This is a genomic window from Nonomuraea sp. NPDC049378 (assembly GCF_055586745.1).
Window position 1 is genome coordinate 268842 of the sequence record NZ_JBVJHP010000013.1, and the last position, 57007, is coordinate 325848.

Here is a 57007-nt window from a genome sequence, read left to right on the forward strand (position 1 = left end):
AAAACCCCGCCGCACGAGTCCCCCCTAGCGGGTGCTTCCCCTCCCCCCCCCCCCCCCCCCCCCCCCCCCCCCCCCCCCCCCCCCCCCCCCACGGCGGAGCTCAGGCGCAGGGCGGGTTGATCGCGCCCGTCAGCGCCTTGTGCGCGTCGTGGACGCGCTTCACGTCGGGCTTGGTGACCGCCCGGTCGTACGTCATCAGGCCGTTGATCTCGGTCTCGACGTCGGTCGTCTGGGTGTAGATCGCGGCGCTGAGCTGCTCGCAGGCGTGCAGCCGCTCCAACTCCTCGATCATGCCGACGTAGCGGTCGGTGAGGGACTCGGGGTCGGGTTCGACCGCGTAGCCCCAGCCGCCGCCGGACCAGGTGTGGCCGACCATCGGCAGGGCCAGCCCGCCGTACTCGCCGATCACGTTGGCCCTGGTCCCCTCGGGCTTGCCGGGGTTGCCGGGGCCGGGGTAGATGTGGAAGTCCTTGACGTCGCCGTTGCCGCCGTCCACGGCGCCGCAGCAGTTGACCCCGCTCATGTTGTTCACCAGGCGCGAGGGGTCCCAGCCCTTGACCAGGTCGGCGATGCGCGCCTGGTCGTACTGCCCCCAGCCCTCGTTGAACGGCACCCACATCACGATCGACGGGCTGCTGCGGTGCTGGTCGACCAGCTCGCGCAGCTCGGTCTCGAACTGGGGCCGGTCGTCGGCGCGTACGGTCGACGGCATGTCCTGCCAGACCAGCAGGCCGAGCTTGTCGGCGTGGTGGTACCAGCGGTCGGGCTCGACCTTGACGTGCTTGCGCACCGCGTTGAAGCCGAGCGCCTTGGTCTGCTCCAGGTCGTGGCGCAGGGCCTCGTCGGTCGGGGCGGTGTAGATGCCGTCGGGCCAGAAGCCCTGGTCGAGCGGGCCGATCTGGAAGACCGGCCGGCCGTTGAGGAGCATCCGGTTGCCGGACACCTCGATGGAGCGCATCCCGAAGTACGACTCGACCCTGTCACGCTCGAGCCTGACCTCCAGGTCGTACAGGTGGGGGTCGTCGGGAGACCAGAGCCTGGGCTTGCGCACCGGGATCCTGAGCTCCTCGCCGGTCCTGCCGGTGGCCCTGCCGACCACGCGCCGGCCGTCCCTGGCCGTCACGATCACCGTGCCCGGCGAGCCGTGCACGGTCACCTTGACCGCCTGCCCCGGCACGTCGGGCACGGCGTCGACGCGCTCGACGTGGTCCTTGGCGACCGGCTCGAGCCAGACGGACTGCCAGATGCCGGACACGGTGGTGTACCAGATGCCGCCCGGGTTGAGCCGCTGCTTGCCGACGGCCTGGCTGCCGGTGTCGGTCGGGTCGTACACGCCCACGACCAGTTCCTGGCGGCCGTGGCGCTTGAGCGCGCCGGTCACGTCCACGCTGATCCGGTCGTATCCGCCCTTGTGGGTGGTGACCTGCTTGCCGTTCACGTAGACGGCGGCCTGCCAGTCAACCGCGTCGAGGTGCAACAGGACGCGCTCGCCGCGCCAGCCGCGCGGCACCTCGAACGTCCTGCGGTACCACATGCGCTCCTCGTGCCGGCCGATGCCGGACAGCTGGGACTCCACGGGGTACGGCACGACGATGCGTTCGGGCAGGTCACGGCCGATGGGCGCGGCCTCGCCCTCCTTGGCCGGGCCGAACTGCCAGGTGCCGTTGAGGCTCTGCCAGCGGTCCCTGACGAGCTGCGGCCTGGGGTACTCGGGCAGCGGCCTGGCCGGGTCGACGTCGTCGGCCCACTTGCTGCGCAGGATGTAGGCGGAGGCGTTGAGCACGTAGCCGTAGGTGTAGGCGGCCAGCTCGGTGCCGTCGGCGTAGGTGATGCCGCCGGTGCCGTCGTAGCCGGTGCGCACGGTGTTGCCGGCCTTGGCGGGGATCGGGTGCTTCAGCTTGAGCTCGACGGTCTCGGGGCTCTTCAGGGTCGCCGAGGTCACGGGCCAGGCCGTCCCGCCGACGGTGACGGCGAGCTTGCCGGCCGTGCCCGCGGGCAGTTCGGCGAGCGCCTTGGGGAAGGTGAGCGTGGCGACGTCGCCGGCCTCGTCGAGCCGGGCCTCGGCCGGGCCTCCGGGTTCGAAGTCCTCGGGCAGCGTGAACGCCTCCGCGGGGACGACGGCCTTCGGCTGGCTCGGGCTCTGCCACCGCAGCCGCAGGTGGGCGCCGCCGTAGTGCTCGAAGTACTCGACCTTGACGTCGTACTTCCTGCCGGCCTCCAGGGCGATCGGGGTGCCGGTCTGCTCCTTGTCCCAGTCGTCCACCCAGTGGTCGATGATCGGCTTGCCGTCGATCCAGAGGCGGAAGCCGTTGTCGCCGATCATGGAGAAGGTGTAGGTCTCGGAGTGCTCGGGCTGGATCTGCCCGGTCCACCGGACGGTGACGTCGTCCTCCCTGCCCGTCAGCATCGTGAAGACGGGGTTCAGGTCGGCCAGCTCCAGGTTGGGGTCGACGACGCTCGCCTTGAGCTCGGCGAAGTCGAACGCGCCCGCGGCCGAGGCGAGGTAGTAGTCACCGCGCAGGCCGTGCCGCTCGACCGCGGCCGAGCCGGAGGAAGGGGCAGAGGAGGAGGCGGAGGCGGATGGCGGCACCTGCCATAAGACGGACATCAGAACGGCGAGCAACAGCACGAGGGGCTTACGCAACGGGGGGTCCTTTCGGTGCGCTGATCACGTTCGGACAGCTTTTGACCCTGACATGCTCCAAAGTAAGCACTGCCGGACCGAGCCGGTCAAGATTTCCGATCAGATTCGTTCGCGTTCGGTCAGAGGTGAACGCATGTTGGCGCGTCGAATATGATCGGGACGTGAGCGACACGCAGAGCGACGGCCGCAGGCCCGTGTTCGCCGCCGAACGCAGGCAGCGCATCCTCGAGCTGGTGCGTGCCAACGGCGCGGTGTCGCTGCGCGAGCTCGCCCAGGCCGTCCGCTCCTCCGAGGTCACCGTCCGCCGCGACCTGCGCGCCCTGGAGTCGGAGGGCCTGCTCAACCGCCACCACGGCGGAGCCACCCTGCCGGGCGAGCTGTCGCGCGAGGCGGGCTACGCGCACAAGGTCTCGCTCGAGTCCGCCGAGAAGGCCGCCATCGCGGAGCTGGCCGCCGCGCTCGTGGAGGACGGCGACGCCATCGTGGTCGGGCCCGGCACCACCACGCAGGAGTTCGCCCGCCGCCTGACGCGGCACTCCGAGCTGGCCGTGGTGACCAACTCGCTGCTGGTCGCCCAGGTGCTGGCCGGCTCGCCGCGCGTCGAGGTGATGCTGACCGGCGGCACGCTGCGCGGGTCGATCCTCGCCCTGGTGGGCAGCGCGGCCGAGCACTCGCTGGCGGGGCTGCGGGTGCGCAGGGCGTTCATCTCGGGCAACGGGCTGAGCGCCGACCGCGGCCTGTCCACGCCCAACGTGCAGGTGGCGGGCGTCGACCGGGCGCTGGCCGCGGCCGCCGAGGAGGTCGTCGTGCTGGCCGACCACACCAAGGTCGGCGTCGACACGATGGTCCAGACCGTGCCCGCCGACCAGATCGACCACCTGGTCACCGACGACTCCGCGCCCCGCGACGTGCTCGACGAGCTGAGCGGCCGGGGCGTGCGCCTGCACGTCGCCCAGTTCTGATCGCCCTACTGATCGAATGTGACAAACCCGTTACGGGAATGTTTTCTTGCTCGACCACCATCAAGGCGGAGGCAACCGTGCTACAGGTGGCAGGCGTTCTCAAGACCTTCCAGGGCGTCACCGCCCTCGACCACGTCACCATGTCCGTACGCCCCGGCGAGGTGCACGCCCTGGTCGGCGGAAACGGCGCGGGCAAGTCGACTCTGGTGAAGGTGCTCTCCGGCGTCTACCCGCCCGACGCGGGCGAGCTGCGCGTCCACGGTGACCCGGTCAGGTTCGCCGGCCCTGCCGACGCCAGGCGGGCCGGGATCGCCACGATCCACCAGGAGACCAACCTCGTCCCCACCATGAGCGTCGCCCGCAACCTGCTGCTCGGCAGGGAACCGCGGGGCCGGCTCGGGCTGATCGACGCAGCGGCCGTGCACGCCCGCGCCGAGGAGGTGCTGGCCGCGTACGGGCTGCGGGTCGACGTGCGCCGCCCGCTCGCCTCGCTCAACGAGGGCACCCGCCAGCTCGTCGCCCTGGCCAGGGCGGCCACCGCGGACGCCCGCCTGGTCATCATGGACGAGCCGACGTCGGCGCTGGAGCACGCCGAGCTGGAGACCCTGTTCGGCGCCGTGACCCGGCTGCGCGAGGAGGGCCGCTCGGTCATCTACGTCACCCACCGGCTGGAAGAGCTGTTCGGCATCTGCGACCGGGTCACGGTGCTGCGTGACGGCCGGGTCGTGCACACCGGGCCGATGGCGGGGCTCGACCGGCTGCGGCTGGTCTCGCTCATGCTGGGGCGGCCGTTCCACCCGGTGGAGCCGCCGCTCGCGGCCGGCCAGGCCGACGAGCCCGCCGACGTGCCCGTGCTGGAGGCCACGGGCCTCACCCGCCACCACGTGCTCGACGGGGTGTCGCTGGCGGTGCGGGCCGGCGAGGTGGTCGGGCTCGGCGGGCTGCTCGGCGCCGGCCGCAGCGAGACGGCCCGCGCCATCGCGGGCGCCCTGCCGGTGGACGCGGGACAGGTGACGGTGGCCGGCGCGCGCCCGTCACCGGGGGCCCGCAAGTGGTCGGTCAGGAGCGCCGTACGCGCCGGGATCGGCCTGGTGCCGGAGAACAGAAAGACCGAGGGCATCGTGCCCACGCTGTCGGTGCGCGACAACATCGCGCTGGCCGCGCTGCCCCGGCTGTCGCGGGCCGGGATCGTGTCCGACGCGCAGGTGGACGGCATCGTGACGACGTTCATGAAGCGGCTGGGGATCAAGGCGGTCTCGCCCCGGCAGCCGGCCGGCGAGCTGTCGGGCGGCAACCAGCAGAAGGTGCTGCTGGCCCGGTGGCTGGCCATGCATCCCAAGGTGCTGCTGCTGGACGAGCCGACCCGCGGGGTCGACGTGGCGACCAAGCTGGAGATGCAGGCGCTGCTCGACGAGCTCGCCGTGGACGGGCTGGCGATCCTGCTCATCTCGTCCGACGTCGCCGAGCTGGTGGAGAACTGCGACAGCGTGGTGGTGCTGCGCGACGGCGCGATCACCGAGCAGCTGACCGGTCCCGAGGTCACCGAAGACCGCCTGCTGGCGGCCCTGGCCAAGGACTGACCGGTCAATAGACCGAGATGTGCGGGTGGTCGTAGTGGTTGGCCGTCGTGCCGCCACGGTCCGACATCGTGCGCCACGTCCCGGACCTGGCGTGCCAGATGCGCTGGCGATAGATGACGTACATGATGCCGAGCCGCTTGGCGTTCTTGATCGCCCACTTGGCGATCTGGTCGCCGCGTTCGAGCTCCGCCGCCGACGGCATGGCGCCGCCGCGGCTCAGCATGAAGTCGCAGGCGCGTCCGAGCGGATGCTCGCCGCCGTCCTGGATCGCCCGGAAGCAGCCGATCCCGTACGGCACGTCGAACCGGTCCTGGATGAGCTTCCTGACCAGCCGCATCCTGGGCGTGATGTGGTCGGACCCCTCGGGGCAGCTGCGGCACCCACGTGCCGTCGGAGCGCCGCACGCCCGGCGCCTCGTGCAACTGATCGATCTTGTCCTTGGTGCGTTCGATCTGCTTCTCGGCCTTCTCCTTGCGCTCCTCCAGGTCGCCCGTCGTGCGGGCGAGCTCCTTGGCGCGGGCGGCGGCCTCGCCGGTCGCCTGACGGTGCTCGTCCCTGACCCTGGCGTGATCGCGCAGCCTGGCGTCCTGCCGGGCGACGAGGTGCCGGGCCAGGGCCGTCCGGCCGAAGAGGGCCGTCGGCTCCCGCTCTCCGGACAGCAGGGTGAGCGCGCCGGGCTCGCCGCCGGTGTACTGGGCGACGGCCATGGCCCTGAGCTCGGTGGAGTGGCGGTCGTAGACCTTCTGGGCGGCGGCCAGCTTCTTCCGCGCGGCCTTCTCCGCCTTCTCGGCCTTCTCCCGGGCGATGCGGCTGCTGTAGTAGCCGGCGATGAGCTTGTCCGACTCCTTCCGCAGGCCGGCCAGCTCCTTCTTCAGCCGTTTGACCGTGGGCTTGGGGTCGGCGTGCGCGGGCGCCGACCCGAGAAGCCCAGCGAGAAGCCCGGCCAGAAGGCCGACGAGCAGCGCGGTGGCGAGCAGGCCGGCCCCGCTGCGTTCGCGGGCAGGGCCGTACGACCGGACGGCGGGTGACGCAACCGCCACTGTTCTCCTCACCCCGAACCGCAGGGCGAGTTCCGGTCAGGAGCTATTCAGGCCGGGGGGACGCCCTCTATTCGACGCCGATAGTAGACGATCATGGCCCGTGGCACGCAACTCACGGCCGGCCCCGCTCGCGCGACCGGCGTACCCTGCGGACCACGATCTGCCGTCCGAGCAGCACCGACCCCGGCACCAGCACGACCCCCAGAAGGCTGGAGCCCAGGCCCAGGCCGATGCCGGCGTCCACCAGGCCGTCGCCGTCGCCGCCGAGCACCGGCAGGCCGAGCGACACCGAGACCGAGACCGACAGGAGCGGCTCCCTGTCCCGCACCGGAGGGTCGGGCTCGTTCGTGCCGGGCGGCGGGTCGTCGGGCGGATCGTCAGGAGGGTCGGTGGCGGGCGGGTCGCCGGCGGTGGGCAGCGTCGTCGGCGGGGTCGTCGGCGGGGTCGTCGGCGGGGTCGGCTCCGGACGGCTGGTCCGGGTGGGCTCGCGAGTCGGCTCGCGGGTGGGCTCGCGAGTCGGCTCGCGGGTCGGGCGCGGCCTCACCACGGGCGGCGTGTCCGGCCGGCCGACGTGGGTGACGGCCGGCGGCGTCTCCCTGAGCGACACGCTCGGCTCCGGCTCCGGCGAGGTCGGCGCGGCGGACGTCGGGGAGGCCGCCGTCGGGGTGGCCGGCGCCGCCACGGACGCGGACGCCGACGCGGGCGGCGGAAGGGCGGTGCCGCTCCTCGTGTCGGGCGGATCGCCCAGGACCACGAACGCCGACACCACCGCCGCCGCGGTCGCCAGCACCAGCCCGCCCGTCACCGCGAACTTGGTCGCGGGCGCCAGCGTGGTGTGGAACAGGCTCGTGGAGCCCCCGTCGGCCGCCGGCTGCGGCCGGGGCAGCAGCGCGGTGAGCGGCACGGTCAGGAGGCCGAGGCCGGCCCGTCCCCGCCGCTCCCAGTCCTGCCCGTACGAGGCCAGCGCGACGCCCTCCAGCTCGGCCAGGAACACGCGCGCCGACTCCGGCCGGGCCGCGGGGTCCTTGGCCAGGCCGTGCTCGACGATCGGCCGCAGCGGCTCGTCCACCTCCTCGACCGGCGGCGGGACGTGCTGGTGCTGGTAGGCCAGGGCGGCCACGTCGGTCCCCTGGAAGGGGCGATGGCCGGTCAGGCACTCGAAGAACACCAGCGTCGCGGCGTAGACGTCGGTCGCCGGGCCGGCCGGGGCCTCGTCCCACTGCTCGGGGGCCATGTAGGAGGGGGTGCCGACGAGGTCGGCCGTCTCGCCGACGTGCGCGGCCACGCCGAAGTCGACGAGCTTGCTCTCACCCTCCCGGGTGATGATCACGTTCTCGGGCTTGAAGTCCCGGTGCACGACGCCGCGCTCGTGCGCCTCGGCCAGCCCGAGCAGCGCCCCCTTCAGCACCACGAGCGCCGACTCCGCTCCGGTCGCGCCCTCGTCCGCCAGCAGCCGCCGGAGCGTGACGCCGTCGACCAGCTCCATGACGATGACGGCGTCGTCGCCGGCCTCGACGTAGTCCAGCACGCGGGCCGTGTGCGGGCTGTCGATCTCCTGGATGACCTGCGCCTCGGCCCTGAACCTGCCGGCGAACTCGTCGTCCTCGCGCAGCGGGTCGGACAGGTGCTTGATCGCGACCGCCAGCCCGTCGGAGTCGCGTACGGCGAGCATGACCCGCCCGGTCCCGCCGTGTCCGAGTTCCCGGATTTCGGTGTAGCCGGGAACGTCCATAGGGGACCTCCTGACCCGATAAAGATCCTTATGTCAGGACGCTAACCCGGTGTAACACCGTGTGTCGACCCTCTTCGCCCGGGTGACCGGCCCTCTGCCGCAATCGATATCCTTCCTCCTCCCTAGAGTGGCCTCGTGGCGATCGACGATCATCTGCGCGAGTGGCTCGGCGCCTGGCCGCCCACGGAGAAACTCCAGGTCACCGGCTCCCGCCGGCGCACCCTGCCCGGCTGGGACGGCCAGATCCACCCGGCGCTCGGCGTCCGCACCCCGGACGGCGGCGTGTTGTCGGTGCCACCGGAGCACGTGACCCGCGTGGCCGCCGCTCGGACGATGGCCGAGGTGCCCAAGATCGTCGCCTACGCGGAGCGCGGCTGGTTCGAAGCCGCCTTCCGCTGGACCACCCGCCCGGCCCCGCTGCAGGACGCCGGGCGGTGGCGGCCCGCCACCGACCCCGGCGTGCCGGCCTGGCTGCACCCCTTCGGCGGGGAGGTCCTGGTGGCCACCGACCCCGGCACGGGCGAGCACCTGGCGGGGGTGGGGATCAAACGGCACGACGCGTACGGGCACGAGCTGGCGGTGGTCACGGCCCCGGCGGCGCGCGGGCGCGGGCTGGCCAGGAGGCTGGTGGCGCAGGCCGCCCGGCGGGTGCTCGACGAAGGGGCGGTGCCGACGTACCTGCACGCCCCGGAGAACGCCGCGTCGGCGGCCGTGGCGCGGGCGGCGGGTTTCCCCGACCGGGGCTGGACCGCCTTCGGCGTCACCGAACGGTGACCGCCCGCCTCGCACCCGGCTGCCGCACGCACCAGCGGGCCGACGGGCCGGGCGGGCACGGGTTTCAGGCGGCCGGGCGGGCGGGCGTGGCGGCGAGGTGGTCGCGGACGTTGCGGGCGGCCGTGCGGCCGGCGCGGTTGGCGCCGATCGTGCTGGCCGACGGGCCGTAGCCGACGAGCTGGAGCGCGGGCTCCTTGACCACCTGGGTCCCGTCCACCGTGATGCCGCCGCCCGGCTCCCTGAGGCGCAGGGGCGCGAGGTGGTCGAGGGCGGAGCGGAAGCCGGTGGCCCAGATGATGGTGTCGGCCTCGACGGTCCGCCCGTCGTTCCACGCGACACCGTGCTCGGTGATGCGGTCGAACATCGGCAGGCGGTCGAGCGCCCCCTTGGCGAGCGCCTCGCGCACGACCGTGGTGTAGGGCAGGCCGGTGACGCCGACGACGCTCTGCGGCGGCAGGCCGGCGCGCACGCGCTCGTCGACCATCGCCACGACCTCCCGCCTGGCCTCCTCGTCGAAGTCGTCCCTGAACAGGGGCGGGCGGCGGGTGAACCACGCCGTCGTGGCGGCGACCCCGGCCGTCTCGGACAGCACGTGCATCGCCGAGGCCCCGCCGCCCACGACGGCCACGTGGCGGCCGGCGAACTCCGCCGGCCCGCGGTAGCTCACGTAGTGGAGCGCGCGCCCGCGGAATCCGGCGGCTCCCGGATAGTACGGCCAGTGAGGTCGCGTCCATGTGCCGGTCGCGTTGACCACGGCTCTTGCCGCCCACTCCCCCGCGTCGGTCACGACCGCCAGCCGGCCGCCCGGCCCGCGCCGCACGGAGTCGACCCTGACCGGCCGGAGCACCTCCAGCCCCTGCTCGCGCTCGTAGTCCGCGTAGTAGCCCGCCACCACCTCGGCGGCCGGCCGCCGGCCCGTGGTCTCCGGCGGGCGGCGCAGGCCGGGCAGGTCGAAGACGCCGTGCACCTTGTCCATGGTCAGCGTGGGCGAACGGTGCCGCCACGCTCCCCCGGGCCCTTCCGCCGCGTCCAGCACGACCGGCTCGAAACCGAGCCGGCGCAGGAAGTACGCGCTGGACAGTCCCGCCTGCCCGGCGCCGATCACCACGACCTCGCTCTCCTCCACGAACAGAGGCAACCATTTCCACGCCCACGATCTTCCCGGCGCGGCGAGGACGGCGACGTCGCCGAGCCGGCGGCGGACGTTCAGGCGGGTGCGACGGGGGCCGTGGAGCCACGGACCACGAGGCCGGTGGCGAGCTCGACGTGGTGGGAGTCGATCTTCTCCCCGGCCGCCAGGCGCAGCGCGGTGCGGAGGGCCACGCCGCCCATCTCGCGCAGCGGCTGGCGGACGGTGGTCAGCGGCGGTGAGGCCATCTGGGCGATCTGGGTGTCGTCGAACCCCACGATGCTGAGGTCTTCGGGGATGCGCAGGCCGCGCGCCCGCGCGGCCTCCATGATGCCGAGCGCGGTCTCGTCGCTGGCCGCGAAGATCGCCGTGGGGGCACGCGGCAGCTCGAGCACGGCCGCGCCGCCCGTCACGCCGTCGTGGTAGCGGAAGTGCCCGGTCTGCACGTAGCCCGGCAGCACGGGCGTGCCCTCGGCCTCCATGGCGGCGCGGTAGCCGTGCAGCCGGGCCTGGTTGCAGGCCGCGGCCGCCGGGCCCCCGACGTAGGCGATGCGCCGGTGGCCGAGGGAGAGCAGGTGCTGGGTGGCGGCCAGGCCGCCGGCGAAGTTCGTCGACCCGATGCTGGTCACGCGGGTGCGCGGCAGGTTGAGCGGGTCGATGAGGACGAGCGGCACCCGGGCTCTGGCCAGCGCGGCGAGCTGCCCGGTGGTCAGCTCGCTGGTGACCGCGATCAGCGCCCGGCGGCCGGCGGCGGCCAGGCCGCGGGCCCAGGCGGCGGTGCGGTCGGCGCGCCTGATGCTGACCACGACCCCGACGCCGGCCTCCCCGGCGGCGGCCACCGCCCCCTGGATGATCTCGGTCGAGTAGGCGTTGAGGTCGGCGTCGAACTGCAGCTCGACGCTGCCCGCCCCGGCGACCTCGCCCCGGCGCGGGCTGGGGGCGACGTAGTCGTGCTGCCGCAGCAGCGCCTCCACCAGCGAGCGGGTGGCGGGCGCGACGTCGCTGCGGCCGTTGAGCACTTTCGACACGGTCGCGACCGACACGCCCGCCGAGGCGGCGACGGTCGCGAGCGTGGCCCGCCTAGGACTGGCCGACATCTCCACCCCCTTGCCCGGCGGCGCCGTGACCGACGTCAACGGGTGTCACGAGCCGCCGTCCGGGGCCGGGACGGCGCAGCGGACCGGTCAGGCGTACGGTGCCGCGGCACGGCAGGTCGGCGGCCGAGGTGCCGACGAGCACCTCGATCTCGCCCGGCTCGACGATCCTGCGCAGGTCGCGGCCGGTGAAGGCGGTGCGGTCGGCGTGGACGTGGAAGCGCACGCGGGTGCTCTCGCCGGGCTCCAGCCGCACGCGGGCGAACCCGGCCAGCTGCCGCACCGGTCTGGTCACCTGGGCGACGACGTCGTGGAGGTAGAGCTGGACGACCTCCTCGCCCGCCCGGCCGCCGGTGTTGCGGACGTTCACCGCCACCGTGAACTCGCCGTCTGTGGGCACCTCGGCGTCGCTGATGACCAGGTCGCCGACGTCGAAGGCGGTGTAGGAGGCGCCGTATCCGAAGGGGAACAGCGGCGTCGGGTCGAGGTTGCTGATGCCCTCGCTCTTGGTCCCCAGCGGCGGCTGCAGGTAGGTGCCCGGCTGCCCGCCGTGCCCGCGCGGGATCTGCACGGGCAGCCGGCCCACGGGCTGGACGCGTCCGGACAGCACGCCGGCGATCGCCGCCGCGCCCTCCTCGCCGGGCATGAACGCCTGGACGAGCGCGGCGGCTCCGGCGTGCACCTCCCCCAGCGCGTACGGGCGCCCAGAGACCACGACGACGACGACGGGCGTGCCCGTGGCGGCCAGCTCGGCGAGCAGGTCGGCCTGCACGCCGGGAAGCCGCAGGTCGTCGGCGTCGCAGCCCTCGCCCGAGGTGCCCTGGCCGAACAGCCCCGCCAGGTCGCCCACGACGGCGACGCACAGGTCGGAGCCACGCGCGGCCGCCACCGCGGCGGCGAAGCCGGAGCGGTCGTCGCCGCGCACGTCGCAGCCGCGTTCGTGGCGGATCTCGGCGCCGGGCAGTTCCCCGCGCAGCGCGTCGAGCACGGTGGGCGCCTCGATGCCCAGCCCGAGGCCGGGATGGCGGGGCAGGACGTGGTTGGGGAAGGCGTAGCAGCCCATGAACGTGCGCGGGTCGTGGGCGGCGGGTCCGACCACGGCGACGCTGCGCGGGCCCTCGCGGCCCTCGCCGAGCAGCGGCAGGACGTCTCCGCCGTCCAGCAGGACGATCGAGCGCTCGGCCAGCTCCCTGGCCAGGGCGCGGTTGCCCGGCGAGTCGAGGTCGACGCCTCCGGCCGCGGCGACCGAACGCTCCGGTGTCCAGTCGTGGTCGAGCAGCCCGAGCTCGGCCTTCTGGGTGAGCAGGCGGCGGGCGGCCCGGTCGATCAGCGACTCGGGAAGGTCGCCGTTCCTGACCCGCTCGGCCAGGTGCCGGCCGAAGCCGAGCGTGTCGGGCAGCTCGACGTCGATGCCGGCGGTGAGCGCCTGCACGCCGGCCTCGTCGGTGTCGGCGGCGACCTCGTGCATGGTCGCCAGGAACGGGACCGCCCAGTAGTCGGAGACGACCGTGCCGGTGAAGCCCCACTCGTCGCGCAGCAGCTCGGTCAGCAGCCAGGGGTCGGCCCCGGCGGGGACGCCGTCGACGTCGGAGTAGGAGTTCATCACCGAGCGCGCGCCGCCGAGCGTGATGGCCGTCTCGAACGGCGGCAGGATCATGTCCATCAGCTCGCGGCGGCCCATCGGCACGGGGCCGTGGTTGCGGGCCGCCCGGGAGGCGGAGTAGCCGGCGAAGTGTTTGAGCGTGGCGATGACGCCGGTGCTCTGGAGCCCGCGGACGTAGGCGGTGCCGAGCATCGCCACGAGGTACGGGTCCTCCCCCATCGTCTCCTCGACCCGCCCCCACCGGTAGTCGCGCACGACGTCGAGCACCGGGGACAGGCCCTGGTGCACGCCCAGGGCGGCCATGTCGCGCCCGATGGCCGCGGCCATCCGCTCGACCAGGCCGGGGTCGAAGGTGGCTCCCCAGGCGATGGCCGCGGGGTAGACGGTCGCGCCGTAACTGGTGAAGCCGGTCAGGCACTCCTCGTGGACGATCGCGGGGATGCCGAGCCGGGAGCTCCCGACCACGGCCCGCTGCAGCCGGACCACCTCGGCGGCGCCCTCGGCCGTGGTCACGGGGGCGCTGCCGTACACGCGGGTCAGGTGGCCGAGCCCGTCGCGGACGGCCTCCTCCAGCGGGACGGAGCCGGAGGCGGCGAAGACGTCCTGCATGGGCGCGACGTTCGGGGACTCTGAGCCGGGCTCCGGCTCGTCGGGCTCCGGCATGTCGTTGCCGATCCACCGGCTGCCCAGCTGGCCGATCTTCTCCTCCAGGGTCAGCTCCGCGAGGAGGGCGTCGACTCGGTCGGCGACGGGAAGCGCCGGGTCCTGCCACGGACGGAGTGCCCGGTCCGCCTCAGGTGTCCGCTCTAGAGCCGTCATCTGCTGCTCTCCTCAAGAAGTGCGTTTGTGTCGGAGACATTTCGAAATATTTCGAGGCCGGCCGACGATCTCGTCGCGGATTTCCGAAGGCCAGGTGGACCAGCGATAGCCCGCGCCCCAGTACTGTACACGGGCCTTGGCCGGACCGTAATCTGTTCGCTCCGCGGCGGGTCTTGACACACCTTTGGCCGAAACCTAGATTGGCGAAACCCGCGGTCATGTCGAAAAAGTTTCGGAGAGCTGACTCAAGGAGGAGTGGACCAGTGGTGTCCCCGAGGACGCCGATCCACGACCGCCGGCCACCGCATCCGATGACCAACGAGCCGCGGCCAGACACCGCGACGTTCGAGTACGGAGATCCCCGTGGAGCCAAGGACAACGTCTCGCCGCACTTTTCTCAGCCTCTCCATGGGCCTGCCCCTGGGAGCCGCGCTTGCCGCCTGTGGCAGCTCGGGCCCGACCAGGCCCGGCACCCCTAGTGGTGGCGGCGGCAGCGGCGCTACTTACTGGTACCTGTCGACGCAGCCGCAGGAGGGCGTGCGCACCAGGACCGTCGAACGGTTCAACAAGGCCAACCCCAACGGTCAGATCGCGGGGACGACCTTCCAGAACGACGCGTTCAAGACCAAGATCAAGACAGCTATCGGCGCGGGCCAGGCGCCCACGCTCATCTGGGGCTGGGGCGGCGGCACGCTGCGCAGCTACGTCCAGGCGGGCCAGGTCGACGACCTCACCTCCTGGTTCGACCAGAACGCCACGCTGAAGGACCGGCTGTTCCCCTCCTCCTTCGGCGCCGCCACGATCGACGGCAAGATCTACGCGATGCCCTGCGAGACGATGCAGCCGATCGTCCTCTACTACGACAAGCGGGCCTTCGACAAGATCGGCGCGCAGCCGCCCCAGACGTGGGGCGACATCATGGACCTGGTGCCCAAGTTCAACGCCAAGGGCATCGCGCCGTTCGCGCTCGGCGGCCAGTCGCGCTGGACCAACATGATGTGGCTGGAGTTCCTCTTCGACCGCCTCGGCGGCCCCGAGGTGTTCCAGGCCGTGTTCGACGCGGAGAAGGACGCCTGGAACAACCCGGTCGCCATCGACGCCCTGGGCAAGATGCAGGAGCTGATCAAGGCCGACGGGTTCATCAAGGGCTTCTCCTCGATCACCGCCGACTCCAACGCCGACCAGGCGCTGCTCTACACCGGCAAGGCCGCGATGATGCTGCACGGCGGCTGGACGTACGGCAGCATGAAGACGGACGGCGGCGACTTCGTCTCCGGCGGCAACCTCGGCTACATCAACTTCCCGCCGATCGACGGCGGCAAGGGCGACCCGAGCAACACCGTCGGCAACCCCGGCCAGTACATGTCGATCTCCTCCAAGGCGACCCCCGAGCAGAAGGAGATCGCCAAGAAGTTCTTCGCCACCGAGCTGATGGGCGACCAGGCGGTCAAGGAGTGGGTCGCGACCGGCGCGGTGCCGATCGTCAAGGGCGCCGACAAGGAGTTCGCCGCCTCCGACGACGCCGAGTTCCTCAACTTCGTCTACAACATCGCCGTCAACGCCAAGACGTTCGCGCAGTCGTGGGACCAGGCGCTCAGCCCGACGGCCGCCGAGGTACTGCTGGACAACATCGCCAAGTTGTTCCAGCTGTCGATCTCCCCGAAGGAGTTCGCCACCAACATGAACGCGGTCATCGGCAAGTGAGCGCGCTCGCGACCTCCGCCACGGCCCCCAAGCGGGAGGGCCGTGGCGGCTCGCTCGCGTGGATGTCCGTGCCCGCGCTGGTGGTCTTCACCGGGTTCGGGCTGATCCCGCTGATCGGGGTCCTCGTCCTCAGCTTCACCTCGTGGGACGGACTCGGCGACATCCACTTCGCGGGCGTCGACAGCTGGAAAACCGTGCTCGCCGACCCGGGGCTGCCGCACGCGTTGTGGGTGACGTTCCTCGTGATGGCCATGTCCTGGGCGGTGCAGACGCCGGCCAGCATCCTGCTGGGCACGTTCCTCGCCAACCACCACCGCTACCGCGCGATCCTGTCCGTGGTGTACTTCATCCCGTTGCTGCTCAGCTCCGCGGCCATCGCCATCGCCTACAAGGCGCTGCTCGACCCGAACTTCGGGCTCGGCGCCGGGCTGCAGATCCCGCTGCTCGTGCAGGACTGGCTCGGCGACCCTTACCTCGCGTTCGGCGTCGTGATCTTCGTGGTGTCCTGGCAGTTCATCCCGTTCCACTCCCTGATCTACCAGGGCGGCGTACGCCAGATCCCGCGCTCGATGTACGAGGCCGCCGAGCTCGACGGCGCCGGCCGGGTGCGCAGGTTCTTCAGCATCACCCTGCCGCAGCTGAAGTACACGATCATCACGTCCTCGACGCTCATGGTCGTCGGGTCGCTGACCTTCTTCGACCTGATCTTCGTGCTGACCGCGGGCGGGCCGGGAGACGCCACCAGGGTGCTCGCCCTGGACATGTACGTGCGCGGATGGCAGGCCAGCCAGATGGGCCTGGCCAGCGTGATCGCGGTCATCCTCGTGCTCGTGGGGCTCGTGCTGGCGCTGGTGCTGCGCCGGCTCGGCGGCCGCGACACGAGCCACAGCCAGCTCGAAGGGGCCTAGAACATGGCGTCCACGCTCACCACGAAACCCGAGGTCATGGAGGGCGGGCCCCAGCCGCGGCACCGGCGCCGCAACCGGCCCAGGGGCCGGCCCAACTGGCTGGCGGGCCTGGGCTCCTGGATCTGGCTGGCGGTCGTGGTCGTGCCGATCTACTGGATCGTCATCACCAGCTTCAAGTCGCAGAGCAACTACTACGCCGAGAACCCGCTCGTGCCGCCCGGCGAGCCCACGCTGGCCAACTATGTGATGGTCATCGAGTCGGACTTCCCGCTGTACTTCGTCAACAGCGTCGTCGTCACGCTGGGCGCGGTCATTCCCGCGGTGCTCATCTCCTTCATGGCGTCGTACGCGATCATCCGGGCCGGCAAGCGGAGCCGGTTCCTGCGGTTGACGAACTCGCTCTTCCTCATGGGGCTGGCCATCCCGCTGCAGGCCACGATCATCCCCGTCTACCTGATCATCATCCGGCTGCACCTGTACGACTCGCTGCTGGGGATGATCCTGCCGTCGATCGCGTTCGCGATCCCCCTGTCGGTGCTGGTGTTGTCCAACTTCATCCGCGACGTGCCCAAGGAGCTGTTCGACTCGATGCGCCTCGACGGCGCAACCGAGACGGCGATGCTCTGGCGGCTGGCGTTCCCGCTGACGCGGCCGGCCGTGGTGACGGTGACGATCTACAACGCGCTGACGATCTGGAACGGCTTCCTGCTGCCGCTGGTGCTCACGCAGAGCCCCGACAAGCGCACGCTGCCGCTGGCGCTCTGGTCGTTCCAGGGCCAGTACAGCATCAACGTGCCGGCGGTGCTGGCGTCCGTGGTGCTCACCACGCTGCCCATCCTGATCCTCTACGTCGTGGGCCGCCGCCAGCTGCTCAGCGGTCTGACCGTGGGCTTCGGCAAGTGAGGTCACGCCGCAGCGCGGCCTCGTGCAGCGCGAGGTGGGCGAGGTCGCACTCGTAGTAGACGTCGTCGCCGCAAGCGACGTGGCCGGCGAACGCCTCGTCGCCCGCGGCGGCCCGCTCGTGCATGTGGCGGACCAGATGCTCCAGGCGGGCCCGCGCGGTCGCGACGAGCGCGGCGCGGTCGTCGTCGCCGAGCCCGTACGCGCCGGCGAACAGGCGCAGCCGCCGCGCCTGCTCCTCGACCGGGCGGGCGCCGGCGTGCCGGGGGTCGCTGAGCGGCACGAACCGGTAGGCGGCGTAGGCCACGTCCCAGACGCGGGGCCCCGGGTGGGCGGTGTCGAAGTCGATGAACGCGACCGGCAGCCCTCCGCGGAACACGCAGTTGTACGTGGCGACGTCGCCGTGGCAGATCACCTCGACCGGGCTCACCGGCGGGAAATACCAGACGGCGCCGGGAGGAACGGGGAAGCCGGCGGTGGCGTCGTGGTAGCGGCGCAGCAGCCGGCCGGCCGCGACCAGGGCGTCGTCGGAGCGCGCCCATGCGGGCAGCGGATGGCCGGCGGTCCGGCCCGGCACGAAGTCGAGGATCTCGCGGCCCTGGTCGTCGATGCCGTGGCTCCTTGGCGCCCCGGAGAACCCGCGGGCCGCCAGGTGGTCGAGCAGGGCGTGCACGGCCGGCGTCCACGGGCCGGCCGGCCTGCGTACGGTGGCGCCGACCCTGACCACGTGGTTGACGCCGCCTCCGGCCAGCACCTCTTCGTCGGCCATCACATCCCCCTGATCACCGCCGGTCCGGCGGCCAGTGTGGCACGCGGCGCGCGGACCGAGCACGCGAATATCCGGCCTAGGCTGCTCACACACAACTCCCAGGCAGACCGGATACAACAGCCCGCATGGACGCACCGAGCCCCCGCACCGCCGGCAACCCCGTGGTCCTGGTGGTCGACGACGAGCCCAACATCCGCGAGCTGCTCCAGGACGCCCTGGAGCTGAACGGCTTCGCCGTGCGCACGGCCGCCTCGGGCACGCAGGCGCTGGCCCGCGTCGGCGAGGAGCGTCCCGACCTGATCGTGCTGGACGTGATGCTGCCCGACCTCAACGGGTTCGCGGTGGCGCAGAGGCTGCGGCCGGACGGCGGCGGGCCGCCGGTGTTGTTCCTGACGGCGCGCGACACGGTGGCCGACCGGATCGCGGGGCTGACGGCGGGCGGCGACGACTACGTCACCAAGCCGTTCAGCCTGGAGGAGGTGGTGCTGCGCATCCGCGCCATCCTGCGCCGTACGAGTCCTCGTGAGCAGGCGCACGACGACGGGCTGCTCCGCTACGCCGACCTGGAGCTGGACGAGGAGACCCACGTCGTACGGCGGGCCGGGCGTCACGTGCACCTGTCGCCGACGGAGTTCGCCCTGTTGCGCTACCTGATGATCAACGCGGAGCGGGTCGTCAGCAAGCCGCAGATCCTCGACCGGGTGTGGGACCACGGTTTCGGCGCCGACAGCCGGATCGTGGAGTCCTACATCAGCTACCTGCGCCGCAAGATCGACGTGGCGGGCCCGCCGCTGATCCACACGTTGCGCGGCGTCGGCTACTCGCTGCGCGACCAGAGCCTCCTGGACCGCGGCCGATGAGGCCGATCGCGCGGGCCTGGCCGCTGCGCCACCGGCTGCTGGCCGCCCTGCTCGGGTTGTCGGCGGCGGCGCTGGCGGTGTTCGCGACGGCCGGGGTGATCCTGCTCGACCGCTCGCTGCTGTCCCGGGTGGACACGCAGCTCACCGCCTTCGCGGCCACGTTCGGCAAGGGACGGCCGCCGCCCCCTCTCGTGCGGCCGCCGCGCAGGGGTGAGGTGGAGCTGCCCAGCCAGTTCCGGGTGGACTTCCACCGGCCGTCGGGGGCGCCCGCCCGCGCGAGCCCCCGCCCCGCCGACGGGCCGGACGTCCCCGCGGACACCATCGCCGCCCTCCCGCCGCGCCCCTTCACCGTGGCCGGCAGGTCGGGGGACACCGACTGGCGCGCGCTCGTGGTGGCCCTTCCCGACGGCAACCGCGCGGTGGTGTCGATGTCGCTGGAGGCGGCCAGGAGCACCGTGCGGCAACTGCTCGTCATCGAGGTGGCGGCGGGCGCGCTGGTGCTGGTGCTCCTGGGCGCGGTGGCGCTGGCTGTCGTACGGCTCGGCCTGCGCCCGCTGACCCGGATGGAACGCACCGCCACCGCGATCGCCGGCGGCGAGCTCGACCGGCGGGTCTCCGACAGCGACCCGCGCACGGAGACCGGGCGGCTGGGGCACGCGCTCAACATCATGCTCGGCCGCCTCGGCGAGGCCCTGCGCCAGCGCGAGCACTCGGAGCAGCGGCTGCGCCACTTCCTCGCCGACGCCTCGCACGAGCTGCGTACGCCGCTGACGTCCATCCGGGGGTTCGCCGAGCTGTACCGGCACGGCGACCGCGAGCCGGATCCCGCCGTGGCGCGCATCCTCAGCCGCATCGAAGACGAGGCCGAGCGGATGGGCGTGCTGGTGGAGGACCTGCTTCTGCTGGCGCGGCTGGACCAGGAGCGGGCGCTCGACCTGACGGAGGTGGACCTGCACGTCGTCGCGGGCGACGTGGTGCACGGTGCGCGGGCCCGCGCACCGGGACGGCCGATCGAGCTGGTCCTGGACGAGCGGCCGGTACGGGTGACGGGCGACGAACACCGCCTGCACCAGGTGGTCGCCAACCTCGTCGGCAACGCCGTGGCCCACACCCCCGAGGGCGCGGCGGTCCGGGTGACCGTCAGCGAGGCCGGCGCCGACGCACGGGCCCCGGCCCGGACGCCGGGAGAGGGCCCCGCCTCATGGGCCGGCGACGGGACGGCGAACGCGAGCACGACCGCGCGGGCCGGCAACGGGACGACGGGCGCACGGGCCGGGAACGGGACGACTGACGCGGGCGGGGTCGCGGGCGCGTGGGTGGGGGCTCGGGTGACCGGACGGGCGGCGGTCATCGAGGTGCACGACGCCGGGCCGGGCATCGCGGCGGAGCATCTGCCGCACGTCTTCGACCGCTTCTATCGGGCCGACGCCGCCCGTTCCCGCGGCAGCGGCGGCACCGGCCTGGGGCTGGCCATCGCGGCGGCGCTGGTCGAGGCGCACGGCGGCCGCATCGAGGCACGCAGCGGCGGCGGCACCACCTTCCGCGTCGTCCTGCCGGTCGAGGGACCGGTCGAGCCGCCGGTCCAGGGGCCGGTCCAGGGGCCGGTCTAGGGGCCGGTCTAGGGACAGGTCGACGGCCCGATCGACGGCCCGATCGACGGGCCGGTCGACGGGCCGGTCGACGGGCCGGTCGACGGGCCGGTCGAGCCGCAGGCCCAGGGCCGGCGACGTCTGAAGCGGCCGCGGCGCGCGTGTTCATCGCCCGGTGCGACAGGGTTCACACACTATTCCCAGGTTGTTGCTGTCCCCTATGGGCTGTCACGAAGGGAGAGACATGCTGCGAAGATTCCGCAGGCGCCCCGTCCCCGCACACAGGCCCGAGGTCCCGGCGGCCGGCGCCCCCGGCGAGGCGGGGCACGCGCTGCGCGCCCCCAGCCGGCTGCACGCGTTCAACAGGTACGAGATCAAGTATCTCGTCGACGCCGCCGTCGCCCGCGAGCTGCGCGACGAGATGGACACCGTGCTCGACCGCGACCGCCACAGCGGCGACGGCGGATACGGCGTCTGGAGCGTCTACTACGACACCCGCCGGCTGCGCTTCTACTGGGAGAAGATCGAGGGCCTCAGGTTCCGCAGGAAGCTGCGCATCCGCCATTACGGCGACCGCTTCGCGGTGACCGGCGAGACCCCGGTCCATGTCGAGATCAAGCAGCGGGTCAACCGGGTCACGCAGAAGCGCCGGGTACGCCTGCCGTACCGGGACGCCCTGCGCCTGTGCGACGGGCGGGAGCAGGTGGGGCACGAGCCGTCCGAGCGGGGCTTCCTGGAGGAGGTGCTCGACCTGGTCTGCCGGCTCGACCTGCGCGCCACCGCGATGACCGGCTACCAGCGGCACGCCTACGTCGGGCGGGGCGCGGACGTGGGCCTGCGGGTTACCTTCGACCAGCGCGTACGCGGCCGCGACCGGGACTTCCACCTGGGCGCGGACGCCGCGAACCGGTTCATCGTCCCGCCCGGCAAAGCGATCATGGAGGTCAAGGCGAACGAGCGCGTCCCCTACTGGCTCACCGACCTGACCGCCGAGCGGAACCTGCAGGTGGTGCGGCTCTCGAAGTACTGCCAGAGCGTGGAGGCGCACGGGCTCGCGCCACGCTCGATCTTCCACATCCCCGGCCACGACCTGGATTCCGGACTCTCGTCGGCCCTGACCGCCCCCGCGGAGGCATGACCCATGGACCTCTCCTTCCAGGACCTGTCCGGCACGTTCAGCGTGGCCGACATCGCGATCGCGATGTCGCTGTCGTTCGTGCTCAGCGCCATGATCGGCTGGGTGTACCGGGCGACGCACCGCAACGTCTCCTACAGCCAGTCCTACGTCCAGACGCTCGTCGTCCTCGGCATGCTGATCTCGCTGATCATGCTGGTCGTCGGCTCGAACATCGCCCGCGCCTTCGCCCTGGTGGGCGCCCTGTCGGTGGTACGGTTCCGCAACGCCATCAAGGAGACGAGGGACGTCGGGTTCATCTTCCTGGTGATGGGGGTCGGCATGGCCGTCGGCACCCGCTTCTACCTGCTGGCCGTGGTGGCCGCCGTGACGATCTCGCTGATCATCATGATCATGAGCAGGTTCAACTGGTTCCAGCTGAACGTGCGCCGCCAGGTCGTCAAGGTGCAGGTGCCGTCGGACGAGGACTACACCCACGCCGTCCAGGACGTCCTGGTCCGGCACACCGACGAGTTCGAGCTGGTCAGCATGGAGTCCATCAGGGCCGGCGCGCTGACCGAGCTGATGTACACCGTCCGGATCAAGAAGGGCAGCGAGCCCGCCGACCTCATCGCCGGGCTGCGGGAGCGCAACCACGGCCAGCAGGTCACGGTGCTGACCGGCTACGACCAGAGCGACCTGTAGCCGTGGCCCGCCTCAGACACCGCATCCCCGTCAGGCTCCGGCACCACTGGAAGCTCGTGGCGGCGTGCGTGGCGTTCCTGGCCGCCTGCTACGGCGTCTTCGGCAGCGGCACCGTCCGCCCGTACGTCACCAGCGTGCGGACCGCCTCGGCCGGCGTCGTCGTCCGGGACCTCGCCGGGTCCAAGGAGCTGTTCGACGCCGCCACGCCGCACGAGGTGGCGCTCACGTTCCGGGACGAGGGCTACCAGGACATGCTGGCGGAGTACTTCAAGGACGGCGACAAGAAGTACGTCGAGGCCGACCTGACCATCGACGGGACCACGATCCCGAGCGTGGGCATCCGGCTCAAGGGCAACTCGACCCTGCACGCGCTGACGTGGAAGGGGGAGACCCGGCCGCGCGACACGTCCGGCCGCGGGAACCCGCCGGAGGGGCTCCGCCCGCCTGACGGAGCCGAGCCTCCCGCCGGCTTCCAGCCGCCGGCAGGCGGGCAGCGGCAAGGCCGCGGGCGCGGCGCGGCGCTGAAGGCCGAGGAGCCGGAGAACCTGCCCTGGCTGATCAGCTTCGACGAGTTCGTCGAAGGACGCCGTTACCAGGGCCATTCCCAGGTCGCGGTGCGCCCGTCCTTGGGTTCGTCGGCCCTGCTGCACGAGGCCGTGGCCATCGCCCTGGTCGGCGCGGCGGGCGAGCCCTCCCAGCGGTCGGCCTATACGTCCTTCTCCGTGAACGGCCGCGCGTCCGCTCCGCGCCTCCTGGTCGAGTATCTGGACGAGGGGTACGCCGAGCGGCTCGGCGACGGCGTGCTCTACAAGTCGCTCGCCTCCGGGAGCTTCACGTACAAGGGCGAGGACCAGACGGCGTACGTCGACGACTTCAAGCAGGTCAACCTGGTGGGCCAGCGCGACCTGCAACCGGTCATCGACCTGGTCAGGTGGGTGGAGCAGGCCTCGGACGAGGAGTTCGCGTCGGGGCTGGCCGAGCGGCTGAACGTCGTGTCGTTCGCCCGCTACGCGGCCCTGCAGAACATCCTGCTGAACCACGACGACATGGCGGGCCCCGGCCACAACTACTACCTCTGGTACGACCTGGGCACGAAGAAGTTCAGGGTGATCAGTTGGGACCTGAACCTCGCGCTGAGAGGGGATGCCACAGCCGGTCCCGACGACGCCGTCGGCAGGAGGAGTCCCGGCGACCGAGGCGCCCGCACAGGCCTGCCCGGGCAGGGTGAGCAGGCGGGACAGCAGGGCCGCCCGACCGCCGGTCAGCAGCCCGGCGCCCGGCGTGCCACCGGGCCGCGCGGCGGCCACGCGCTGAAGGAGAGGTTCCTCAAGGACGCCGGTTTCAAGAAGCTCTACGAGCGGGAGCACGCGGCCCTCGCCCGCGACCTGCTGGCCGGCGGCACCGCCACGGCCCTGCTGGACCAGGCGCTCAAGGCGTACGGCCTCAATGCGGGCGCCGACCGGGCGAAGGCGGCCGAGGAGGCGGCCGACCTGCGCGCCACGCTGGAGACCCGCGCCACGTCGCTGGCGGGTTGATCACCGGCGGGAGCGGAACGCCACGGCCGTCGTCGAGGTGATGGCGGTCACCAGCACGACGGTGAGCAGGACGCCGCCCAGGGGGTTGTCGCGGCGGCCCGCCGGCGGGAGGGGACGCCGCGCGCCGGCCCACCCCGGCACGGAGGGCGTGGGGCTGGGCGAAGGGGTCGGGGTGAGCGCGGGGACGCGCACCGGCCCCGCCTGGGGCACGGGCAGGGGGGCCACGCGCACCCGCCGGCGCGGACACTCCCCCACCCGTACCCCGCCCGTGCACAACCCGTCGCGGTAGACCGTCACCCGTGGCAGCGCCACCTGGGGTGTGGCCCGCCGCTGGCGGGGCGGCACGGAGATCGAGACTTTCGGGACGGGCCGTCGCCGGGCCGAAACCCTGGGCACGGTCACGCGGCCCGGCCTGGCGGTGACGCCCTTCGGGGGCACGGGGGCGCGTACGGTCACCCGCGGCGCCGGGCCCGGCCACGGCGCCCGGTCGGCCGCCGCACCGTTCGCGTCGGCGCCGGCGACGCCGGCCACGAGCAGGGCGGCGGCGAGCAGCAGCGGAACGCGCCTGAAGGCCACGGTCACAACCCCCCGGCGATCCGGCTGAACTCCTGCAGGGCACCCGCGAACGCCTCGGGCCCGACGGCCAGCGGCCCTGCGAAGACGTGCGCGATGTCCCACGTGAGATAGGTGCCGAAGCCGAGCAGCCCCGCGGTCGCCAGCAGCGGCAGGATGGCCAGGCCGCGCGGCCTGGCCCCGGCCAGGAACGGGAAGACGACGACGAGCGCCCCGGTGAGGATGGTCAGGATCAGCAGCCCGTCGGGCGGTGTCGCGGCGGCGTCGGCGGTTCGCTGGGCGCGCGCGGCGGCGATGCCCCTGATGTGGTCGAGCACGGCCGCCTTGGCGTCGGACTCCTCGTCGCCCGCCACCTCGAGGGCGTGGACCGCGCCGCGCAGCTGGTCCATCCTGGCGCCGCCGACCGGGTCCATCACGCCCTCGGCCATGAGCGGCCACTCGTCCCTGACCACGAACGTGACGTAGTCGTGCAGAGCCCTGCGCACGTCCTGGGGCCCCGTGCCCGGCAGCTCGCCGGCGGCCCAGTAGGCGTCGACCGCGGCCTGGCTCTCGGCGTGGGTGTTGAGCCTGGCGGCGTCGGCCGTGGTCCACGGCACGATGATGGCGATGGCGAACACCAGCAGGAACATGGCCGACAACATCGCCCCCGCGTGGGCGGCGGAGGGGCCGCTGGGATCGCGGTCCTCACCCGCCGCCCTGACCCGCCTGAACACCAGCGCGGTGAGCGCCACGGCGCCCACCGCCGCCAGGATGGAGAGTGTGTACGCCACCATGAGGATCTCCCGAACCCTGTCGACTACGCAGTGCGACATTACTATCACATAGGGCGACGATGGCGGCAGGCGGTGATCGGTAAAGTCCCGGGCGGGTTCCGCGCTCGTGAGGGTTCAGCCGAAGTACTCGCCGTACGGGCCGCCGTGCCGGTGCCGGCTGGACGGATTGCCGATCATTGAGGGCCCTTCCTCGCCATTTGTCCAACGAGAGGCTGATATTTCGAGACTTGCAGGGAGCATGGGGGCGTGAATCTCAACGGCCGCAAATTCGTGATGGTGACCTCGACGGCGAGCGAGGTCGACCTGGACAGCCCGACGGAGTTCCAGTACTGGGAGGCGGACGGGGTGGTGTGGGGCCACTACTCCGGCGACACCGTGACCCACGGGCGCTTCGTCGGCACGCGGGACGGCGACCTGGTGTCGATCAGTTACGCACACGCGCTCAAGGCCGGGGGCACGGCGGGCGGGCACAGCAGCAGCCGCGTCGAGGCCGGGGACGACGGGCGGCTTCGCCTGGTGGAGGAGTTCTCGTTCGAGGGGGACGACACCGTGCACGTCAGCGTGTGCGCCGAGGTGTCCTGACCGGCCCTCGTCACGCGGGCAGCCGTGGTGTCCTGATCAGCCCTCGTCATGTGGGCAGCCGGCCGCTCAGCCCTCCTTGTGGAGGGTGGCGCGGCCCTCGGCGGCGCCGACGAAGCGCATCTTGCCGAGCGGCACCTCGCCCTGCGTCTCCTGGGCGGGCCGCCGCGCCGGCCTGGCCCGGTCGCTGGGCAGCACGTACGGCCGCCTGAGCACCTCGTCGAGGATGAACACGGTCTCGGTCGCCTTCACCGCCGGGATGTTCGCCAGCCGGTCGGTGACCATGGTGTGCACCTCGGCCACGTCGGACACGCGTACCTGGATCATCGCGTCGTGCTGGCCGGTGGTGATCGCGCAGTATTCCACCTGCGGCATCCTGGCCAGCTCGGCCCTGAACTGCTTCCACATCTGCTGGCGCACGGTCACGAAGATCAGCGCGGTGATGCCGAGCCCGGCCCGCACGTGGTCGATCTCGGCCGTGAACCGCTTGATCGCGCCGTCGGCGCGCAGCGCCTCGAAGCGGGTGTAGGCGTTGGCCCGGGAGATGCCCACCCGCTCGGCCAGCGCCGCGACCGAGATCCTGCCGTTCTCGCGCAGGACCTCGAGGATCTTCAGGTGGACGTCGTCCAGTTCGAGACCGATGCCGATCCGTCCAGACTGACCGCCGTCGCCGCCACCATTTCTAGAAATTTCACTCATCATTACCTCACCGACCTTTATATACGTCTCGCTGGGCGCACGGTGCCTGGACGTTCTGCCGGACAATCCTCCGCATCCCCTGCTGAACGTCCCATCATGGAGGACCTACATGGCGACCCGCTCGCAGACGGCGGCTGTGCTGCTCGCCGGTGCACTCGCCCTCGCCGCCTGCGGAAGCGGCGGCACGTCCCGGACCCCCGCCTCCGGCGGCGGCGGCAAGACCCTCGTCATCGACACGTCCTTCGACCTCAAGACGGCCGACCCCGGCCGCACGTACGAGCCGACCGGGCTCATCGTCGGCAAGGCGGTCTACGAGACCCTCCTCACGTTCGACGGCGCCGACGTGACCAAGCCGGTGCCCGCCCTCGCCGAGTCGTACGAGCTGGCCGAGGACGGCAGGAAGCTGACGCTGGAGCTCAGGCAGGGCGCCACCTTCGCCGACGGCTCGCCGGTGACGGCCGACGACGTGGTCTTCTCGCTGACGCGGGTGCGTGACATGAAGGGTACGCCGTCGTTCCTGCTCGACGGGGTCGAGGTGGCCAGGACCGGCGACTCCACGATCACGCTGACGTCGAAGGCGCCCAACCCGGCGCTGCCGTACATCCTGCCGAACCCGGCGCTCGGCATCATCAACAGCAAGGTCGCCAAGCAGCACGGCGCGACCGCCGACGCCCAGGACAAGGCCGAGCAGTACCTGAACGCCAACTCGGCCGGCTCGGGCCCGTACCGGATCGAGTCCTTCAACGTCAGCAGCCAGGTCGTGCTCACCTCGAACCCGAAGTACTACGGCGCCAAGCCCGCCTACGACAAGGTCGTCATCCGCAACGTCGAGGCCGCCACCCAGAAGCTGAACGTGCAGCGCGGCGACAGCCAGATCGCGCTGAACCTGTCGGGCGACCAGGTCACCGGCATGCCCTCGACCCTGCAGGTGAAGAAGACCGCCTCGGCCAACGTCATCTTCCTGCTGGCCAACCAGGACTCCGCGATCAGCAGGACCACCACGAACCCCAAGTTCGTCGAGGCGGTGCGCAAGGGCGTCGACTACGCGGGGCTGCTGGAGCTGGCCGGCGAGGGCTCGACGCAGGCGCCGGGGGTCATCCCGTCGCAGCTGCTCGGCGCGCTGCCCGCCGACCAGGGCGCCGAGCGGGACGTCGCCGGCGCCAAGGCGGCGCTGGCCGCCGGCGGGCTGTCGAACCCGACCGTGAAGCTGGAGTACCCGACCGAGCTGACCGTGAACGGCCTGTCCTTCCAGCCGCTGGCCGAACGCATCCAGGCCAACCTCAAGGAGGTCGGCATCACGGTGGACCTCCAGCCCGCGCCGGTCAGCACGGCGCTGGACAACTACCGCAACGGCAAGGAGGAGATGGGCCTGTGGTACTGGGGGCCTGACTACCCCGACCCCAGCGACTACCTGGCGTTCCTGCCGGGCAAGACGGTGGGGCTGCGGGCCGGCTGGAAGCCTGGGGCGGCCAAGGAGATCGAGGAGGCCGGGGAGAAGGCGGCCGCGGCGATCGGCGACGGCGCCCGCGAGGAGGCCTTCGCCGACGTGCAGACCAAGCTCAACGCGTCCGGGCCGTTCGTCCCGCTGATCCAGCCGAGCCAGAACATCGTGACGGCCGGGTCGGTGACGGGCCTGGACTACCACCCCGTGTGGACGGTCGACGTCGCCGACCTCGGCGTGAAGTAAGGGATCAGGCAGGTGCCCGACAAGGAGGGTCCGCCCGCCCCGCGACCGCGGCGGACCGCGCATCCGCTGGCCCGCTTCCTGATCCGGCGCCTCCTCCTGGCCGTGCTCATGGCCTGGGGGATCACGCTGGTGACGTTCGTGCTGACCAACCTGGTGCCCGGCGACCCCGTGGCCGCGAACCTCGGCCAGCGGGCGCTCGGCGACCCGGCCATCGTCGCGCAGTGGCGGGCGGAGCACGGCCTGGACAAGCCGCTGTGGCAGCAGTACCTGATCCACCTGCGGGGACTGGTGCAGGGCGACCTGGGCACCAGCCAGCAGAGCCACCGCCCGGTCGCCCAGGACCTCGCCGAGTACGTGCCCGCCACGCTGGAGCTGGCCGGCGCCGCCATCCTGGTCTCCCTGGTGCTGGGCGTGGCGTTCGGCGTGATCGCCGCCCTGCGCAGGGACCGGCTGCCCGACCACGCGCTGCGGGTGCTGAGCCTGGTCGGCATCTCCGTCCCGACGTTCTGGCTGGCGCTGGTGGCGTTCTACGTGTTCTTCTACCGGCTGCAGCTCACCCCGGGCAGCGGCCGGGTGGACGCGGCCCTCGGCTCGGCCCCGCCCGTGACGGGGCTGCAGACGGTGGACGCGCTGCTGGCCGGCCGCTGGGACATCTTCTCCTCGGCCGCCGGCCACCTGGTCACGCCCGCCCTCGTGCTGGCCCTGTACACGATCGGCCTGCTCACCCGCTTCACCCGCTCGGCGGTGCTGGAGGTGCTCGGGCAGGACTACGTGCGCGCCGCCCGCGCCAAGGGCCTCCCGGGGCGGACGATCCTCTTCCGGTACGTCCTGCGCTCGGCGCTGGTGCCCATCATCACCGTGGCGGGCCTGGCCTTCGGCAGCCTGCTGTCCGGCACCGTGCTCGTCGAGGCGATCTTCGCCTGGCCCGGCATCGGGCAGTACGCGTACAAGAGCGCCACCACGCTCGACCTGCCCGCCGTCATGGGCGTCGGCCTGGTGGTGGGCGTCGTCTACCTGGTCATCAACCTGATCGTGGACGTCCTGTACGGCGTCATCGACCCCCGAGTGAGGCTCCAGTGACACGGAACCCCCTGGCCCGCCGGGGCCTGCTCAGGCGGCTCCCCGAGGCGTGGCGGCAGCCGCTGGCCGTGGTCGGCGCCGTACTGGCCGTGGCCTGGATCGTGATCGCGCTGGCCGCGCCCGTGCTGGCGCCGCACGATCCGCTGGCCCAGGACCTGCCGCGGCTGGCCGCTCCAGGACCCGGCCACTGGTTCGGCACCGATCAGCTCGGGCGCGACATCCTGAGCCGGGTCCTGCACGGGGCGCGGGTGTCGATACCGCTGACGTTGCTGCTGGTGGCGCTGTCGGTGCTGATCGGCGGGCTGCTCGGGGCGTGTGCCGGATATTTCGGCAGGTGGGTGGATGAGACGATCATGCGGGTGGCGGACCTGGTGTTCGCGTTCCCGACCGTGATCCTGGCCATGGTGGTGGCCGCCGCCCTGGGCGCGAGCCTCGGCAACGCGGTGCTGGCCGTGCTGGTCGTGGCCTGGCCCGCCTACGCCCGGGTGACGCGCGGGCTGGTGCTGGGGGTCCGGGAGCGGGAGTTCGTGCTGAGCGGGCGGCTGCTGGGCTTCTCGGTGTGGCGGTCCCTGCGGGTGGACGTCCTGCCGAACGTGACGGGTCCCGTCCTGGTCCTGGCCACGCTCGACATCGGCACCGCCCTGCTGCTGCTGTCGGGGCTGTCGTTCCTCGGCCTGGGCGCCAAGCCGCCGTCCCCCGAGTGGGGGGCGATGGTGGCCTCGGGCGTGGAGGTGTTCGACAGCTGGTGGGTGGCGACGTTCCCGGGCCTGGCGATCTTGACCGTGGTGCTGGCGTTCAACTTCCTGGGTGACACGCTGCGGGACGCGCTCGATCCCCGGACCGCCCGCGCGATCAAGGAGCGTGCCCTTTGAGCGAGCGAACGAGCCCGCACGGCGACCTGGCCGCAGGTTCGACGGAGGAGGACCGTGACCGAGCGGAGCGAGGGAACAAATCAGCACGGCGACCTGTCGCAGGTCCGACGGAGGAGGACCGTGACCGAGCGGAGCGAGGGAACAAATCAGCACGGCGACCTGTCGCAGGTCCGACGGAGGAGGACCTGTGACGTTGGACATCAGCGGGCTGAAGGTGTCGATCGGCGGCAAGGAGATCCTGCGCGGCGTCGACCTGAAACTGGCCGCGGGCCGGGTGCACGGCCTGGCCGGGGAGAGCGGGTCGGGCAAGACCATGACCGGGCTGGCCGTGCTGGGGCTGCTGCCGCACGGCGCCCGGGCGTCGGGCACGATCCGGCTCGGTGAGCGCGACCTGCTGGCGCTGCCGGCCAAGGAGCTGAACCGGGTGCGCGGCGGCGAGGTCGCCATGGTCTTCCAGGACCCCGCGACCAGCCTGCACCCGATGCTGACCGTCGGCAGGCAGCTCACCGAGCACATGCGGCACCACCTTCGCCTGGGCAGGGCCGAGGCGAAGGAGCGGGCGGTGGAGCTGCTCGGCAAGGTGCGCATCCCCGGGCCCGCGGAGGCGTACGGGCGGTTCCCGCACCAGTTCTCCGGCGGGATGCGGCAGCGCATAGCGATCGCCGTCGCGCTGGCCTGCTCGCCGAAGGTGCTGATCGCCGACGAGCCGACGACGGCGCTGGACGTGACCGTGCAGGCGGGGGTGCTGCGGCTGCTGCGCGGGCTCTGCGACGAGCTGGGGCTGGCCGTGCTGCTGGTCACGCACGATCTGGGGGTGATGTCGGCGGTGGCGGACGAGGTGAGCGTGATGAAGAACGGCCTGGTCGTGGAGTCGGGGCCGCGCGGGCGGGTGCTGCGGGAACCGGCTCACGCCTACACCCGCGCGCTGCTCGGCTCCCTGCCCGGCGCGGGCACAGCCGAACCCGGCGAACAACCCGGCGGGCCCGCCTCCGGTCCCGTCCCGGAGGGTGAACGATGAGCCTGCTGAGCGTGGACGACCTGGTCGTCGAGCACCGCTCCCCCGGCCGTCCCGCGGTGCGCGCCGTGGCGGGGGCGAGCCTGACCGTCGGCGCCGGCGAGGTCGTCGGGCTGGTCGGCGAGTCGGGGTGCGGCAAGTCGACGCTGGCCCGCGCCGTCTGCGGGCTCAACCCGGTCACCGCCGGCTCGATCACGTTCGACGGGCAGCCGGTCACCCCGCTCGGGCTGCGGCGCAGGCGGCTCACCGGGATCCAGATGGTGTTCCAGGACCCGTACGCGTCGCTGAACCCGCGCCGCCGGGTCGGCGACCAGGTCGCCGACGGGCTGCGCACCGCGCGGGACACCGTCACCTCACCCGCCGACCTGCTCGAACGGGTCGGTCTGCCGCGCGAGTTCGCGGGCCGGCACCCGCACGAGTTCTCGGGCGGGCAGCGGCAGCGCATCGCCATCGCCAGGGCGCTGGCCGCACGGCCGCGGCTGCTGATCGGCGACGAGCCCATCTCCGCCCTGGACGCCTCCGCCCAGTCGCAGGTGGCCAGGCTGATGCGGGACCTGGCCGTGGACGCGGGCGCGGGACTGCTGTTCATCAGCCACGACCTGTCCGTGGTGCGGCTGATCGCCGACCGGATCGCCGTCATGTACCTGGGCAGGATCGTCGAGGTGGGCGACACGGCGGAGGTGTGGGCGGAGCCGCGGCACCCGTACACGAAGGCGCTGCTGCAGGCCATCCCGCAGCCGGACGGGAGGGGCGTGCTGCCCGCGGAGCTGCCCGGCGACGTGCCCGATCCGGCGAACCCGCCGCAGGGGTGCCGGTTCCATCCGCGCTGCCCGCACGTGATGGACGTGTGCCGCGGCAAGGAGCCGGACTTCGGGCCGGTGGCCTGCTGGCTGCACGAGCCGCCGCGGTGACGCCCCCACCGCGCTCCCCGCAGGACGCCGCGCCGGGCGGCGGGTCGGCGGTCAGGGCGGAGGTGGAGGACGCCCAGCTGATGAGCGGGCTGGTGAGCGGGCTGATGAGCGGGCGGATGAGCGGGCGGATGGTGGCCGTGCGGGAGGCCATGGCCGGCGCCGGGGTGGATGCCCTGGTGTTGCGGCCGTCACCGGACTTCCGGTTCCTCGGCGGCGGGAAGGGGCCGTACCTGGTGGTGACCCGCGACGCCGTCGCCGAGACCGCCGAGCCCGCCCGGCTGGTGCCGGAGGGGGCGCGGCGGGTCGGCGTGGACCCGGAGATGCGGGTGCGCGAGCTGTTCGGGCTCGCCGTCGAGGCCGAACTGGTGCCCGCCTCCGCCGTGCTGGCGCCGCTGCGGCTGCGTAAGGAGCCGTACGAGATCGAGGCCGTCGCGCGCGCGGTGGCGGCCGCGGAGGAGGTGCTGGGGCAGGCGCGGGAGCTGGCCTGGTTCGGGGCGGGTGAGCGGGCGATGGCCCGCCGGCTGCGGTCGCTGCTGGTGGAGTCGGGCTGCGAGGAGGTGCTGTCGCTGCGGGTGGCGGCGGGCGAGCACACCGCGCGGCCCGCGCACGCGCCCGGTGAGCGGGTGATCAACCCGGGCGACGCGCTGCTGGTCTCGGTGTGCGGGCGGTGGGACGGCTACTGCGCGGAGGTCGCCAGGGTGTTCGCGGTGGCGGAGCCGCCGGAGGACTTCGAGGCGATGTACTCGGTGGTGGCCGCCGCGCACCGGGCGGGCCTGTCGGTGATGCGTCCCGGTGTCCCGGTGGCCGCGGTGTCCAGGGCGGTCGGCGAGGTGATCGACGGCAGCGGGTACGGGCGGTTCGCGGCGGCGCACGCCGGGCGGGGCATCGGGCTCGGGCACGACGAGGGGCCGCGGCCGGGCGAGGACGCCGTGCTGGCGGCGGGGATGACGTTCTGCCTGGAGCCGGCCATCTACGTGCCCGACCTGTTCGGGGCACGGGTGGCGGACGTGGTGGCCTGCACGGACGGCGGGCCGCTGGCGCTGGGCACGAGCCCGCACTCCCTGACCGTTCTGGACCGGTGAGACCGCCCGCACCTCGCACACGGTCCGGTGAGGCGGTCGCGCCGGTCACAGGTGCTCGGACAGCCGGCGGGCCTCGTCCGCCCAGCCCGCCAGGTACATCAGGGCCGCGCCGCGTTCGCGGTAGCGGCGGGCGGCGACCACCGGCCTGCTCCCGCCGTAGTCGAGTTGCTCCTCCCCCGCCCGCGCCAGCATCAGCGGGGCCAGGAAGTCGTACTTGACCGCCGACGCGCAGACCGCCAGCCGTACCAGGCGCTCGTCGCCGCGCCAGCCGGACTCGCGCAGCCCCCGCAGGTAGGACCCGTAGACGGCCGCGTCGAGCTCGGGCAGCAGGGCGGCGGGGAGGAACAGGTCGAAGACGCTGTCGGGGATGTGGTTGCCGACGTCCTCCCCGAGCGCGCCGTCGCCGGTGAACGCCCAGTCGAGCAGCACGGTCTCGCCGTCGCCGTCGATGACGTTGCTGGGCCACAGGTCGAGGTGGCACAGCGTCCTCGGCAGCGCCTCCATGATCGACAGGAACTGCTCGCGGTCGCGATGCAGGCGTACCAGCTCGGCGCGCAGGCCCGGCGGGAAGTTCTCCGCGACCAGGGGGTGCCGCCAGGCCGCGTCGTCGTCGAGCAGTGCGTACGGCACCCGGTGCGTCGCGGTGTAGTCGCGCAGGAACGACCGGCTCAGCCAGGGCCGCTCCACCTCCCCCGCCGCCCCCTGCGCCAGGCCGAGCCGGAGCCCGAGGCGGGCGTGGCGGTCGACGCCCCAGGAGGTGCCGGGCGCGCCGGACACGTCCTCGGTCCACAGCGCGAGGTCGCCGTCGTCCCGCTCGACCAGGTCGAGCAGCCTCGGAGCGCGCAGGCCGGCGCCCGCCCACAGCTGCGGCAGGCCGCCGGCGTAGACGTCGGCCTCCCTGCGCCAGTAGTTCCAGTGGTGCGGGTCGTCGGAGTGCCGCCACCCGTCCGGGGCGTCCTTCCGCCGGGTCAGCACCTTGAGGACGGCCGAGCGCGAGCCCCTGCGGACCCGCCAGATGCCGCCGGTGACACCGTTCTTCGGGTTGTGCGTGAGCGGCTCCATGACGGCGTCGGCGCCGCCGAGCACCCGCGTGAACTCCTCTTCCACCCGGGAAACTCTAGACCGTGACGGCGTGAGGGCCGGGTCCCCGGCGGCCCGTCCGGTCGGGCGCGAGGTGCGGGCGAGTTTGAGTACGACGATACAGGCGGGCTCGCGCGCGCCCGCTAGGGCAGCTCGACGAAGGACCGCCGTTCTCTTGGTGGCCGGGCACGAATCCCGGCGGGCGCACCATGGCATACCGTCGCCAGTGAACGCGTCCACGAGGAGGAGCGGCAGGTTGATCGAGGTCAGGGAGCTCCACGAGATGGCGGAGTTCGAGCGGGTCAACGACCTGTTCGAGGACATCTGGCACTTCGGGCCCGGCGACCCGCCCATCACGATGGAGCTGATGCGGGCGCTGTCGCACGCGGGCGGCTACGTCGCCGGCGCCTTCGAGGGCGACCGGCTGGTGGGCGGCTCGGTCGGGTTCCTCGCCGCGGGAGGGGCGCTGCACTCGCACGTCACCGGCACGACGCGGCGCGGCGCCGGGTTCGAGCTGAAGCTGCACCAGCGCCGCTGGGCCCTGGGGCGCGGGATCGAGCGCATCACCTGGACCTACGATCCGCTCGTGCGCCGCAACGCCCACTTCAACCTGGCGAAGCTGGGCGCGCGGCCCCAGGAGTACCTTCCGCGCTTCTACGGCGTCATGGGCGACGCGATCAACCAGGGCGACGAGTCCGACCGGCTGCTCGCGGTGTGGCCGCTGACCGCGCCGCACGTGGAGGCGCTGGCCCGGCGCGAGCCCGGCGAGAGCGCGGCGCCGGAGGGCGCGGTGGTCGCGCTGGCCGACGACGGCGGCCGGCCGGTGCCGGGGCAGGCGCGGGGGCAGGCGGGGGCGGGCGCCGTGCTGGTCGCCGTTCCCGCCGACATCGAGGGGTTGCGCGGCAGCGACCCGGGAACGGCCAAGGCGTGGCGCCTCGCCGTGCGCGAGGTGCTGGGTGGCCTGATGGCGGAGGGCCGGGCGGTCACGGGGTTCTGCGGCAAGTCCTACTACGTAGTGGAGCACGCGTGAAGATCACTGGAGTTGAGCTGCGCCGGATCGCGATGCCGCTGGTGGCGCCGTTCCGCACCTCGTTCGGCACCGAGACGTCCCGCGACGTCCTGCTGGTCAGGGTCGTGACGCCGGACGCCGAGGGCTGGGGCGAGTGCGTGGCGATGTCGCAGCCGCTCTATTCCTCCGAGTACGTCGACGGCGCGGCCGAGGTGATCCGCCGTTTCCTCCTGCCCGCGTTGCCGCAGAACGTCGACGCGCAGGGCGTGGCCCGCGCCCTGGGGCCGGTCAAGGGTCACCGCATGGCCAAGGCCGCGGTGGAGACGGCCGTGCTGGACGCGCAGCTGAGGGCGGCGGGCGAGTCGTTCGGCCGGTTCCTCGGCGCGTCGCGCACCCGGGTGCCGTGCGGGGTGTCGGTCGGCATCATGGACTCGATCCCGCAGCTCCTCGACGCGGTGGCGGGCTACCTGGACGAGGGGTACGTCCGCATCAAGCTGAAGATCGAGCCCGGCTGGGACGTCGAGCCGGTCAGGGCGGTGCGCGAGCGGTTCGGCGACGACGTGCTGCTCCAGGTCGACGCGAACGCCGCCTACTCCCTGACCGACGCCCGGCGGCTGGCCCGGCTCGACGCGTTCGACCTGCTGCTGATCGAGCAGCCGCTGGCCAACGACGACCTGGTGCAGCACGCCAGGCTGGCCGGGCAGCTCGCGACGCCGATCTGCCTGGACGAGTCGATCGAGTCGGCCGAGCACGCCGCGGCGGCGATCGCGCTCGGCTCGTGCTCGATCATCAACGTCAAGCCGGGCCGGATCGGCGGCTACCTGGAGGCGCGGCGCATCCACGACCTCTGCCGGGCCAGCGGCGTGGCGGTGTGGTGCGGCGGCATGCTGGAGACCGGGCTCGGCCGGGCGGCGAACGTGGCGCTGGCGGCGCTGCCCGGGTTCACCCTGCCGGGCGACACCTCGGGGTCGCGCCGCTACTACGCGACCGACATCACCGAACCGTTCGAGCTGGCGGACGGGCATCTCGAGGTGCCGGCCGGGCCGGGTCTCGGCGTCGAGCCGATCCCGGCCGTGCTCGACGAGGTGACCACGGCCACGGAGTGGATCACCCTCTGAGGCGGGGCACCGCGGCCAGGAGGGCGCGCGTGTAGTCGTGCGCGGGCTCGCCGACGACCTGCTCGGCGGGGCCCGCCTCGACCAGCCGGCCCTGGTGCATGACGGCGACCACGTCGGCGACGTACCTGACCACGGCCAGGTTGTGCGAGATGAACAACATCGGCAGGCCCAGCTCGTCGCGGAGCCCGCGGACGAGGTTGAGCACCGCGCCCTGCACCGACACGTCGAGCGAGCTGGTGATCTCGTCGGCGACGAGCAGGCCGGGGTCGCCGCCGAGGGCGCGGGCGATCGCGACGCGCTGCCGCTGCCCGCCGGACAGCTCGCGGGGATAGCGGCCGGCCACCTCCGCGGGCAGCCGCACGAGGTCGAGCAGCCGCTTCACCTCGCTGTCGCGGTCGCGGCCCCTGATGCCCTCCGCGACCGTGTCGCCGACGGTCATGCGGGGGTTCAGCGACGCGTACGGGTCCTGGAACACCATCTGCACGCGGCGGGCGCCCTCGATGCTCCCCGTGTACGGCACGAGCCCGCAGACGGCCCTGGCCAGCGACGACTTGCCGGATCCCGACTCGCCGACGAGCCCGACGACACGGCCGTCGGGGATCTCCAGCGTGACGTCGTCGACGGCGGTGAAGCCGCCGAAGCGCACGGTCAGGTTCTTGATGATCATGAGACCTCCCAGCACGCGACCCGTCGGCGGGGACCGTGCGCGACGAGTTCCGGGCGCTGCGTGGCGCACCGCCCGGTGGCCAGGGAGCAGCGGGGGGCGAAGGCGCAGCCGGGACCGACCTGGTCGGGCGCGGGCTGCGTGCCGGGGATGCCGGCCAGCGGCTTGCTCCTGTCGGTGTCCAGGTCGGGCAGGGAGGCGATCAGCGCCCTGGTGTAGGGGTGGGCGGCCCCCTCGGCGAGCCGGTCGGCGGGCAGTTCCTCGACGACGCGGCCGGCGTACATGACGACGACGCGGTCGCACAGCTGGCCCACGACGGCGATGTCGTGCGAGATGAACAGCGTGGCCGCGCCGGTCTCCTCCACGACCTCGCGCAGCAGCCGCAGGATCTGCCGCTGCACGGTCACGTCGAGCGCGGTCGTGGGCTCGTCGGCGATGATCAGGCGGGGCGTGCCCATCAGGCCCATGGCGATCACGGCGCGCTGCCGCATGCCGCCCGACAGCTCGTGCGGGTGCTGGGCGGCGCGCCGTTCCGGCTCGGGCAGGTGCACCTGGCCGAGCCGGTCGACGGCGCGGCGGCGGGCCTCGGCCCGGCTCGCGCCCTCGTGCACGACGGCGACCTCGGCGAGCTGGCCGCCGACCCTGAGCGCGGGGTTGAGCGCGGCGAGCGGGTCCTGGAAGACCATCGCGAGCGAGGTGCCGAGCTCCTTGTCCGACAGCGTGGCGACGTCCTTGCCGCCCAGGTGCAGCCGGCTGTGGGTGACCTTCCCCGGGTAGGGGACGAGCCCGCCGACGGCGGCGGCGGTCAGGCTCTTGCCGCTGCCGGACTCGCCCACGAGCCCGACGACCTCTCCGGGCGCGACGGTCAGCGACAGGCCCCGCACGGGTGTTGCGCCTCCGGGAAAGGTGACGGTCAGGTCCCGCACGTCCAGCACGGCGCCGGGGTCCGGCTCTCCCGGCTCGGGCGGCGGCGCCGGCGGCTCCTCGGCCCTGCGTACGGTCGTGCGCGCGGCGGCCCTGGCCAGGGCGTCCCCCAGCAGGTTGAAGCCGATGCCGGCGAGCGCGACGGCGGCGGCGGGGCCGAGCGCGACCTCGGGCGTCACGTAGATCCGCGAGAACCCGTCGAACAGCAGCCGGCCCCAGTCGAACGAGGGTGGTTGCACGCCGAGCCCCAGGAACGACATGCCGGCCAGGCCGAGCAGGGCGCCGCCGAGCGCCTGGGTGAGGTTGAGGATGAGCGGCTCGGCGATGTTGGGCAGCACGTGCCGGGAGAGGATGCGGCGGCGGGGCACGCCGAGCATGCGGGCGGCGGAGACGTAGTCGGCGCCGGCGACCGTGGCGGCCAGCGTCTGGGTGAGCCGGGCGAAGCCCGGCGCGATGGCGGCGCCGATGCCGAGCACCGCGCCGCGCGCGCCGAGGCCGGCGACGACCGCGGTGAACATGGCCAGCAACAACCCGGGAAAGGCCACCAGCGCGTTGACCGTGCCGGTGGCCAGCCGGGCCGCGCGTCTGGGCAGCACGGACGGGAGCGTGCCGAGCAGGATGCCGGCGACGGCGCCGATGAGGGTGGCGGCCAGCGCCAGCGCCAGCGAGAACCGGCCCGCGACCAGCACCCTGGCCAGCAGGTCGCGGCCGAGGTTGTCGGTGCCGAGCGGGTGCTCGGCTGAGGCGCCCTGGAGGATGGCGCCGGCGTCGATGCGCTCGGCGGCCTCGCCCCAGATGATCGGGCCGGCGACGGCGAGCGCCGCCATGAGCGCGACGATCACGGCTCCGGCCACGGCGGGGCCGCTCCATCGGACGGACATCAGGACTGCTCCCTGATCTCAGAGGTGGGGTCGAGGGCGCCGAGCAGGAGGTCGACGGCCAGGTTCACGACCAGCACGATCGCGCCGTAGACGAGGATCACGCCCTGGGCGACCGGGTAGTCCTTCTGCGTGATCGACTCGACGATCTTCAGCCCCAGCCCTGGCCAGGCGAAGACGTACTCGACGAGCACGCTCCCGGCGATGAGCGAGGTCAGCAGCAGCCCGCACACGGTCAGGGTCGCGGTGAGCGTGTTGGGCAGCACGTGCCGCAGGTGCAGCCGGCGCGCGGGCAGGCGCTTGGCCCTGGCCAGGCGCACGTAGTCCTTGCCCAGCTCGCGCAGGGTCTCCACGCGGGCGATGCGGGCGATCATGGCGACGGGTCCGGCCGCGAGGGCGAGGACGGGCAGCACGTACGTGATCGGCCCGGCCTTGCCGGCGGGCGGGAACCAGCCGAGGCCGATGGCGAAGGCGGACACGAGGCCGATCGCGTACAGGAACTCGGGGACGGCCACGGCGGTGCCGGTGACGGAGCCGAAGGTCAGCTCGGAGCCGCGGTTGCGGCCGTTCTGGGTGCGGACGGCCGCCCACATGCCGAGCGGGACGCCCGCAAGCAGGGCGAGGAGGGTGGCGAGGAGGGCGAGGGCGAGGGTGTTGGGGAGCCGGGCGGCGATGACCTCGCCGACGGGCTCGCTGGTGATGAACGAAGTCCCGAAATTTCCTGACAGGACGTTGGTCGCGTAGGTCACGAACTGCTCCGGGAGCGGGCGGTCGAGGCCGAGCGCCGCCCTGCGCGCCTCCACCAGCTCCACCGGCGCCGTCGGCCCGAGCGCCGTGCGCACGGGATCGCCGGGGATGAGGTGGATCATCGCGAAGGAGGCGGCCAGCAGCACGGCCAGCGACACGGCGAACCGCACCGCCCGCCGCACCGCGACCCGAGCCCTGCGCCGCCCGGCCCCTTTCCCGGCCGCCTCGGGTGCGCGGCCCGGAGGAGGGCCGGGCGGGGAGAGCGGCGGGTCGGTGACGGTCCCGGGCGTCTCGAGACCGCTGGTGTCGCGCACTCAGCCTCCCTGGGTGAGCCTGATCGAGGTGGGCACGAACTCTCCCGCCTGCATGTCGTACGTCGCCCCCTTGGCCGCGTGCAGCACCGTGTTCTCCACCACCGGCACCAGGTCGGCGGCCTCGAACAGGGCGGACTCCGCCTCGAGCCATTGGCCGCAGCCCTCGGCCGACGGCAGCTGCCCGGCCTCGGCGATGAGCGACTCGTAGCGCTTGTTGTCCAGGTGGGCGAAGTTGGCCCCCTTGGGCGCGGCCGGGCCGGACAGGAAGCCGATGAGCTGGGAGGGCAGGGTGACCCCGATCGGGAGCCAGACGACGTCCCAGTCCTGCGTGGCGTTGAGCGACTCCGACAGCTTGGCGTCGATGATGCCGTTCAGCTTCACCTCGGCGCCCGCCTTGCGCCAGGCCTGGCCCAGATACTCGACCGCGGCCTGCACCCCGGCCCCGCGCGTGGTGGCGTACATCACCCGCAGCGTCAGCCGCTTGCCGTCCTTGACCCGGACCCCGTCGGGCCCCGCCTTCCAGCCGGCCGCGTCCAGGGCGGCCGCGGCGGCCGCGGCGTCGTGGGCGGGGACGTGCCCGGTGACCGAGTCGCCCTTGCAGGGACGCGGCTCCATGACGAGCCCCGTGGCCGGCCTGCCGGTGCCGCTGGAGGCGATGCCGGCCAGCTCCTTGAGGTTGACGGCCTGGGTGAGCGCCCTGCGCACGTCCGGGTCGTGCGCGGGCCTGTCGTCGCCCTGGTGGTAGAAGTACTGGCCGTTGGTGAAGGGGACGACCTTCTTGACCACGCCCGGTGTGGCCTCCAGGCGGGCCCGGTCGGGGCCGTAGACGGTCGCGCCGTTGATGGTGCCCGAGACGAGCAGGTTGGCGGCGGTCTGCTCGTTCGGCACGACCTTGAGCACGACGGTCTCGGGCAGGTCGGCGGCCGTCGCGCCACCCGGGCCCCAGGCGTACTCCCTGCGCACCTTGAACGTGTAGTGGTCGCTGGGCACCGCCTCGGTCAGCCGGTACGGGCCGGAGCCGGAGGTCCCGCGGGCCAGCAGCGAGCGGTCCTTGACGCCCTTGCCGCACACGATGAACAGCGACCGGGCGCTCTCCAGGATGAAGCTGAACGGCTCCGGCATGGACAACGTCACCGTGCCCGCCGCGTCGTCCGCGGCGGCCTTCATCCCGGTGGGCACCAGCACGCCGTAGATGGGCGACTTCGTGGCGGGGTCGGTGATGTGGTTGACGCTGTCGGCGACGTCGGAGGCGGTCAGCGGGGAGCCGTCGGAGCAGGTGACGCCCTTGCGCAGGGTGAACGTGGCGCTGTCGGGCTCGACCTCCCACTTCTCGGCCAGTCTGGGCACGATCTTGCCGTCGTCGGAGGCGGTGACGAGCGTGTCGTACGCGAGCGAGAGCGTGGTGTTCGTGATGGAGAGCACGCCCATGGCGGGGTCGAGGCCGCCGGGGTCGGCCGAGATGGCGTAGGTGAACGTGCCGTCCCTGACCGGCGCGCCGGCACCGGCGCCGTCACCGGCACCGTCACTGGCACCGCCGGTTCCTCCGCAGGCGGCCGCGAGCAGGGCGAGCGAGGTGAGAGCCGCAGCTGCCGGTTTTCTCATGGGGACTCCCGTCGGGCGTGGGGGGTGTGCACCACCTTCGTCCCTCGCCGGGCCCGGTGCTTCGTGCCGGGTGACGAAAAAGCCGGGCGGCCTCGTGCTAGCGGCCGAAGATCCGCATCTGCAACATCACCGTGAGCCGGGCGTCGGGGTCCGACAGGTCGAGGCCGCTGATCTCGACGAGACGCTTGAGCCGGTAGCGGAAGGTGTTGGCGTGCACGTGGACCCGGGCGCAGGCGGCGTTGACGTCGCCGAACGCGTCCAGGTACGCCCGCAGCGTGGCGGTCAGCTCGGTGCCGTGCTCCGCGTCGTGGTCGAGCAGCCGCTGGTAGGGGCCGGTGGGCGTCTGCTCCTCCGCGGCGGCCACGTCGGCGACCTGGAGGAGCAGCGCTTCGAAGTGCACGGAGGTGTATCCGGCGACCTGGCCGGTGACGCCGCGGGCGCGCAGCACGCGCAGCGCGCGGTCGGCGTCCGCGCGCGACCTGGCGACGTGCGCCAGGTTGGGCGCCAGGCGGCCCGCGCCGATGTTGGCGGCGTGCCGGGGCCCGACCCTGGCCAGGAAGCTCTCGGCCACGCGTACGGCCCGGGCCTCCTCCCCGCTGCTGTCGGACCCGCCCGGCTGCAGGGGCAGCACCGCGTACGCGACGGAGCCGACGAGCGCGGCGGCGGCCTTGGGATGGATGGCGCCGACGTGCAGCGCGAGCGCGTCGCAGAAGCGCTGCCGGTCGCTCTCGCCGCGTGCCGGGTCGGCGGCGGAGTCGCCGGTCAGCTGGGCGGCCAGCACGCACAGGCGGGTGGTGGCGATGCCGAGCCGTTCGGCCGCCTCGGCCGCGTCGGTGCCGCCGGCCAGCACGGTGGACAGCAGGTCGGCGCGGAGCCGCCGCCGGGTGTCGGCCCCGGCCCGCTCGCGCAGCAGCTGCAGCGCCACGATCTTGGCGGCGTCGGCGAGCGCGCGCTGCCGCTGCTCGCTGAGCGGCTCGTGCACGGCCACCCAGATGGACCCGAGGATCTCGTCGCCGGTGCGGACCGCGACGGCGACCCGGTTGATGACGTTCTCGTCGTCGAGCTCCATGTAGACGGGCTCGCGGCTCTGGTAGAGCTGCTTGAAGAAGCCGCGTTCGTCGAGCATGCGCAGGTAGCGGTCGGGGACCTGGCGGCCGAGCACGGTCTCGACGCGGCCCTGGTCGGCCTCCTCCTGGCGGCCGGAGTAGGCGAGCACCCGCGACGACCTGTCCTCGATCGTGACGGGCGCGTCCAGCAGCGCGCAGACGGCGTTGGCCAGGGAGAACAGGTCGTCCGGCGGTCCCTCCCCCGGCTCGGCCAGGTCGCCCTCGGCCAGCAGCGAGCGCAGCAGCGCGGCCACCTGCGACCAGGAGGCCGCCCTGGTGAGCCCGAGCACGGCCACGCCGGTCTCCAGCACCACGGCCCGCACCCGCTCGTCCACGTCGACGGGCAGCTTGACGACGACGCCGGCGGCCTGCCCGGCCCGCTCGATCAGGGCGCAGATGTCGTCCGCGCGCTGGACGCCGACGGCCAGCAGGATCCCGCCGGGCGGGACGATCAGCTCGTCGAGCGGGTCGTAGACGTGCACGCCGGTGACCTCGGTGTCGAGGTCACCGGGTGACGCGGCGACGTCGAGCAGCGTGGTGCCGAGATCCTGGAGGATGCGCCCGAGACTGGCACGCGGACGATTCCTCATCCGATCACGATAATCCACGAAAACGGAGTTCACCCGGGCACGCCGCGCGCGCGGGCCGCCTCGCCCGGCCCGTCCCGCAGGTCCATGCCGCCCCTCAGCCGGTCTTCGGGGTGGCGCGGGCGCCCATGTGCACGTACGGGGAGCCGTCGGGCAGCTCGTAGAACACGACGGACGTCCAGTCGGGCGAGCCGGCCATCCGGCAGACGAACGTGACGTCGTCCACGGGCACCAGCTCGCACTCCTCCGGCTCCTTCTGCAGGGCGGCCAGCGCTCCCGTGGCCTCGTACCGCAGCCAGGGCCTTCCGCCGCGCGACGACACCGTGATGCGGGCGCCCACCCGCTCGTAGACGCCGGTGTGGCGGGAGGCGTCCCCGCCCACGTCCACGTCCGCGTCCTGCTCGGGCGGCTCCGGCTGCCGGGGCACGGTGAGGCCGTCGAGCTCGGCGAACAGCTCCGCGGCCACGGCGCGGGCGAAGGGGCCCGAGTGGCCGCCGTTGGCGGTGACGCACGCGATGGTGCCGGTGCCGGGCACGGCCCAGAGCATGGCGTGCTGGCCGATGGTGTTGCCGCCGTGGGAGATGACGCGTTGCCCGTCCCACTCGTCCAGGATCCAGCCGATGCCCCATTGCTTGCCGAGGGTGTGCGGGTTGGGGATGTCGATCTGCGGCTCCCACATGGCCCGCGGGTCGTCGAGCAGCCCGCCCTTCCCGGCCGTGCGCAGGTGGGCCTGGGCGAAGGCGACCACGTCGGCGGGGCGGGCGCAGATCAGCCCGGCCGGACCGGCCGAGCGCATGAGCCCCCACGCCGGAGCCGGCGCCCCGCCGTCCACGTGGCCCATCGCGGCGCGGAAGCGCAGCACGTCCTCGGGCAGGGTCCAGGTGTGGGTGAGGCCGAGCGGCTCGACGATCTCCTTCCTGAGCGCGTCGTCCCAGCGGTCGCCGGTCAGCCGCTCCACGACGCGGCCCGCGATGACGAACCCGGAGTTGCAGTAGGACTGGGTGACGCCGAGCGGGTGGTTCTGGGTCAGGTCGGCGCACGCCTCGACGTACTTCTCGACGCAGTCGTCACCGCGGCCGGTGTCGAGGAACAGGTCGCCGTCGATGCCGCTGGTGTGGGAGAGCAGGTGCCTGATGGTGACGGTCTTGGCGACCTCGGCGTCGGCGACCTTGAACTCCGGCAGCACCTCCGCCACCGCCGTGTCCAGCGTCAGGCGGCCCCGCTCGATCAGCCGCATGAGCAGGGTGGCGGTCCACACCTTGGTGACCGAGCCGATCTGGTAGAGCGCGTCCGGGGTCGCCTCGACGCCGGTGGCGGTGTTGAGCGTGCCCGCGGCGAACTCGTGCAGCTCTCCCTCGTGCAGGTACGCCAGCGCCGCGCCGGGCACCTCGTACTGGGCGATCAGCTCGGGGAGCCGCTGACCCATTGCTCCAGCCACGTGATGATCCTTTCGTTGTAGTCGTACCGGTGTGAGGGCCGGCCGTTCAGGATGAACAGGTGGCTGGCGCCGGGATAGCGCACCAGCCGCACGGGCACGCGCCGCTCGCGCAGCGCGGCGAACCACTGCTCCGACTGGCCGACCGGGCAGCGGTCGTCGCTCTCGCCGTGCAGGAGGAGCGTGGGCGTGCCGACCTCGGACACGTACGTGATCGGCGACTGGGCGGCGAGGTCACCGGCCCATTCGTGCACCTTCATCACGTGGCCGAGGTCCGAGGTGCCGGCCAGGCTGGTCAGGTCGCTCACGCACCCGCCCGGGATCGCGGCCTTGAAGCGGCCGGTGTGGCTCGTCAGCCAGCACGTCATGTAGCCGCCGTAGCTGTAGCCGGTGACGGCCAGCCGGTCGGGGTCGGCGACGTTCTCCTCGATCAGAGCGTCGACGGCGGCGAGGAAGTCCTGGGCGTCGGCCAGCCCCCACGCGCCGACGGCGGCGGTGTAGAAGTCCTCGCCGTAACCGTCGCTGGCGCGCGGGTTGAGCGCGAGCACCGTCCAGCCCCTGGCCGCGAGGGCCTGGTGGTAGAGGTGGAAGCCGTCGAGCACGGGGGCCCAGGCGTTGTGCGGGCCGCCGTGCACGTCGAGCAGCAGCGGGCCGGGGGTGGCGGCGTTCTCGTCCCGGAGCACGAAACCCTCGACGAGGGTGCCGTCGGGGGCGGTGAACGTGCGGCGGGCCGGCGTGAACAGGTCGACGCCGTCGAGCGCGTGGTCGGTGAGCCGCTCCGGGGTCTCCCCCGGCCGGCCGAGGTAGACGTCGCCGGCGCTGTGCGGGGTCGCGGCCACGTACGCGATCCGGCCGGCCGCCACGCTCGCCCCCGACACGCTCGCCTCCTCGGGCACCAGTCGCTCGCCGGTGGCGCGGTAGAGGTGGGAGCTGCCGCGGTCGCGCACGCAGAACATCAGGTCGTCGCCGTCATCGGTGAGCGGCGCGGGGGCCGCGCCGGGGTAACCGGGGGCGCCGGTCATGACGTTGCGGTCCAGCCCCGTCTCGATCTCCTCGGGACGACCGCCGGGGACGAGCGTGAAGAGCCGCACGTGCCCGACGGGGCCGCCTTTCATGCCGGTGACGACCAGCCGCTCGCCCAGCCACCACACGCCGGTGCAGATGAGCTCGGGACCGGTCAGCCGCCGCGGCTCCCCGCAGGTCCCCCCGCCGGCTTCCCCATCGGGTCCCCTGCCGACCTCCACGGTGTGGACGGCGCCGCGCACGTCGAGGTCGCGATCGGACTCCATGGCCGCGACGAACGCCAGCGTCCCGTCCGGACCCCACGACGGCTCCCCAGCGGAGAAGTCGCCCTCGGTGACCTGGGTCGTCTCCCCGCTCGCCACGTCCACCACGAACAGGTGCGCGCTCATCCCGCGCAGCAGCCCCGTGCCATCCGACTTGTACTCCAGCCGGTCGGTCACCACGGGCGCGTCCGGATCGGGGGCCTGCCTGCCGGGCCCCACCGGAGCGCTGAACGCGATGCGGGTGCCGTCCGGCGACCACCGCGGCGCCCCCGCTCCCAGCGCCGCCGAGGTGAGCGGGGCCGGCTCGCCGCCGTCCATGGGGAGCAGGTGGATCTGCGGCCTGCCGTCCACGGGCCGCAGGAACGCCAGCGTCCGCCCGTCCGGCGACCACCGGGCCGCGCTCCCGCCGGCCAGCCTGCGCGGCGCGGCGCCGGGCGCGGCGAGCCAGATCTCCGTACGGTTCTCGTCGGCGTCCCGGTCGACGGTGGTCAGCGTGTACGCGACCGCGCCGCCGTCGGGGCGCAGGCAGGGATCGGAGGGAACGGCGAAGCGGTAGAGATCATCCAGGGTGAGTCGCGCCATATCCGAACCGTAGAGCAGCACCCTTCCCCCTTCTTCGGCCTATCCGACGAACGGCGGGGGTTCCGTTGTGCCCGGGCCCAACCAGCAGAGAGGTGGCCACATCCCTCCACCAAGGCAACGACGACATGCTCGTGCCGCGGCCTCATCATGCCTCCATGGAAATGGCCGACGCATCCGGCCCGGCCGACGGCGCGTCCTCCACTGACTCCGACGCCCTGCGGATCAGGTCGGAGCGCAACCGTTGGGACTTGCACACCCTCGACGGCCAGTTGCCGGAACGGTGGCCGAACCACCCGCACGTGGAGGCGGTCCACGAGGTGCTGGCTGAGTGGCCGGGGAAGAAAAGCGGCACAGGACGGACCCCTGTCCCGGTGGTCAGGTCGGTGCGGCGTACGTTCGCCGGCCGGACGGCCACCGGTCGGTGCTCACCCGCCAACGGAATCATTCACACCACTCAGCCGGCTGAAGAATCGAATGGAACGCCGATGTGTGCGGATCTTGCCCATTCGTCGTCAATCGCAGCACGGCACAGTGCTTCGGCGGTGATCAATGTGGCGAGACCCCAACTGTTGTCCCACGTTTCCCGGCCGGCTGGGGTGGCGGTGATCCATCGCTCGACACTGGCGAGATCGGGAACTGGATCCCAGTCCCGATCCATCGCGTCGAACTCGACGACGAGGCCGGTTTCCGTGCGGTAAGAGACTAACGGTGGGACGTCGTCGATCCATTGAATACTCAGACAAGGACCGTACTGCGCCAGGGCGGGAAGAGCTGCGCGGGTGGTGGGATCAACGCTGTAGTCCATGATGACGGCGCCGTTGCCGAGGCGCCCGATGAGCATGCGGAGGCCCCAATCACCGAAGTATGCCCGCTGAGCGCTCTCGGGCGAGATGCCATAGGCCGCCAGAACATCATCGATCTTGGTGGCGGAACACCAAGTCAAGACGACGACGTCCGAAGTGTGCTGACTAAACCACTCCAGATAAGCAGAATCGATCATAGATGTACCTCTTGGTTGACAGCACTCCGCCGGCGACCACGCCTTGAAAAAACCGTACGAAGTAGGACGATATACACCATTTGATCATTTGCGCGCACAGCACTATCGGCAAGCGATTCCAGCGCGCTGATCGAGCAAGTGCACGCGATCTCCCTGGCATTGTGCCCGAGCGCGACAGTAAGGACCCGGATGGCCCCGTGCTGGTGTTCAACCACCGGGAGTGGAAGGCGTTCCTTGACGGCGTGAACAAGAACGAGTTCGGCCTGCCCTGAGCCTGAGCATGGCCCCGGAGTCAGTCCGGACCTGAACACCTGTGACGCTTTCCCCTGTCCCGTGCCGTCCAGGAGCGGCCGCTGCGCGCCCACGACAGCCGGACACGGCGCACGGGAATAATGTGTTGCGTTGCCGTGCTGATCCACGCACTATGTTCCGCATGTTCCCGCGCGCTCACCTGACGACGCCCGCCCTGCCGGCGGGCGCGTTCGAGCGTGCCTGCGACGGCCTGGAGCGCTGACCTCTTCCCGTTCGTCCTGAAGTGACCCGGCGGGGGGAGGTCGACCGGCCCTGACGGGTCACGAAGCTCGGGAGTCTCAAGAGAGGGAATCATGGCCAAGCAGGCCTATGTGCGCAACAAGCCGCACCTCAACATCGGCACGATGGGCCACGTCGACCACGGCAAGACCACGCTGACCGCGGCGATCACCAAGGTGCTCGCCGCGCGGGGGCAGGCGACGTTCACGCCGTTCGAGCGGATCGACAGGACCCCGGAGGAGGCCTCCAGGGGGATCACGATCAACATCTCGCACGTCGAGTACGAGACCGCCACCAGGCACTACGCGCACGTGGACATGCCGGGGCACGCCGACTACGTGAAGAACATGATCACGGGGGCGGCGCAGCTCGACGGCGCGATTCTCGTCGTGTCCGCGCACGACGGGATCATGCCGCAGACCAGGGAGCACGTGCTGCTCGCCAGGCGGGTCGGCGTCGAGCACCTGGTGGTGGCCGTCAACAAGGCCGACGGCGCCGACCCGGAGCTGCTCGACCTGGTGGAGCTGGAGCTGCAGGACCTGCTCACCGGGCAGGGCTACGACGGCGTCCCGATGGTGCGGGTGTCCGGGCTGCGGGCGCTGGAGGGCGACCCGGTCTGGACGGCTTCGGTCGACGCGCTGCTCACGGCGGTGGACGAGCACATCCCCGTGCCGGTGCGCTACGTCGACGCGCCGTTCCTCATGCCGGTGGAGAACGTGCTGACGGTCACCGGCCGCGGCACGGTCGTCACCGGAGCCATCGAGCGTGGCGCGGTGCGCGTCGGCGACGCGGTGGACGCCGTCGGGTTCGGCGAGGGGTTCGGCGCCGTCGTCACGGGCGTGGAGACGTTCGGCAAGACGATGGAGCGGGGCGAGGCCGGCGACAACGCCGCCGTGCTGCTGCGCGGCGTGCGCCGCGAGCAGGTGCGGCGGGGGATGGTGCTGGCCGCGCCGGGCACCCAGCGGGCCCGCTCGTCGTTCACCGCCCGCGTCTACCTCCTGACCGCGGAGGAGGGCGGGCGGCGCAGGCCGGTCGTGTCCGGGTACCGGCCGCAGTTCTACGTGCGCACGACCGACGTGCCCGGCGAGCTGGCGCTGCCCGAGCCGGCGCAGCCGGGCGACACGGTGGAGGTGGCGGTGGAGCTGGGCAAGGCGGTGGCGCTGGAGCCCGGGCTCGGCTTCGCGATCCGCGAGGGCGGGCTGACGGTCGGCGCGGGCACGATCCTCACCGTGCCTGACTGACGATCCCGCTCCGGACCGGTCAGCCTGGTCAGGCTCGGCCGGTCCGGACGGTCTCGCGGGTGCGCGGCGACGGCGGCCCGGCCTGCCGTCGTCGGGTCCGGGTGCGAGGGCCGGGTCCGGGTGCCAGGGCCGGGTGCGGGTGCGGGTGCCAGGGCCGGGTCCCGCGGCGGGCGGGGCCCGGCCCGCCGGGGTCAGGTCCGGTCGAAGCGGATCCGGAGCGTCGACCGGCGGGCCCGCAGCTCGTACGCGGGCAGCACCCCGGGGCCGCAGGTGGCGGTGCCGACGCCCTGGTGCGCGAGGTCCAGGTGGAGGTGCACGCGGTCGTCCGCCACCAGGTCGGGCCGGTGGCGGGCGCGGGTCAGCGCGTCGTTGCTCCACGGGCGCGCCGTCATCCCGAACACGGGATCCCCCGTGATCCTGAACCCGCCGAGGTCGGCCCACCGCACCTCGGCGCGGTGGCCGTTCTCCTGCGGCTGGACGTACGGCGTCTGGAGCTCGTCGATCGTGGCCGACCAGCGGCCCACGCGGGCGGCCAGCCCGGTGTCCGGGTACGCCTCGCCGGGCCCCATCCCGAACCACGTGACCCGGTCGAAGGTGCGGGGCAGCGACATGGTGACGCCGAGCCGCGGGATCGGGTCGCTCCAGTCGCCGGTGGGCTCGATGTCGAGGAGCAGCCGGAGCCCGCCGTCGAACGTCCACCGGTACGTCGCCCGGATCCCGTGGTCGGTGGCCGCGGGCGCGACCCGGGTGCGGACGGTCAGCTCGTCGCCCTGTTCGACCGCGTCGACCCGGTGCGTGAGCCGGTGCAGGCCGAGCCCGCGCCAGGCGCCTTCGAGCCCGCCGTACCTGTCGTTGTCGGTGGGCGGCCGCCACAGGTCGAGCCGCGGGCCTTCGACGTCGATCCCGAAGAGCCGGACGAGCCGGCCCGACGCGGCGTCGAACGCGCAGTCGCCGGCGGTGATCTCCGAGCCGCCGCGCACGAGCGCCGCGGCCGGCCGTTCGAAGCGGGCGGGGTGCCGGACGAGCAGCGCCTGCCCCCACGCGACCTCGTGGCCGGCCCGCGCCCACGGCTCGTCGCGGGCGAGCACGGCGCGCACGGTCAGCCACCGTTCGCCGTCGGGGCCGCTCGCGCCGGGCACCTTGCACTCGCCGCCGCCGGCGGGCACGTCGAGCCGGTGCTCGGCGACGGTCTCGCCCTCCACCTCCACCGAGGCGACGAACTCCAGGTGGGACAGGTCCCGGAAGCCGTGTCCGTTGACGATGCGCACGACCCCGTCGCCGAACTCGAACCGGACCGGCTCGAACACCTTCTTCAGGTCGAGCAGCCCGGGGGACGGCGTGCGGTCGGGGAACACGAGCCCGTCGATCACGAAGTTGGAGTCGTGCACGGGCTCGCCGTAGTCGCCGCCGTAGGCGTACTCGTGGTCGGGGTGCTCGAGCCCGTGGTCGATCCACTCCCAGACGAACCCGCCGGCCAGCCGCGGGTAACGCTCGAACAACTCCTGGTACTCGGCCAGCCCGCCGGGCCCGTTGCCCATGGCGTGGGCGTACTCGCACTGCAGGAACGGCATCGCCCGCCGCCGCGCGTCCTGGCCGGGGTCGTCGAGCGCCTCCTCCTCGTAACGGCCGATGGCCTCGACCTCGGCGTGGGAGGCGTACATCCGCGAGTAGACGTCGGTGTGCGCGCAGGAACGGTCACCCTCGTAGTGCAGCGGGCGGGACGGGTCGCGCTCGCGGGTCCATGCGGACATGACGGCCAGATTCCTGCCGACGCCCGCCTCGTTGCCGAGCGACCACATGATGACGCTGGGGTGGTTCTTGTCGCGTTCGACCATGCGGCGCATGCGGTCGAGCAGCGCGTCGGCGTAGCGGGGGTCGTCGGTGGGGTTGCCGTACCAGCCGACCTGGCCGAATCCGTGGGTCTCGAGGTCGCACTCGTCGATCACCCACAGGCCCAGCTCGTCGCACAGGTCGAGGAAGGCGGGGTGCGGCGGGTAGTGGCTGGTCCTGACGGCGTTGACGTTGTGCCGCTTCATCAGCAGCACGTCCTCGCGCATCGTCTCGTAGGTGACCGCGCGGCCGTGCCGGGGGTGGAACTCGTGCCGGTTGACGCCCTTGAGCAGCAGCGGGCGCCCGTTGGCGAGGAGCACGCCGTCCGCGATGGAGATCGTCCGGAAGCCGACGCGCAGGTGCACGGCCTCGCCCGGACAGGCCAGCACGGCGTCGTACAGGCGGGGGGTCTCGGCCGTCCACGGCTCCGCCTCGACCGTGATCTCGGCGCCCGGCTCCAGCCCGGCGACGCCGAGCTCGGGGACGCTCAGGGTGCCCTCGCCGTCGAAGCGGAGCGTGCCGCGCCCGTCGGCGTAGGACGCGTGCACGAAGACGTCGGCGGTGGAGCGGGTGAGCGTGACGTCGCGGAAGATGCCCGGCAGCCACCACATGTCCTGGTCTTCCAGGTAGCTCGCGGCCGACCACTGGTGCACGCGCACGGCGAGCACGTTGCGTCCCGGCTGCAGCCACGGGCCGGCGTCGAACTCGGCCGGCACCCTGCTTCCGGTCCAGAAGCCCAGCTCGTGGCCGTTGAGCCAGACCCTGGCGAAGGATTCGGCGCCGTCGAACCGCAGGCGGCCGCCCGTCCACCCCTCGGGCAGGTCGAACGCGCGGCGGTAGTCGCCCGTGGGGTTCTCCCCTGGCACATGGGGCGGGTCGACGGGGAACGGGTAGGAGACGTTGGTGTAGGCGGGGGCGCCGTGGCCGTGCAGCGGCCAGTGACTGGGGACGGGCAGGTCGTGCCAGCCGGCGTCGTCGTAGTCGGGCCGGGCGAAGTCGTCGGGGACGCCGGCCACGGGCGAGAGGCGGAAGCGCCACGTGCCGTTGAGGTCGATGGCGGGGGCGTCGGAACGGAGGGCCGCGCGGGGTTCGAGCAGGCCGGAACCGGGGCGGAAGCTTTCGAGGTCCATCGCCGCCGAGCCTAGGGCTTCGCCGCGGTTTCGTCATGGTCGCGTTGTCTGTCCGGTGCTCCGTTCACGTGCCGGGGCCCAGGTCGTAGACGCGGCGGGCGTTCTCGACGCCGATCATCGAGGCCACCCGCGCCGCCTGGGCGGCCGACCACTCCCCCTCGGCCACGAACCCGCCGAGCACGCGCGCCATCGCCCGCCGCCACAACAGGGCTCCGAGAAGGTGCAGTTCGGCCGGGCCCCAGGCGTCGGAGGAGAAGAGCACCTTCGAGAACGGCGCCACCTCGAGGCTCTCGGCCACCAGCGCGGTGCTCCGCGCCCCCGTGTGGGGGACCCCGAGGCCCACGTCGAAGAAGACGTTCGGGTACGCCTCCGCCAGCAGCCCCGCGTGCCGGTGGTAGGGGTAGCAGTGCAGCAGCACCAGCGGCACCCCGGTGGGCTCGGCCCGCTCGATGAGGCCGCGCAGCAGCAGCGGGTCGGAGCGGCGCAGGTCGATGTCGGGGTCGCCGTAGCCGATGTGGAACTGCAGGGGCAGCCCCTGGTCGAGCCCGGCCCAGATCAGGTGCCGCAGCAACACGGGATCGTCCAGCCGCCCGCCTCCCCCGGCCAGCCAGCGCCCGGCGGCCTCGGCGACCTCCGCCGCCGGGGGCGGCTCGGGGTCGAAGTCGAGGCCGTGCCGGTAGGCGACGATGGTCTTGAGCCCGCGCGCCGTGCGGGCGCGCTCCCACAGGGCCTCCGCGAACCGGCCGGCGAACGCGCCCGCCTCGCATCCGGCGGCGGCGACCTGCTCGGCCACGGTCTCCAGCCGCACCACCTCGTCGGCGGGCGAGCCGCTGGCCTCGGCCATGCCGGCCGGCCCGAGGAGCTCGTCGCCGCGGTAGCCGGTCTCGACGAGGAAGTGCCCGGCGCCGCAGGCCGTCAGCAGCAGCCGGTTGACCTCGCCGGTGCCGAGCCTGGCCCGCCTGGCCAGGTATTCCTCCGGCGCGCAGTGCGGGGCGAGGCCGAGCACGGGCGCGCAGTGGCGCAGGATCGCGTAACCGAGCTGGGAGTCGAAGCGGGTCATCCACTCGGGCACCGGCCGGTCGGACTCGCCGATCATCTCCTCGAACGCCCTGCGCGGCAGGTCGCGGGTGGTGGCGCCGTGCACGTGGTGGTCGACCAGCGGCAGCTCGTCGATGACCCGCGCGAGGCCGCTGGGCACGAGGTCGAGCTCCATGGACATCGGCGATGTCTCCCAAGGTCAGCGTAGGCGACCAGGATAGGCGAAGCACCGCGCCCGCCGGGGTTCACGCGCCGCCGCCCGGCGGACGGCCCACGCAAAAGGTCCGGGACGTCCATATATGTCCGGCTTTGTTTGTGGATAAGGTAGAAGATCTTCAATGACAGCAGCGACGTGCCAGGGCAGGGTTGTGAGCCAGGAGACGGGGATGACACCACCGGCGGAGCCTCTCGACGCAGCAGGAGATCAGGAGCTCGGAAGGCTGCTCAAGGGCTACCACGAGGACGTGGCGGCGCTGGAGCGGCTGAACGAGCAGGTCACCGCGGTCAAGGGCCGCGGCGAGGCGGCGCAGGGACGCGTGGTCGCCGAGACCTCACAGACCGGCGGGCTCACCGGGCTCACCATCGACCCGCGTGCCATGCGCCTCGGCTCGGAGGCGCTTGCCGAAGCCATCCTGGAGGCGGCGGGCGAGGCGGCGCGCGACGCCGGGCAGGCGGCGGCCGACCTGGTGACTCCGTTCCTCGCCGGAACACCGCTGGACGACGGCATGCAGGACGACCCCCGCGGGGGTCGCAGGCGTTGAAGTTCAACTTCGGCCGCGCGGGCATCCTCGGTTTCGGGACCCTCGGACTGGCCGGCTTCGTCTTCCAGATGCTCGCCGTCGACTATCCGAAAGGGGATCCCGCCAAGGCCCGCCAGGCCGCCGTCGTCTGGAGACGGCTCGCCGACCGCATCGAGCAGAGCCCGCGCCACACGTTCCCCGCGGCCGAGGCCGTCTGGCGGCGCAACGGCGGTGACGGGGTGGACGCCTACAAGCGCGCCGTCGCCGCCGATCTGTATCCCGCGGACGAGGGCGCGGGGTACGCCGCCAGGCTCGGCCGCCGCTGCCGGCAGAACGCCGCGGCCTGCGAGGAGTTCGCCGACGTGATCGACGCGGCGCGGCGCACGTACGAGACGCTCGCCATGGCCAACTTCGCCAGCTTCGTCTACATCGCCACCTTTCCCTGGCAGGCGGGAGCGGCGTACCAGGTCACCCAGTTCCTCATGCGCCGGGCGCAGGCGGGCATGCTGGCGAAGCTGCTGGAGCACAGCATCGCCAGGATCGTGCTGAGCAAGCTGACGGAGTACTCCCTCGGCAGCGCCATCTTCGCGGTCGGCGACGTGTCGGTGATGGCGGGGGTCAAGGCGCTGCGGGGCGAGGACGTCGGGTCGTTCGAGGAGAACGCGACGCGCGCGATGAAGGAGTTCGCCGCGTCGGTCGCCTTCTACGGCGTGTTCGACGCCGCGGCGCCCCTCGTGAAGAGGGTGAGCGCCAACCCTGACGTGCAGTACTACCTGAGCCGGCTGGCCGGCGGATCGATCGGCTACGGCCCCACGTACGACGTCCTGAGCGGGGAGACGGGCGCCGAGCTCGTCCCCACCTTGAAGGAGACCATCGGCAGGACGCTGGTGTATTTCGCCATGGCTCACAAACCCGCGCAATGAAGGGACCCACATGGAGATCGACCGACCGGGGATCGAATCGTCGGCGGAGGCGTTCGAGATCGAGGCCGGCGAGTTAGCCGCGTTCGTCACGCTGATGGGGGAGGAACTCGACGCCATCGGCGACTTCTGGGGCGACGGCAAGGAGGGCGTGACCTTCTTCAAGGGCCAGGGCGGCGGCATGGGGTACGAAGCGGTCACCGGCCAGGTCATGGAGGGCATCGACGTGTTCCACTCCGCGCACCAGGAGATCGCCACCCGGCTGCGGGCGATGTCCGGCAGCGTCGCGGTGGCCGACTGGGAGAGCGTGCTGGCCATCCTCGAGACCCTTCCTCCGCCCGACCCCGGCACGCCGGTCTGGGGCACGATCTAGCCGCGTGGACGTGCCGATACCCGGGCCCGGTGAAAAGTTGTGGCCATGGGTGACAAGAAGGGCGAAAACTGTTTTAATCCCGCCTAGATGACAAAGGGGCTACATAGCCCCGTGTGACCGTTTTCCTCGAGCGGGAAAGGCGGGTCCGTGCGAGCACCAGGTGGCGAAGTCGTCATCACCGGCGGTCTCGGTTTCATCGGCTCTCATCTCGTGGACGCCTACCTCGCGGCCGGCCACCGCGTACGGATCATCGACTCGAACGCCGGCGCGGTCATCGACGGCGAGGACTACGACGCCGACCCCCGGTGCGCCGTCATCAGGGAGCGCGTCGAGGACTACCTGGCCGCGGGCGGCGACTTCGCGGGCGTGGACCGGGTCATCCACGCCGCCTCCTACGTGGGCCCGGCCAGCATCCTGTCACGGGCGGGACGGCTCGGCCACGACATCATCGGGAGCACCGCGCCGGTCATCGAAGCGTGCATGAACGCGGGGACGCCGCTGTGCGTGTTCAGCTCCGCCGAGGTGTACGGCCGCAGCGGCGTCCTGGACGAGAAGGACGACATCGTCGTCCCGACGCAGTACAACACCCGCATCGAGTACGCGGTCGCCAAGACCCTCGCCGAGGCGATGGTCTGCAACAGCCGCAGGCACGGGTTGCGCGGGATCGTCATCCGGCCGTTCAACGTGGCCGGGACGCGGCAGTCGCGGGCCGGCGGGTTCGTGATGCCGACGTTCGTGCAGCAGGCGCTGGCCGGGCGGCCCATCACCGTCTTCGCGGGCGGTGACCAGATCAGGGCGTTCATCGCGGCGGGCGACCTGACGGGCTTCCTCACCGGCTACATGGACCTGGCGCTGCAGGGCGACGAGGTCATCATCAACGTCGGCAACCCCGCCAACGCCGTCACCATCATGGACCTGGCGCAACGCGTCAAGAGCCTGCTCGCCAGCCCCTCCCCCATCGTCAGGGTGGACGGCAGGAGCGTGCACGGCCCCCACTACGCGGAGGCCGAGTCGTTCCACAAGATCCCCGCGCTCAGGGCGGCCACCGACCTGGGCTGGCGGCCCCGGATCCCGCTCGACGAGCTGATCCTGAGCACCGCCGACTACTACCGTGCCAGAGAGGACCGAAGGGCAGTGAATGCGCCGCTTTGACCGCGTCTTGGTGATCTCCCCCCACGCCGACGACGAGGTTCTGGGCTGCGGCGGCCTGATGGCGGCGCAGGCCGACGCCGGAGCCGAGGTGCACGTCCTGTACCTGGCCGTGGACGGCATGCGCCACTACGGGCTCGACGGGGCCACCACCTACCGCCAGCGCCTGGACGAGATCGAGAACGTGCGCGACGTGCTCGGCTTCACGTACGAGATCGCGTACGGGGACCGCGGGCTGACCGAACGGCTCGACACGCTGCCGCGCAGGGAACTGGTCGACCTGTTCGAGCAGGCGCTCAACGAGCGGCGGCCCGACCTGCTGCTGCTGCCCAGCTTCGCCGACTACGACCAGGACCACTGCGCGGTGTTCCACGCCGCCTTCGCCGCGGCCCGGCCGATCGCGCCGCAGTTCGGCAAGTGGCTGGTGCCCAACGTGTTCATGTACGAGATGTCGAAGATCCAGTGGGCCTCGGAGCCGATCCCGCGCTCGACGGCATACTGCGACATCGGACCTCACCTGCGGCGCAAGCTCGACGCGTTGCGCGGCTACAAGAGCCAGCACCGGCCCTCGCCGCACATCAGGAGCGAGGAGTCGGTGACTGCGCTGGCCACGCTGCGCGGGGCGGAGATCGGCGTCGCCCACGCCGAGGCGTTCGGGGTGCTGAGGGAGGTCCTGTGAAGACGTTCGCGTTCGCCACCGGCATGGAGTTCGCCGCCCCGGCCGTGGACGTGCTGGTCGCGCAGGGCACGCCGCCGTCGCTGCTGATCGGCTACCCGCCGCGGCTCAGCCACCGCTCCGGATACGCGCCGCTGCGCGAGGCGTCGGACAAGCACGGCATCCCGCTGCTGGAGACGGACGACATCAACGACGGGCAGGCCTACGAGCGGGTCAAGGACATGGACCTGTTCGTCATCGCCGGATGGTCGCAGCTCGTCCGCGAGCCGCTGCTGTCGGCCTGCCCGAGGGGGTCGATCGGCCTGCACCCCACCC

At 72.6% G+C, this 57007-nt stretch carries 50 protein-coding genes (1 of these 50 running past the window's edge); 29 read left to right on the forward strand and 21 right to left on the reverse strand.

Annotated features, from left to right (window positions below):
• Positions 1-100 precede the first annotated feature (100 nt).
• Positions 101-2644: a PA14 domain-containing protein gene (locus ACZ6SA_RS28425; RefSeq protein ID WP_465831486.1), complete on the reverse strand. Its 2544-nt coding sequence runs from the start codon at positions 2642-2644 to the stop codon at positions 101-103.
• 161 nt (positions 2645-2805) lie between these two features.
• Here ACZ6SA_RS28425 and ACZ6SA_RS28430 point away from each other — a divergent pair, with 161 nt between their 5' ends.
• On the forward strand, positions 2806-3606 hold the full coding sequence (locus ACZ6SA_RS28430) for a DeoR/GlpR family DNA-binding transcription regulator (RefSeq protein WP_347644945.1): 801 nt from the start codon (positions 2806-2808) through the stop codon (positions 3604-3606).
• A gap of 86 nt (positions 3607-3692) precedes the next feature.
• Entirely contained in the window at positions 3693-5186 is a 1494-nt protein-coding gene (locus ACZ6SA_RS28435) for a sugar ABC transporter ATP-binding protein (protein WP_347644944.1), read from the forward strand.
• 4 nt (positions 5187-5190) lie between these two features.
• Here ACZ6SA_RS28435 and ACZ6SA_RS28440 read toward each other — a convergent pair whose 3' ends face one another.
• Positions 5191-5523: a VldE C-terminal domain-containing protein gene (locus ACZ6SA_RS28440; RefSeq protein ID WP_465831489.1), complete on the reverse strand. Its 333-nt coding sequence runs from the start codon at positions 5521-5523 to the stop codon at positions 5191-5193.
• On the opposite strand from ACZ6SA_RS28440, the gene ACZ6SA_RS28445 reads away from it, so the two are divergent.
• Positions 5501-6214, forward strand: coding sequence for a hypothetical protein (locus ACZ6SA_RS28445; protein ID WP_465831491.1), 714 nt, complete (start codon positions 5501-5503; stop codon positions 6212-6214). The two genes, ACZ6SA_RS28440 and ACZ6SA_RS28445, sit on opposite strands and share 23 nt — an antisense overlap.
• Positions 6215-6338: 124 nt before the next feature.
• Here the strand turns inward: ACZ6SA_RS28445 and ACZ6SA_RS28450 are convergent, their stop codons facing one another.
• The gene (locus tag ACZ6SA_RS28450) at positions 6339-7958 is read right to left on the reverse strand and encodes a serine/threonine-protein kinase (RefSeq protein ID WP_465831493.1); all 1620 of its coding nucleotides are present in this window, start codon (positions 7956-7958) and stop codon (positions 6339-6341) included.
• Positions 7959-8093: 135 nt separating this feature from the next.
• On the opposite strand from ACZ6SA_RS28450, the gene ACZ6SA_RS28455 reads away from it, so the two are divergent.
• Positions 8094-8732, forward strand: coding sequence for a GNAT family N-acetyltransferase (locus ACZ6SA_RS28455; protein WP_465831495.1), 639 nt, complete (start codon positions 8094-8096; stop codon positions 8730-8732).
• A gap of 64 nt (positions 8733-8796) precedes the next feature.
• On the opposite strand, the gene ACZ6SA_RS28460 is transcribed toward ACZ6SA_RS28455, so the two are convergent.
• The 3 genes from ACZ6SA_RS28460 to ACZ6SA_RS28470 form a co-directional block, all read right to left on the reverse strand.
• Positions 8797-9870: an FAD-dependent oxidoreductase gene (locus ACZ6SA_RS28460; RefSeq protein ID WP_465831497.1), complete on the reverse strand. Its 1074-nt coding sequence runs from the start codon at positions 9868-9870 to the stop codon at positions 8797-8799.
• A gap of 68 nt (positions 9871-9938) precedes the next feature.
• Positions 9939-10958, reverse strand: coding sequence for a LacI family DNA-binding transcriptional regulator (locus tag ACZ6SA_RS28465; protein ID WP_443152528.1), 1020 nt, complete (start codon positions 10956-10958; stop codon positions 9939-9941).
• On the reverse strand, positions 10942-13377 hold the full coding sequence (locus ACZ6SA_RS28470) for a beta-xylosidase/alpha-l-arabinosidase (protein ID WP_465831499.1): 2436 nt from the start codon (positions 13375-13377) through the stop codon (positions 10942-10944). The genes ACZ6SA_RS28465 and ACZ6SA_RS28470 overlap by 17 nt, the downstream gene beginning before the upstream one ends.
• Before the next feature lie 408 nt (positions 13378-13785).
• Here ACZ6SA_RS28470 and ACZ6SA_RS28475 point away from each other — a divergent pair, with 408 nt between their 5' ends.
• From ACZ6SA_RS28475 to ACZ6SA_RS28485, 3 genes are read left to right on the forward strand one after another with little or no spacing between them, the layout of a single operon-like run.
• Entirely contained in the window at positions 13786-15081 is a 1296-nt protein-coding gene (locus ACZ6SA_RS28475; protein ID WP_347644934.1) for an extracellular solute-binding protein, read from the forward strand.
• Complete coding sequence (locus ACZ6SA_RS28480; protein WP_443152526.1) at positions 15078-15989, forward strand: carbohydrate ABC transporter permease; 912 nt, start codon at positions 15078-15080, stop codon at positions 15987-15989. The genes ACZ6SA_RS28475 and ACZ6SA_RS28480 overlap by 4 nt, the downstream gene beginning before the upstream one ends.
• 3 nt (positions 15990-15992) lie before the next feature.
• Complete coding sequence (locus ACZ6SA_RS28485; RefSeq protein WP_347644933.1) at positions 15993-16892, forward strand: carbohydrate ABC transporter permease; 900 nt, start codon at positions 15993-15995, stop codon at positions 16890-16892.
• On the opposite strand, the gene ACZ6SA_RS28490 is transcribed toward ACZ6SA_RS28485, so the two are convergent.
• Positions 16861-17658: a phosphotransferase enzyme family protein gene (locus ACZ6SA_RS28490; protein ID WP_465831502.1), complete on the reverse strand. Its 798-nt coding sequence runs from the start codon at positions 17656-17658 to the stop codon at positions 16861-16863. The genes ACZ6SA_RS28485 and ACZ6SA_RS28490 overlap by 32 nt on opposite strands.
• 125 nt (positions 17659-17783) lie before the next feature.
• Here ACZ6SA_RS28490 and ACZ6SA_RS28495 point away from each other — a divergent pair, with 125 nt between their 5' ends.
• The 5 genes from ACZ6SA_RS28495 to ACZ6SA_RS28515 all read left to right on the forward strand — a co-directional run bounded on the left by ACZ6SA_RS28495 (position 17784) and on the right by ACZ6SA_RS28515 (position 23461).
• Positions 17784-18518 carry a response regulator transcription factor gene (locus tag ACZ6SA_RS28495; RefSeq protein WP_347644931.1) on the forward strand — a complete coding sequence of 245 codons (735 nt, stop codon included), beginning with the start codon at positions 17784-17786 and terminating at the stop codon, positions 18516-18518.
• Positions 18515-20128, forward strand: a complete 1614-nt coding sequence (locus ACZ6SA_RS28500; RefSeq protein ID WP_465831505.1) for a sensor histidine kinase — start codon at positions 18515-18517, stop codon at positions 20126-20128. Before ACZ6SA_RS28495 ends, ACZ6SA_RS28500 begins: the two co-directional genes overlap by 4 nt.
• A 223-nt stretch (positions 20129-20351) precedes the next feature.
• Complete coding sequence (locus ACZ6SA_RS28505; protein ID WP_443152523.1) at positions 20352-21245, forward strand: polyphosphate polymerase domain-containing protein; 894 nt, start codon at positions 20352-20354, stop codon at positions 21243-21245.
• A 3-nt stretch (positions 21246-21248) separates the two neighbouring features.
• Positions 21249-21926 carry a DUF4956 domain-containing protein gene (locus tag ACZ6SA_RS28510; protein WP_465831507.1) on the forward strand — a complete coding sequence of 226 codons (678 nt, stop codon included), beginning with the start codon at positions 21249-21251 and terminating at the stop codon, positions 21924-21926.
• 2 nt (positions 21927-21928) lie between these two features.
• A complete protein-coding gene (locus tag ACZ6SA_RS28515; protein WP_465831509.1) occupies positions 21929-23461 on the forward strand; it encodes a CotH kinase family protein in 1533 nt (510 codons plus the stop codon).
• Here ACZ6SA_RS28515 and ACZ6SA_RS28520 read toward each other — a convergent pair whose 3' ends face one another.
• Both ACZ6SA_RS28520 and ACZ6SA_RS28525 read right to left on the reverse strand, forming a co-directional pair.
• A complete protein-coding gene (locus tag ACZ6SA_RS28520; protein WP_465831511.1) occupies positions 23462-24037 on the reverse strand; it encodes a hypothetical protein in 576 nt (191 codons plus the stop codon). It abuts the gene before it with no gap.
• A gap of 2 nt (positions 24038-24039) precedes the next feature.
• The gene (locus tag ACZ6SA_RS28525) at positions 24040-24807 is read right to left on the reverse strand and encodes a bestrophin-like domain (protein ID WP_347644925.1); all 768 of its coding nucleotides are present in this window, start codon (positions 24805-24807) and stop codon (positions 24040-24042) included.
• A gap of 246 nt (positions 24808-25053) precedes the next feature.
• Here ACZ6SA_RS28525 and ACZ6SA_RS28530 point away from each other — a divergent pair, with 246 nt between their 5' ends.
• Entirely contained in the window at positions 25054-25389 is a 336-nt protein-coding gene (locus tag ACZ6SA_RS28530) for an avidin-fold protein (RefSeq protein WP_465831513.1), read from the forward strand.
• Positions 25390-25455: 66 nt separating this feature from the next.
• Here the strand turns inward: ACZ6SA_RS28530 and ACZ6SA_RS28535 are convergent, their stop codons facing one another.
• Positions 25456-26085: an Lrp/AsnC family transcriptional regulator gene (locus ACZ6SA_RS28535; protein ID WP_347644923.1), complete on the reverse strand. Its 630-nt coding sequence runs from the start codon at positions 26083-26085 to the stop codon at positions 25456-25458.
• A gap of 109 nt (positions 26086-26194) precedes the next feature.
• Here ACZ6SA_RS28535 and ACZ6SA_RS28540 point away from each other — a divergent pair, with 109 nt between their 5' ends.
• The 6 genes from ACZ6SA_RS28540 to ACZ6SA_RS28565 all read left to right on the forward strand — a co-directional run bounded on the left by ACZ6SA_RS28540 (position 26195) and on the right by ACZ6SA_RS28565 (position 32732).
• Positions 26195-27772, forward strand: coding sequence for an ABC transporter substrate-binding protein (locus ACZ6SA_RS28540; RefSeq protein ID WP_347644922.1), 1578 nt, complete (start codon positions 26195-26197; stop codon positions 27770-27772).
• A gap of 12 nt (positions 27773-27784) precedes the next feature.
• On the forward strand, positions 27785-28852 hold the full coding sequence (locus tag ACZ6SA_RS28545) for an ABC transporter permease (RefSeq protein WP_347644921.1): 1068 nt from the start codon (positions 27785-27787) through the stop codon (positions 28850-28852).
• Positions 28849-29724: an ABC transporter permease gene (locus ACZ6SA_RS28550; RefSeq protein WP_465831516.1), complete on the forward strand. Its 876-nt coding sequence runs from the start codon at positions 28849-28851 to the stop codon at positions 29722-29724. Before ACZ6SA_RS28545 ends, ACZ6SA_RS28550 begins: the two co-directional genes overlap by 4 nt.
• A gap of 187 nt (positions 29725-29911) precedes the next feature.
• A complete protein-coding gene (locus ACZ6SA_RS28555) occupies positions 29912-30742 on the forward strand; it encodes an ABC transporter ATP-binding protein (protein WP_465831518.1) in 831 nt (276 codons plus the stop codon).
• Positions 30739-31650, forward strand: a complete 912-nt coding sequence (locus ACZ6SA_RS28560) for an ABC transporter ATP-binding protein (protein ID WP_347644919.1) — start codon at positions 30739-30741, stop codon at positions 31648-31650. Before ACZ6SA_RS28555 ends, ACZ6SA_RS28560 begins: the two co-directional genes overlap by 4 nt.
• Positions 31647-32732, forward strand: a complete 1086-nt coding sequence (locus ACZ6SA_RS28565) for a M24 family metallopeptidase (RefSeq protein ID WP_465831521.1) — start codon at positions 31647-31649, stop codon at positions 32730-32732. The genes ACZ6SA_RS28560 and ACZ6SA_RS28565 overlap by 4 nt, the downstream gene beginning before the upstream one ends.
• Positions 32733-32777: 45 nt before the next feature.
• On the opposite strand, the gene ACZ6SA_RS28570 is transcribed toward ACZ6SA_RS28565, so the two are convergent.
• Positions 32778-33839: an aminoglycoside phosphotransferase family protein gene (locus ACZ6SA_RS28570; RefSeq protein WP_465831523.1), complete on the reverse strand. Its 1062-nt coding sequence runs from the start codon at positions 33837-33839 to the stop codon at positions 32778-32780.
• A gap of 229 nt (positions 33840-34068) precedes the next feature.
• Here ACZ6SA_RS28570 and ACZ6SA_RS28575 point away from each other — a divergent pair, with 229 nt between their 5' ends.
• Both ACZ6SA_RS28575 and menC read left to right on the forward strand, forming a co-directional pair.
• On the forward strand, positions 34069-34842 hold the full coding sequence (locus ACZ6SA_RS28575) for a GNAT family N-acetyltransferase (protein ID WP_347644916.1): 774 nt from the start codon (positions 34069-34071) through the stop codon (positions 34840-34842).
• A complete protein-coding gene (gene menC / locus ACZ6SA_RS28580; protein WP_465831525.1) occupies positions 34839-35939 on the forward strand; it encodes an o-succinylbenzoate synthase in 1101 nt (366 codons plus the stop codon). The genes ACZ6SA_RS28575 and menC overlap by 4 nt, the downstream gene beginning before the upstream one ends.
• On the opposite strand, the gene ACZ6SA_RS28585 is transcribed toward menC, so the two are convergent.
• The 8 genes from ACZ6SA_RS28585 to ACZ6SA_RS28620 form a co-directional block, all read right to left on the reverse strand.
• Entirely contained in the window at positions 35929-36606 is a 678-nt protein-coding gene (locus tag ACZ6SA_RS28585) for an ABC transporter ATP-binding protein (protein WP_347644914.1), read from the reverse strand. The genes menC and ACZ6SA_RS28585 overlap by 11 nt on opposite strands.
• Positions 36603-38408, reverse strand: coding sequence for a dipeptide/oligopeptide/nickel ABC transporter permease/ATP-binding protein (locus ACZ6SA_RS28590; protein WP_465831528.1), 1806 nt, complete (start codon positions 38406-38408; stop codon positions 36603-36605). Before ACZ6SA_RS28590 ends, ACZ6SA_RS28585 begins: the two co-directional genes overlap by 4 nt.
• A complete protein-coding gene (locus ACZ6SA_RS28595) occupies positions 38408-39466 on the reverse strand; it encodes an ABC transporter permease (protein WP_347644912.1) in 1059 nt (352 codons plus the stop codon). Before ACZ6SA_RS28595 ends, ACZ6SA_RS28590 begins: the two co-directional genes overlap by 1 nt.
• On the reverse strand, positions 39467-41068 hold the full coding sequence (locus ACZ6SA_RS28600) for an ABC transporter substrate-binding protein (RefSeq protein WP_465831531.1): 1602 nt from the start codon (positions 41066-41068) through the stop codon (positions 39467-39469).
• Positions 41069-41165: 97 nt separating this feature from the next.
• A complete protein-coding gene (locus ACZ6SA_RS28605; RefSeq protein WP_347644910.1) occupies positions 41166-42764 on the reverse strand; it encodes a PucR family transcriptional regulator in 1599 nt (532 codons plus the stop codon).
• A 94-nt stretch (positions 42765-42858) separates the two neighbouring features.
• On the reverse strand, positions 42859-44199 hold the full coding sequence (locus ACZ6SA_RS28610; protein ID WP_465831533.1) for a serine hydrolase domain-containing protein: 1341 nt from the start codon (positions 44197-44199) through the stop codon (positions 42859-42861).
• Complete coding sequence (locus tag ACZ6SA_RS28615) at positions 44163-46064, reverse strand: S9 family peptidase (protein WP_465831535.1); 1902 nt, start codon at positions 46062-46064, stop codon at positions 44163-44165. The genes ACZ6SA_RS28610 and ACZ6SA_RS28615 overlap by 37 nt, the downstream gene beginning before the upstream one ends.
• Positions 46065-46518: 454 nt before the next feature.
• Positions 46519-47064 carry a hypothetical protein gene (locus tag ACZ6SA_RS28620; protein ID WP_465831538.1) on the reverse strand — a complete coding sequence of 182 codons (546 nt, stop codon included), beginning with the start codon at positions 47062-47064 and terminating at the stop codon, positions 46519-46521.
• A 161-nt stretch (positions 47065-47225) separates the two neighbouring features.
• Between ACZ6SA_RS28620 and ACZ6SA_RS28625 the strand changes: the two genes are divergently transcribed.
• Positions 47226-47336 (forward strand): DUF397 domain-containing protein, encoded by a 111-nt coding sequence (locus ACZ6SA_RS28625; protein ID WP_465831540.1) that lies wholly within the window; start codon positions 47226-47228, stop codon positions 47334-47336.
• 333 nt (positions 47337-47669) lie between these two features.
• Positions 47670-48836 carry an elongation factor Tu gene (tuf, locus tag ACZ6SA_RS28630; RefSeq protein ID WP_347644905.1) on the forward strand — a complete coding sequence of 389 codons (1167 nt, stop codon included), beginning with the start codon at positions 47670-47672 and terminating at the stop codon, positions 48834-48836.
• A gap of 191 nt (positions 48837-49027) precedes the next feature.
• On the opposite strand, the gene ACZ6SA_RS28635 is transcribed toward tuf, so the two are convergent.
• Together ACZ6SA_RS28635 and ACZ6SA_RS28640 are read right to left on the reverse strand one after the other, a co-directional pair.
• Entirely contained in the window at positions 49028-51796 is a 2769-nt protein-coding gene (locus ACZ6SA_RS28635) for a glycoside hydrolase family 2 TIM barrel-domain containing protein (RefSeq protein WP_465831543.1), read from the reverse strand.
• A 64-nt stretch (positions 51797-51860) separates the two neighbouring features.
• On the reverse strand, positions 51861-53015 hold the full coding sequence (locus ACZ6SA_RS28640; protein ID WP_347644903.1) for an amidohydrolase family protein: 1155 nt from the start codon (positions 53013-53015) through the stop codon (positions 51861-51863).
• Positions 53016-53220: 205 nt separating this feature from the next.
• Between ACZ6SA_RS28640 and ACZ6SA_RS28645 the strand changes: the two genes are divergently transcribed.
• The 6 genes from ACZ6SA_RS28645 to ACZ6SA_RS28670 form a co-directional block, all read left to right on the forward strand.
• Positions 53221-53595, forward strand: coding sequence for a YbaB/EbfC family nucleoid-associated protein (locus ACZ6SA_RS28645; RefSeq protein ID WP_347644902.1), 375 nt, complete (start codon positions 53221-53223; stop codon positions 53593-53595).
• The gene (locus ACZ6SA_RS28650; RefSeq protein WP_465831546.1) at positions 53592-54497 is read left to right on the forward strand and encodes a WXG100-like domain-containing protein; all 906 of its coding nucleotides are present in this window, start codon (positions 53592-53594) and stop codon (positions 54495-54497) included. Before ACZ6SA_RS28645 ends, ACZ6SA_RS28650 begins: the two co-directional genes overlap by 4 nt.
• Positions 54498-54507: 10 nt before the next feature.
• Positions 54508-54867, forward strand: coding sequence for a hypothetical protein (locus ACZ6SA_RS28655; protein WP_347644900.1), 360 nt, complete (start codon positions 54508-54510; stop codon positions 54865-54867).
• A gap of 147 nt (positions 54868-55014) precedes the next feature.
• Positions 55015-56019 carry an NAD-dependent epimerase/dehydratase family protein gene (locus ACZ6SA_RS28660; RefSeq protein ID WP_347644899.1) on the forward strand — a complete coding sequence of 335 codons (1005 nt, stop codon included), beginning with the start codon at positions 55015-55017 and terminating at the stop codon, positions 56017-56019.
• Complete coding sequence (locus ACZ6SA_RS28665; protein WP_347644898.1) at positions 56006-56695, forward strand: PIG-L deacetylase family protein; 690 nt, start codon at positions 56006-56008, stop codon at positions 56693-56695. Before ACZ6SA_RS28660 ends, ACZ6SA_RS28665 begins: the two co-directional genes overlap by 14 nt.
• Positions 56692-57007 carry the beginning of a methionyl-tRNA formyltransferase gene (locus ACZ6SA_RS28670; protein ID WP_465831549.1) on the forward strand. Its footprint extends 629 nt past the window's final position, so only the first 316 of its 945 coding nucleotides appear in the window; its start codon is at positions 56692-56694; its stop codon lies off the right edge, out of view. The genes ACZ6SA_RS28665 and ACZ6SA_RS28670 overlap by 4 nt, the downstream gene beginning before the upstream one ends.

What these genes read in the sequence shown, in the direction of transcription:
- ACZ6SA_RS28475 (WP_347644934.1), top strand. Translation starts at nt 13,786, where the DNA reads ATGGGCCTGCCCCTGGGAGCCGCGCTTGCCGCCTGTGGCAGCTCGGGC.
- ACZ6SA_RS28440 (WP_465831489.1), bottom strand. Translation starts at nt 5,523, where the DNA reads ATGCGGCTGGTCAGGAAGCTCATCCAGGACCGGTTCGACGTGCCGTAC.
- ACZ6SA_RS28600 (WP_465831531.1), bottom strand. Translation starts at nt 41,068, where the DNA reads ATGAGAAAACCGGCAGCTGCGGCTCTCACCTCGCTCGCCCTGCTCGCG.
- ACZ6SA_RS28445 (WP_465831491.1), top strand. Translation starts at nt 5,501, where the DNA reads ATGAGCTTCCTGACCAGCCGCATCCTGGGCGTGATGTGGTCGGACCCC.
- ACZ6SA_RS28560 (WP_347644919.1), top strand. Translation starts at nt 30,739, where the DNA reads ATGAGCCTGCTGAGCGTGGACGACCTGGTCGTCGAGCACCGCTCCCCC.
- ACZ6SA_RS28640 (WP_347644903.1), bottom strand. Translation starts at nt 53,015, where the DNA reads ATGTCCATGGAGCTCGACCTCGTGCCCAGCGGCCTCGCGCGGGTCATC.
- ACZ6SA_RS28495 (WP_347644931.1), top strand. Translation starts at nt 17,784, where the DNA reads ATGGACGCACCGAGCCCCCGCACCGCCGGCAACCCCGTGGTCCTGGTG.
- ACZ6SA_RS28485 (WP_347644933.1), top strand. Translation starts at nt 15,993, where the DNA reads ATGGCGTCCACGCTCACCACGAAACCCGAGGTCATGGAGGGCGGGCCC.
- ACZ6SA_RS28465 (WP_443152528.1), bottom strand. Translation starts at nt 10,958, where the DNA reads ATGTCGGCCAGTCCTAGGCGGGCCACGCTCGCGACCGTCGCCGCCTCG.
- ACZ6SA_RS28470 (WP_465831499.1), bottom strand. Translation starts at nt 13,377, where the DNA reads ATGACGGCTCTAGAGCGGACACCTGAGGCGGACCGGGCACTCCGTCCG.
- ACZ6SA_RS28525 (WP_347644925.1), bottom strand. Translation starts at nt 24,807, where the DNA reads ATGGTGGCGTACACACTCTCCATCCTGGCGGCGGTGGGCGCCGTGGCG.
- ACZ6SA_RS28635 (WP_465831543.1), bottom strand. Translation starts at nt 51,796, where the DNA reads ATGGACCTCGAAAGCTTCCGCCCCGGTTCCGGCCTGCTCGAACCCCGC.
- ACZ6SA_RS28490 (WP_465831502.1), bottom strand. Translation starts at nt 17,658, where the DNA reads ATGGCCGACGAAGAGGTGCTGGCCGGAGGCGGCGTCAACCACGTGGTC.
- ACZ6SA_RS28620 (WP_465831538.1), bottom strand. Translation starts at nt 47,064, where the DNA reads ATGATCGATTCTGCTTATCTGGAGTGGTTTAGTCAGCACACTTCGGAC.
- ACZ6SA_RS28505 (WP_443152523.1), top strand. Translation starts at nt 20,352, where the DNA reads ATGCTGCGAAGATTCCGCAGGCGCCCCGTCCCCGCACACAGGCCCGAG.
- ACZ6SA_RS28615 (WP_465831535.1), bottom strand. Translation starts at nt 46,064, where the DNA reads ATGGCGCGACTCACCCTGGATGATCTCTACCGCTTCGCCGTTCCCTCC.
- ACZ6SA_RS28535 (WP_347644923.1), bottom strand. Translation starts at nt 26,085, where the DNA reads ATGAGTGAAATTTCTAGAAATGGTGGCGGCGACGGCGGTCAGTCTGGA.
- ACZ6SA_RS28450 (WP_465831493.1), bottom strand. Translation starts at nt 7,958, where the DNA reads ATGGACGTTCCCGGCTACACCGAAATCCGGGAACTCGGACACGGCGGG.
- ACZ6SA_RS28540 (WP_347644922.1), top strand. Translation starts at nt 26,195, where the DNA reads ATGGCGACCCGCTCGCAGACGGCGGCTGTGCTGCTCGCCGGTGCACTC.
- ACZ6SA_RS28605 (WP_347644910.1), bottom strand. Translation starts at nt 42,764, where the DNA reads ATGAGGAATCGTCCGCGTGCCAGTCTCGGGCGCATCCTCCAGGATCTC.
- ACZ6SA_RS28665 (WP_347644898.1), top strand. Translation starts at nt 56,006, where the DNA reads ATGCGCCGCTTTGACCGCGTCTTGGTGATCTCCCCCCACGCCGACGAC.
- ACZ6SA_RS28500 (WP_465831505.1), top strand. Translation starts at nt 18,515, where the DNA reads ATGAGGCCGATCGCGCGGGCCTGGCCGCTGCGCCACCGGCTGCTGGCC.
- ACZ6SA_RS28585 (WP_347644914.1), bottom strand. Translation starts at nt 36,606, where the DNA reads ATGATCATCAAGAACCTGACCGTGCGCTTCGGCGGCTTCACCGCCGTC.
- ACZ6SA_RS28645 (WP_347644902.1), top strand. Translation starts at nt 53,221, where the DNA reads ATGACACCACCGGCGGAGCCTCTCGACGCAGCAGGAGATCAGGAGCTC.
- ACZ6SA_RS28590 (WP_465831528.1), bottom strand. Translation starts at nt 38,408, where the DNA reads ATGTCCGTCCGATGGAGCGGCCCCGCCGTGGCCGGAGCCGTGATCGTC.
- ACZ6SA_RS28655 (WP_347644900.1), top strand. Translation starts at nt 54,508, where the DNA reads ATGGAGATCGACCGACCGGGGATCGAATCGTCGGCGGAGGCGTTCGAG.
- tuf (WP_347644905.1), top strand. Translation starts at nt 47,670, where the DNA reads ATGGCCAAGCAGGCCTATGTGCGCAACAAGCCGCACCTCAACATCGGC.
- ACZ6SA_RS28510 (WP_465831507.1), top strand. Translation starts at nt 21,249, where the DNA reads ATGGACCTCTCCTTCCAGGACCTGTCCGGCACGTTCAGCGTGGCCGAC.